41 protein-coding genes (1 of these 41 running past the window's edge) are annotated in these 53,293 nt (G+C 56.6%); 17 read left to right on the top strand and 24 right to left on the bottom strand.

The genetic code is table 11. The annotated features are described in order from the left end of the window. Positions 1–774 (top strand): IS110 family RNA-guided transposase (locus BM029_RS13480; RefSeq protein WP_092436800.1); only part of this gene is annotated, 774 nt, incomplete at its 5' end. Between the two features lie 401 nt (positions 775–1,175). Here the strand turns inward: BM029_RS13480 and BM029_RS13475 are convergent. Both BM029_RS13475 and BM029_RS13470 read right to left on the bottom strand, forming a co-directional pair. Then, complete coding sequence (locus BM029_RS13475) at positions 1,176–2,531, bottom strand: ATP-binding protein (RefSeq protein WP_092436798.1); 1,356 nt, start codon at positions 2,529–2,531, stop codon at positions 1,176–1,178. 62 nt (positions 2,532–2,593) lie between these two features. Next, a complete protein-coding gene (locus BM029_RS13470) occupies positions 2,594–3,316 on the bottom strand; it encodes a response regulator (RefSeq protein ID WP_092436796.1) in 723 nt (240 codons plus the stop codon). Between the two features lie 357 nt (positions 3,317–3,673). Here BM029_RS13470 and BM029_RS13465 point away from each other — a divergent pair, with 357 nt between their 5' ends. The 6 genes from BM029_RS13465 (at position 3,674) to BM029_RS13440 (ending at position 14,560) form a co-directional block, all read left to right on the top strand. Continuing rightward, positions 3,674–4,174 (top strand): Spy/CpxP family protein refolding chaperone, encoded by a 501-nt coding sequence (locus BM029_RS13465; RefSeq protein ID WP_092436794.1) that lies wholly within the window; start codon positions 3,674–3,676, stop codon positions 4,172–4,174. A gap of 357 nt (positions 4,175–4,531) precedes the next feature. Continuing rightward, a complete protein-coding gene (locus BM029_RS13460) occupies positions 4,532–6,010 on the top strand; it encodes an MdtA/MuxA family multidrug efflux RND transporter periplasmic adaptor subunit (RefSeq protein ID WP_092436789.1) in 1,479 nt (492 codons plus the stop codon). Between the two features lie 17 nt (positions 6,011–6,027). Further along, positions 6,028–9,186, top strand: coding sequence for an MdtB/MuxB family multidrug efflux RND transporter permease subunit (locus tag BM029_RS13455; RefSeq protein WP_092436787.1), 3,159 nt, complete (start codon positions 6,028–6,030; stop codon positions 9,184–9,186). An 18-nt stretch (positions 9,187–9,204) separates the two neighbouring features. Further along, entirely contained in the window at positions 9,205–12,423 is a 3,219-nt protein-coding gene (locus BM029_RS13450; protein ID WP_092436785.1) for an efflux RND transporter permease subunit, read from the top strand. 93 nt (positions 12,424–12,516) lie between these two features. Next, complete coding sequence (locus BM029_RS13445) at positions 12,517–14,016, top strand: efflux transporter outer membrane subunit (RefSeq protein WP_139217244.1); 1,500 nt, start codon at positions 12,517–12,519, stop codon at positions 14,014–14,016. Between the two features lie 112 nt (positions 14,017–14,128). Then, positions 14,129–14,560, top strand: coding sequence for an EamA family transporter (locus BM029_RS13440; protein WP_092436781.1), 432 nt, complete (start codon positions 14,129–14,131; stop codon positions 14,558–14,560). A gap of 7 nt (positions 14,561–14,567) precedes the next feature. Here BM029_RS13440 and pabB read toward each other — a convergent pair whose 3' ends face one another. Further along, complete coding sequence (gene pabB, locus BM029_RS13435; protein ID WP_244545040.1) at positions 14,568–16,463, bottom strand: aminodeoxychorismate synthase component I; 1,896 nt, start codon at positions 16,461–16,463, stop codon at positions 14,568–14,570. Positions 16,464–16,620: 157 nt separating this feature from the next. On the opposite strand from pabB, the gene BM029_RS13430 reads away from it, so the two are divergent. After that, positions 16,621–18,012, top strand: a complete 1,392-nt coding sequence (locus tag BM029_RS13430; protein ID WP_092436777.1) for an MFS transporter — start codon at positions 16,621–16,623, stop codon at positions 18,010–18,012. Positions 18,013–18,047: 35 nt separating this feature from the next. On the opposite strand, the gene BM029_RS13425 is transcribed toward BM029_RS13430, so the two are convergent. From BM029_RS13425 to rpsP, 12 genes are all read right to left on the bottom strand, one after another. Beyond that, the gene (locus BM029_RS13425; protein ID WP_244545039.1) at positions 18,048–22,061 is read right to left on the bottom strand and encodes a translocation/assembly module TamB domain-containing protein; all 4,014 of its coding nucleotides are present in this window, start codon (positions 22,059–22,061) and stop codon (positions 18,048–18,050) included. A gap of 39 nt (positions 22,062–22,100) precedes the next feature. After that, on the bottom strand, positions 22,101–23,873 hold the full coding sequence (locus BM029_RS13420) for an autotransporter assembly complex protein TamA (protein ID WP_244545038.1): 1,773 nt from the start codon (positions 23,871–23,873) through the stop codon (positions 22,101–22,103). A 267-nt stretch (positions 23,874–24,140) separates the two neighbouring features. Continuing rightward, entirely contained in the window at positions 24,141–25,532 is a 1,392-nt protein-coding gene (fumC, locus tag BM029_RS13415) for a class II fumarate hydratase (RefSeq protein WP_092436774.1), read from the bottom strand. Between the two features lie 62 nt (positions 25,533–25,594). Further along, positions 25,595–28,432, bottom strand: coding sequence for a bifunctional diguanylate cyclase/phosphodiesterase (locus tag BM029_RS13410; protein ID WP_092436773.1), 2,838 nt, complete (start codon positions 28,430–28,432; stop codon positions 25,595–25,597). Between the two features lie 136 nt (positions 28,433–28,568). Continuing rightward, the gene (locus BM029_RS13405) at positions 28,569–28,916 is read right to left on the bottom strand and encodes a DUF3579 domain-containing protein (RefSeq protein WP_092436771.1); all 348 of its coding nucleotides are present in this window, start codon (positions 28,914–28,916) and stop codon (positions 28,569–28,571) included. A 169-nt stretch (positions 28,917–29,085) separates the two neighbouring features. Continuing rightward, the gene (locus BM029_RS13400) at positions 29,086–30,042 is read right to left on the bottom strand and encodes a CobD/CbiB family protein (protein WP_092436769.1); all 957 of its coding nucleotides are present in this window, start codon (positions 30,040–30,042) and stop codon (positions 29,086–29,088) included. A 9-nt stretch (positions 30,043–30,051) separates the two neighbouring features. Beyond that, positions 30,052–30,222, bottom strand: coding sequence for a hypothetical protein (locus tag BM029_RS25910; protein WP_170851074.1), 171 nt, complete (start codon positions 30,220–30,222; stop codon positions 30,052–30,054). 50 nt (positions 30,223–30,272) lie between these two features. Continuing rightward, on the bottom strand, positions 30,273–30,953 hold the full coding sequence (locus BM029_RS13395) for a CoA pyrophosphatase (RefSeq protein ID WP_170851073.1): 681 nt from the start codon (positions 30,951–30,953) through the stop codon (positions 30,273–30,275). Positions 30,954–31,182: 229 nt separating this feature from the next. After that, entirely contained in the window at positions 31,183–31,575 is a 393-nt protein-coding gene (gene rplS / locus BM029_RS13390) for a 50S ribosomal protein L19 (protein ID WP_061942602.1), read from the bottom strand. Between the two features lie 153 nt (positions 31,576–31,728). After that, positions 31,729–32,478, bottom strand: a complete 750-nt coding sequence (gene trmD / locus BM029_RS13385; protein ID WP_092436767.1) for a tRNA (guanosine(37)-N1)-methyltransferase TrmD — start codon at positions 32,476–32,478, stop codon at positions 31,729–31,731. A gap of 80 nt (positions 32,479–32,558) precedes the next feature. Further along, entirely contained in the window at positions 32,559–33,080 is a 522-nt protein-coding gene (gene rimM, locus BM029_RS13380) for a ribosome maturation factor RimM (protein ID WP_371329118.1), read from the bottom strand. 77 nt (positions 33,081–33,157) lie between these two features. After that, the gene (gene rpsP / locus BM029_RS13375) at positions 33,158–33,409 is read right to left on the bottom strand and encodes a 30S ribosomal protein S16 (protein WP_092354334.1); all 252 of its coding nucleotides are present in this window, start codon (positions 33,407–33,409) and stop codon (positions 33,158–33,160) included. Between the two features lie 395 nt (positions 33,410–33,804). Here rpsP and BM029_RS13370 point away from each other — a divergent pair, with 395 nt between their 5' ends. Continuing rightward, positions 33,805–34,224: an NINE protein gene (locus tag BM029_RS13370; RefSeq protein WP_092436765.1), complete on the top strand. Its 420-nt coding sequence runs from the start codon at positions 33,805–33,807 to the stop codon at positions 34,222–34,224. A 73-nt stretch (positions 34,225–34,297) separates the two neighbouring features. Here BM029_RS13370 and BM029_RS13365 read toward each other — a convergent pair whose 3' ends face one another. The 4 genes from BM029_RS13365 to BM029_RS13350 all read right to left on the bottom strand — a co-directional run bounded on the left by BM029_RS13365 (position 34,298) and on the right by BM029_RS13350 (position 38,656). Continuing rightward, a complete protein-coding gene (locus BM029_RS13365; RefSeq protein WP_092436763.1) occupies positions 34,298–36,088 on the bottom strand; it encodes an acyl-CoA dehydrogenase in 1,791 nt (596 codons plus the stop codon). A 157-nt stretch (positions 36,089–36,245) separates the two neighbouring features. Then, positions 36,246–37,175 (bottom strand): electron transfer flavoprotein subunit alpha/FixB family protein, encoded by a 930-nt coding sequence (locus tag BM029_RS13360; RefSeq protein WP_092436762.1) that lies wholly within the window; start codon positions 37,173–37,175, stop codon positions 36,246–36,248. Between the two features lie 117 nt (positions 37,176–37,292). After that, positions 37,293–38,045: an electron transfer flavoprotein subunit beta/FixA family protein gene (locus BM029_RS13355; RefSeq protein WP_092436760.1), complete on the bottom strand. Its 753-nt coding sequence runs from the start codon at positions 38,043–38,045 to the stop codon at positions 37,293–37,295. 383 nt (positions 38,046–38,428) lie between these two features. Next, the gene (locus tag BM029_RS13350; RefSeq protein WP_170851072.1) at positions 38,429–38,656 is read right to left on the bottom strand and encodes a sulfurtransferase TusA family protein; all 228 of its coding nucleotides are present in this window, start codon (positions 38,654–38,656) and stop codon (positions 38,429–38,431) included. A 261-nt stretch (positions 38,657–38,917) separates the two neighbouring features. Here BM029_RS13350 and BM029_RS13345 point away from each other — a divergent pair, with 261 nt between their 5' ends. After that, entirely contained in the window at positions 38,918–40,273 is a 1,356-nt protein-coding gene (locus BM029_RS13345) for a DUF4013 domain-containing protein (RefSeq protein WP_092436759.1), read from the top strand. Here BM029_RS13345 and BM029_RS13340 read toward each other — a convergent pair whose 3' ends face one another. The 5 genes from BM029_RS13340 to ugpQ all read right to left on the bottom strand — a co-directional run bounded on the left by BM029_RS13340 (position 40,274) and on the right by ugpQ (position 46,871). Further along, positions 40,274–41,863, bottom strand: a complete 1,590-nt coding sequence (locus tag BM029_RS13340) for a rhomboid family intramembrane serine protease (RefSeq protein WP_092436757.1) — start codon at positions 41,861–41,863, stop codon at positions 40,274–40,276. A gap of 215 nt (positions 41,864–42,078) precedes the next feature. Beyond that, complete coding sequence (locus BM029_RS13335; RefSeq protein WP_092436756.1) at positions 42,079–42,633, bottom strand: NUDIX domain-containing protein; 555 nt, start codon at positions 42,631–42,633, stop codon at positions 42,079–42,081. A gap of 121 nt (positions 42,634–42,754) precedes the next feature. Further along, on the bottom strand, positions 42,755–45,379 hold the full coding sequence (gene alaS, locus BM029_RS13330) for an alanine--tRNA ligase (RefSeq protein WP_092436754.1): 2,625 nt from the start codon (positions 45,377–45,379) through the stop codon (positions 42,755–42,757). 281 nt (positions 45,380–45,660) lie between these two features. Then, positions 45,661–45,879 carry a hypothetical protein gene (locus BM029_RS13325; protein WP_092436752.1) on the bottom strand — a complete coding sequence of 73 codons (219 nt, stop codon included), beginning with the start codon at positions 45,877–45,879 and terminating at the stop codon, positions 45,661–45,663. Positions 45,880–46,085: 206 nt separating this feature from the next. Then, the gene (gene ugpQ / locus BM029_RS13320; RefSeq protein WP_092436750.1) at positions 46,086–46,871 is read right to left on the bottom strand and encodes a glycerophosphodiester phosphodiesterase; all 786 of its coding nucleotides are present in this window, start codon (positions 46,869–46,871) and stop codon (positions 46,086–46,088) included. 265 nt (positions 46,872–47,136) lie between these two features. Here ugpQ and BM029_RS13315 point away from each other — a divergent pair, with 265 nt between their 5' ends. The 7 genes from BM029_RS13315 to BM029_RS13285 all read left to right on the top strand — a co-directional run. Further along, complete coding sequence (locus tag BM029_RS13315; protein WP_092436748.1) at positions 47,137–47,433, top strand: 2TM domain-containing protein; 297 nt, start codon at positions 47,137–47,139, stop codon at positions 47,431–47,433. After that, positions 47,430–48,539 carry a sensor histidine kinase gene (locus BM029_RS13310; protein WP_092436747.1) on the top strand — a complete coding sequence of 370 codons (1,110 nt, stop codon included), beginning with the start codon at positions 47,430–47,432 and terminating at the stop codon, positions 48,537–48,539. Before BM029_RS13315 ends, BM029_RS13310 begins: the two co-directional genes overlap by 4 nt. After that, positions 48,536–49,336 carry a LytR/AlgR family response regulator transcription factor gene (locus BM029_RS13305; RefSeq protein ID WP_092436745.1) on the top strand — a complete coding sequence of 267 codons (801 nt, stop codon included), beginning with the start codon at positions 48,536–48,538 and terminating at the stop codon, positions 49,334–49,336. The genes BM029_RS13310 and BM029_RS13305 overlap by 4 nt, the downstream gene beginning before the upstream one ends. A gap of 192 nt (positions 49,337–49,528) precedes the next feature. Further along, positions 49,529–51,304: a glutamine--tRNA ligase/YqeY domain fusion protein gene (locus BM029_RS13300; RefSeq protein ID WP_092436744.1), complete on the top strand. Its 1,776-nt coding sequence runs from the start codon at positions 49,529–49,531 to the stop codon at positions 51,302–51,304. Between the two features lie 219 nt (positions 51,305–51,523). Beyond that, complete coding sequence (locus tag BM029_RS13295) at positions 51,524–51,994, top strand: DUF4429 domain-containing protein (protein ID WP_092436742.1); 471 nt, start codon at positions 51,524–51,526, stop codon at positions 51,992–51,994. Between the two features lie 126 nt (positions 51,995–52,120). Beyond that, positions 52,121–52,630: a DUF1993 domain-containing protein gene (locus tag BM029_RS13290; protein ID WP_092436740.1), complete on the top strand. Its 510-nt coding sequence runs from the start codon at positions 52,121–52,123 to the stop codon at positions 52,628–52,630. Positions 52,631–52,801: 171 nt separating this feature from the next. Next, positions 52,802–53,293, top strand: the 5' portion of a protein-coding gene (locus BM029_RS13285) for a TetR/AcrR family transcriptional regulator (protein ID WP_092436738.1). Its footprint extends 129 nt past the window's final position; 492 of the gene's 621 nt are visible here — the first part of the coding sequence; it begins with the start codon at positions 52,802–52,804; its stop codon lies off the right edge, out of view.

Below are 53,293 nucleotides of genomic sequence, written 5' to 3'. Positions count from 1 at the left end.
AAGAGCAACAAGAACGATTTTGTCGATGCCGAAGCGATCTGCGAAGCGGCCTCACGGCCGTCAATGCGGTTTGTCACACCCAAGACAGAATCACAGCAAACGCTGTCGGCCTTGCATCGAGTACGCGAAGCGCTGGTCAAAGATCGTACCGGCACGATCAATCAAATCCACGGATTTTTACTTGAGTTCGGCATCAGCCTTCCGATTGGACAGGCTGTCATCAAGCGTTTGCCGGCGACCTTGGCTGAACATACACTACCACCCAGGCTGGTTGCTGTGCTAGAACGATTGCATGCCCACTACAAGTATCTTGATGAACAAGTCTGTGAAATCGAGAAAGAATTACGCCAGCAATTAGCCGATGACGACATCGGACAACGGTTACTGACGATTCCAGGCATTGGTCCCATTACGGCCAGTGTACTGACGGCCGAGATGGGCGACGGCAAGCAATACGGCTGTAGTCGCGATTTTGCGGCATCGATCGGACTCGTTCCACGACAGTACAGCACGGGCGGTAGAGCCAATTTGCTCGGCATCAGCAAGCGGGGCGATAAACATATCCGCCGACTGCTGGTGCAAGGTGCGCGCGCCATCATGGTACATGTAGAAAACCGCAAAGATCAGCTTGGACAATGGATACGGAACATGTTGGCACGGCGACACCCAAATGTGGTTGCCTGTGCGCTCGCGAATAAATTGGCAAGAATTGCGTGGGCCATTGTTGCCCGAAGCAAGGTGTTTGAAGTGAAAGCAATGCCACTGTCTGTCTGATTGCTTTGCACGATTGATTTACCGACTTACCCAACTGGTTTTGCGAACGCTGAAATTTGATGACGTAACGGCACAGAGGCCTGACAAAAAATCCGATCCCCAAATAGGCTGGAATCAAAGCCGACCACATTTTTTGGAACTGTCAGGCGCGACTCTCATCGTGGAGCGGGAAGATGTTTTCCACAGCGACTCCGGATAGATTTAAGCAAGCCAACTACGACATCAGAAATTAGCCTTGCAAAAATCGGGGTGACCATAGATTTGGGGACCTGACCGAAGGGAAGGCAGTGGCTTTGCGGTCGCCTTTCTTTGCGTACTTTCTTTGGCGAAGCAAAGAAAGTATGCGGCTGCCGGGCCGCCCCCGGCATGCATCCACGGAGTAGCACCCGTTTCAGCTACCGTCAAATCCCATTCAAAGCCGGCAACCGCAAAGTAACCTCCAACCCACTCTCCGGATGATTACGCAACTGCAAAGTAGCCCGATGATTCTCAGCGATATTACGCGCAATCGTCAGCCCCAACCCAGTCCCCCCCGTATCCCGCGAACGCGAAGTCTCCAACCTGAAAAACGGATCAAACACCGCCTCCAGGAACTCCGCAGGAATACCCAACCCGCCATCCCGAATCGTGATCACGATATCAGCCCCCTCACGCGCCACCTGCAGACGCGCATAACGACCGTATTTGGTCGCATTATCGACCAGATTTGTCAGGCAACGCCGCAATGTATTCGGCTGCGCCATGATCGAAGCGCGCGTACGCCCCTCCAACGTAACGTCCTGTCGGGCATCGACCGCATCAGCGCAAACGCTATCCAGCAAGGAATCGATATCCAGCTTCTGCATCACCTCCGCCGAATCCATGCTACGCGCCAAATCCAATCCCTCACGCACCATGCCCTGCATGACAGCAAGATCCTCCAGCAGCTTGCGACGCAAATCCTCCTCGCCCACTTTTTCCAAACGCAGGCGCAATCGGGTCAACGGTGTTTGCAAATCATGGGTAATCGCCGCCAGCATGTGGGTACGGTGCTGAATCTGCCGTTTGATACGCGCTTGCATGGCGTTGAAAGCGGTAGCAGCCTGGCGCACTTCCGTCGGCCCGGTTTCATCCAGCGGCGGCCGGTCGATATCGCGCCCCAATTCACCGGCGGCAACCGCCAGATGCTTGATCGGACGCGCCGTCATTTTGGCCACAAAAAAAGCAAGGCCACCGATCAACAACAGGAACAAGGCGAAATAAGGTGACAGGTACGGTATGCCGGGCGGCCGACCAGCCGGCCCTCCCGGTCCACGCATCATGCGCAGCTTCAGCTTCAGCAGCGCACCGTCTTTCAGGCTGACGTAGACCACCTGGCATTCTTCGACCTTGCGAAAATCAAGACCTCTGCGCGTATGCAACGTGCAATCGCTTTGCTTATCCACCAGCACGCTGCGATCATCGCCCAGCCGCGCCTTCAGGAGAGCGGTCAGTGAAGGATTATCATTGACTGCACTTTCGGTATTTTCGACCATGCTGGCTTCCATGCCAAAATTATCACTGGTCTGCAACACCGCGGAACGCATGTCAGGGCCGACATTGTCTAGCGAAAAAACGATCTGTTCGACCCGCTCGGCAATGCGGAACTCGTAAAACTCCTTGAAAGCCTTGCGTCGTTCATTGTCGGCCAGCCAGCTGGTAGTGGCGGCCGCCACCAGGATCCCCGCCAGCAGAATCAGGAATACCCGGTTGGCAACCGAGCCAAGAAAATTTCTCACAGACAGAATTCCTTTTTTCAAACTTTAGCGCACGGTTGCCGCTGCCCGGCCCGGCATACGCATCACGACTCCACCGTCACAGCGGTGGCCAGCACATATCCCTCGTTACGCACTGTCTTGATGATCCCCGGGGTACGGGCGTCGTCGCCAAGCTTTTGGCGCAGGCGGCTAATCTGGATATCGACTGAGCGATCGAATGGATCGGATTCCCGGCCCTGCGTCAACTCCAGCAATTGATCGCGGTTCAGGACCCGGTTCGGGTGATCCAGGAACACCTTGAGAATACGGTATTCGGCGCCCGATAACGCCACCACCAGACCGTCGCTGTTGACCAGGTGGCGCGCGATCAGATCGAGCGTCCAGCGCCCGAACTGGATCTGCTGGGCTTCCGGCGAGACCATGTTCGGCGGCAGCGCCTGGGTGCGGCGCAAGACACTGCGGATGCGGGCAAACAATTCACGCGGCTCGAACGGCTTCGACAGGTAATCGTCGGCGCCCATCTCAAGTCCCAGGATGCGGTCCAGCGGCTCGCCGCGTGCGGTCAGCATGATCACAGGGATATTCGAATCGGCACGCAGGTTGCGGCACAAGGTCAATCCGTCTTCCCCCGGCAAGGTGAGATCCAGCACCACCAGGTCGACCCGCGCTTCCGACAGCACTTTGCGCATGTCGCTGCCGTTGGTCGCCATCAAGGTGCGGAAGCCGTTGGCATCCAGGTATTCGGCCAGCAAAGTCCGGATTTCGTGGTCGTCATCGACCACCAATATGTGAGCAGCAGTTTCCATATGCGTGGTTATCCTAGGGCCTGTTGGCAGTCAATTGCAGTGAGACCGGAAGCGCGGCCAATCGGAAAGAAAAAATGGTAATGATGAATGACAGCGTATTCAATGCGATCGATCCCTGATAGTTAGAAGCAGCGGATGCCTGTGGTTTTCAGGATTATGGCAATTCGCAGCAATAAAGACGATAGTAATTTGTATATTGGCATATCTGCCAGCTATGTAGACACATTAAGATACAAAGCAAACTTGATGCCATACACGGCGATACAAAGCCGTTGTTTCATGAAAAACCGCCGATACACCAGCGCGTTTCAATGCGAACTGTGCGGATTGCACTTACATTCATGGAAGGACTTCACTATGTTCAAGCTTCGCAAACAACTGCTGATTGGCATGACCGCACTGAGCTTCGCTGCAATGGGTATGACCGCCTATGCGCAAGCCGACGGCGCCCCCGGCCAACATGCCCCTACGGCTGAGCAAAAGGCCAAATTCGCCGAGAAAATGGCAAAACGCCAGGCCAAATGGCACGACGATCTGAAAATCACACCGGCACAAGAAACTGCATGGCAGACCTTCCTGGGTAAAATCAAACCCGTCAAACCGGCTGATGCAGCGCAACAACGCCCTGGCAAGGAAGAATGGGCCAAGCAAACCGCCCCTGAACGCATGGACCACCAGATGGAATTCCTGAAACGGGCCGAGACACGCCTGGCCGAACGTACTGCGGCCGTCAAGGAATTCTACGCTGTGCTGACACCGGTACAGCAGAAGGTCTTTGACGAACACTTCAAAAAAATGGAGCACCACCGCTTCGGTCATCGCGGCTTTCATCGTGGCGGCCCGGACGGTCGTCCATAATTGAACCCGGCCCGGCACCCATCCGGGCCGGAGCCAGCGTTCGGCAAACGGCCAAATCGCCGAAATACGCCAGGTTTAACGTCAAACCAACGCGTAGCTCGGCGATTTGGCCGTTTGCCGGACATGGCTTCCACGGCTACGCCCCTGGATCTTGCCTCAATTGCCGTCCACCTGGCTAGCGGCTACACTGCCTCACAAGCTCTTTCGTGAATTTGAAACAATTTCTAATAAATACACGCGGCGGTAAAATTTACTCGCTAAACTCATGTAATTATTTTTCAACATTTTGCCGGATGAAAGTTTCCGCCAAATTCATGCATTGCGCCTGACCACATTCTGACTGACCTCCTGCCTGCGATGACTACTACACCGACTCCTCGAATCGATCAATCTAGCCAGCCCCGTCCTGCTCGTCCTAACCAATACCAGGGCGGATTCCAGCGCGGCTGGCTGTGGCTGGTAGCAGTTATTGTCCTGGCGTTGGCGGCCTACCTGATCTGGGGGCGTAGCCATAAGGCTGCCGATCCGGCCGCAGCAGCATCGGGGCAGCCATCGGGACAAGCCGCCAATGGCGGCGGTAAAGGCGGAAAAGGTGGCGGCAAGCGCGGTGCATTCGCGGGCGGCGGCCCATTGCCGGTCGGCGTAGCGATCGCCAAAACCGGCGATATCAGGATCTTTATCTCGGGCCTCGGCAGCGTCACTCCCGAAGCCACCGCCATCGTCAAAAGCCGGGTCAACGGGGAGTTGATCAAATTGCACTTCCAGGAAGGACAGGTAGTCAAGGCCGGCGCCTTGCTGGCCGAACTGGATCCGCGTCCTTACCAGGTGGCGGTGACGCAAGCCGAAGGCCAGCTCATCAAAGACACTGCCCTGCTAAAGGCCGCGCAAATCGATTTACAGCGCTATCGCACGTTGCTGGCGCAAGATTCCATCGCCAGCCAGCAGGTCGATACCCAGGCGGCCCTGGTCAAGCAATATGAGGGTACGGTCAAATCCGATCAAGGCGCACTCGACAGCGCCCGCCTGCAACTCACTTACTCGCGCATCACTGCGCCGATCAGCGGCCGGCTCGGTTTGCGCCAGGTCGATCTGGGCAACGTGGTGCAAAGCAGCGATACCAACGGCATCGTCATCATCACCCAGTTGCAACCTATCACCAGCGTATTCAGCATTCCCGAAGATAATATCCCCAGTGTCATGAAACAGATTCAGGCCGGTAAAAAGCTGGCGACCGATGTATGGGATCGCGACCAAAAGAACAAACTCGATAGCGGCGCTCTGCTGACCATCGACAATCAGGTCGACAGCACCACCGGCACGGTCAAGCTGAAGGCAGAATTCCCGAATGCTAACTACGCCCTGTTTCCGAGCCAGTTCGTCAATGTCCGCATGCTGCTCGATACGCGGCGCGACGCTACCGTGATTCCAAATGCGGCAATCCAGCGCGGCGCCCAAGGTAACTTCGTCTATGTGGTGAAGGCCGACCATACCGTCACCATCCGTCAGATAACGGCAGGTCCGGTGGAAGGTGAATCGACTGCGATTGAAAAAGGTATTGCCGTAGGCGAAACAGTCGTCATCGACGGCATCGACAAATTGAAGGAAGGCGCGAAAGTCGAACCGGTGGCCCGTGGTGGCCCGGCTGCAGCAGCAACGGCTGGCGCCGCCACCGGCAACGCAGCCGCCGGCGCCCATAAGGGCGGCCATCGTCACCAGCAAGACGCCAATGGCGGTGCTGCGCCTGCTGCCGCTTCTGCGTCTGCCGCGCCTGCGACACCAAACACTCCGGCTACCGCTCCGGCTACCCCCGCTGCCACCAACCGCAACAGTCAATAAACGACTCTGAAGAACGCATGAATCCCTCACGTCAGTTCATTCTCCGGCCGGTTGCCACATCCCTGTTGATGCTGGCCATTTTCCTGGCCGGCGTCGTCGCCTACAAGCAATTACCGCTTTCGGCCTTGCCGGAAGTCGACTATCCGACCATCCAGGTCGTGACGCTGTACCCCGGCGCCAGCCCGGACGTCATGACCTCGTCGGTCACCGCCCCGCTGGAGCGCCAGTTCGGCCAGATGCCGGGCCTTAACCAGATGTCTTCGACCAGTTCCGGCGGCGCCTCGGTCATCACCTTGCAATTCAGCCTGGACCTGAGCCTCGATATCGCCGAGCAGGAAGTCCAGGCGGCGATCAATGCCGGCAGCAACCTGTTGCCGTCCGATCTGCCGACACCACCGATCTACAACAAGGTCAATCCGGCCGATACACCGATCATGTCGTTGGCGATTACATCGAAAACGCTACCGCTGCCCAAGGTACAAGACCTGATCGACACCCGTCTGGCGCAAAAGATTTCGCAAGTGCCGGGGGTAGGCCTGGTCAGCTTGTCCGGCGGTCAGCGGCCAGCCGTCCGGTTGCAACTGAATCCGCGCGCAGTCGCAGCGCTGGGATTGAATCTGGACGACATCCGCACTGCTATCGGCAATGCCAACGTCAACCAGGCCAAAGGCAGCTTCGACGGACCGGCGCGCGCCTCGACCATCGATGCCAACGACCAGTTGCGCTCGGCTGACGAATACCGCAACCTGATCATCGCTTACAAGAACGGCGCGCCGATCCGCGTCTCCGATATCGCCGACGTGATTGACGATGCAGAAAACGTCCGTCTGGCAGCCTGGGCCAACACCTCGCCCGCGGTGATCCTGAATATCCAGCGCCAACCGGGCGCCAACGTGATCGGTGTGGTCGACAGCATCAAGAAGATCCTGCCGAAACTGCAGGAAACCCTGCCCGGCGCTATCGACGTCCAGATCCTGACCGACCGCACTACCACCATCCGCGCTTCTGTGTCGGACGTGCAATTCGAACTGCTGTTGTCGATAGCGCTGGTGGTGATGGTGATTTTCATCTTCCTGCGCAGCGTACCCGCAACCATCATCCCGAGCGTGGCGGTGCCGCTGTCGCTGATCGGTACTTTCGGCGTCATGTACCTGGCCGGTTTTTCGGTGAACAACCTGACGTTGATGGCGCTCACCATCGCTACCGGCTTCGTGGTCGACGATGCGATCGTGATGATCGAAAATATTTCGCGCTATATCGAAGAAGGCATGATGCCCTTGCAGGCCGCCCTTAAAGGCGCGGAGCAAATCGGCTTTACCATCATTTCGCTGACATTTTCGCTGATTGCAGTGCTGATTCCGCTGCTGTTCATGGGCGACGTGGTCGGCCGCCTGTTCCGCGAATTCGCTATCACGCTGGCGGTGGCCATCCTGATTTCAGCGGTCATCTCGCTGACCCTGACGCCGATGATGTGCGCCAAGCTGCTGCATCATATTCCGGAAGAAAAGCAAAGCTGGTTCTATCGCAAAAGTGGCGCACTCCTGGACCGTATCATTGCCCGTTACGGCGTAGCGCTGGAATGGGTGCTGCGCCATCAGGTCTCGACCTTGATAGTGGCCATCGGCACACTGGTGCTGACGGCGGTGTTGTACATCTTCATTCCAAAGGGCTTTTTCCCGGTGCAGGACACAGGCGTCATCCAGGGTATTTCAGAAGCTAGCCAGTCGATTTCATTTTCCGCCATGGCCGAACGCCAGCAAGCGCTGGCGGCAGTGGTGCTGAAAGATCCTGCAGTCGAGAGCCTGTCGTCGTTCATCGGCGTCGATGGCAGCAACGCCACCTTGAATGCCGGGCGCATGCTGATCAACCTGAAGCCGCACGACCAGCGCGATATCAGCGCCAGCGACGTCATCCGCCGCCTGCAGCCGGAACTGGATCGCCAGGTCGGCGACATCACGCTTTACATGCAACCGGTGCAAGACCTGACGATTGAAGACAGCGTCAGCCGCACCCAGTATCAGTTCGCCCTCGAAGATGCCAACGCTGCTGAATTGAGCATCTGGGTGCCAAAACTGATCGCGCGCCTGCGCAAGGCCCCTGAACTGGCCGATATCGCCAGTAACCAGCAAGATCTCGGTTTGCAAGCCTATATCGCAATCGACCGCGATGCGGCCTCGCGGCTGGGCATCACTACGGCGGCGATCGACAATGCCTTGTATAACGCCTTCGGCCAGCGCCTGATTTCGACCATCTATACCCAATCGAACCAGTATCGGGTGGTGATGGAGGTCAAGCCGGAGTTCCAGAAAGGTCCGGCGGCGCTGAACAGTATTTTCCTGGTTGCCGGCAACGGCAATCAGGTGCCGCTGTCGAGCATAGCTACGGTTGAGGAACGCACTTCGCCGCTGGTGATCAACCATATCGGCCAGTTCCCTGCCACCACGATTTCATTCAACCTGGCGCCCGGCGCTTCGCTCGGCGAGGCGGTCAAGGCGATCCAGGCGGCGGAACTGGAAATCGGCATGCCGGAAAGTATCCAGACCAGCTTCCAAGGCGCCGCGCTGGCCTTCCAGGCATCGCTGAGCAACACCCTGATGCTGATCCTGGCGGCGATCATCACGATGTATATCGTGCTCGGCGTTCTGTACGAAAGCTACATCCATCCGATCACGATCTTGTCGACGCTGCCGTCGGCCGGGGTCGGCGCCCTGCTCTCGCTGATGATCGCCGGCAGCGACCTGGGGATTATCGGCATCATCGGGATTATCCTTCTGATCGGTATCGTCAAGAAAAACGCCATCATGATGATCGACTTTGCGCTCGATGCCGAACGCAACGAGGGCAAAACGCCGCGTGACGCGATTTACCAGGCGTGCCTACTGCGCTTCCGCCCGATCCTGATGACCACCATGGCGGCTCTGCTAGGCGCCTTGCCGTTGATGCTGGGTACAGGTGTCGGTTCGGAACTGCGGCAACCGCTGGGGATTACCATGGTTGGCGGCTTGCTGGTATCGCAGGTATTGACCTTGTTCACCACGCCGGTCATCTACCTGGCGTTCGATAACCTGGCGCGCCGCATGAAGGCACGCTTCGGCAACAAGGACGACAGCCATGGCGATGACGACCACGATGGCGCGACGCTTCTCCCTACGCCGCCACCGCAGCCGCAGCCGTAAGGTAGAACAGGTCACAGCATGAATATCTCGCGTCCCTTTATTGAACGGCCGATTGCCACCACACTACTGACCATCGGCATTGCCCTGGCCGGCATGGTGGCATTCCGGCTGCTGCCGGTGTCACCGTTGCCGCAAGTAGATTTCCCGACCATCTCGATCTCGGCTTCTTTGCCAGGCGCCAGTCCGGAAACCATGGCCGCCACCGTGGCGACGCCGCTCGAACGCGCGCTCGGATCGATCGCAGGGGTTACCGAAATGACCTCGTCGAGCTCGCTCAGCTCGACCCGCATCACCATGCAGTTCGATCTCAGCCGCGACATTGACGGCGCCGCGCGAGATGTCCAGGCAGCGCTGAATGCAGCCCGCAACCTGCTGCCGACCGGCCTGCCCAGCAATCCGAGTTATCGCAAGGTGAATCCGGCCGATGCGCCGATCATGATCCTGGCGCTAACCTCGGACAGCATGACGCAAGGCCAGATGTACGATGCCGCCGATACCATCCTGGCGCAAAAACTGTCGCAGGTTGCCGGTGTCGGCCAGGTCAGCGTCGGCGGCAGTTCGCAGCCTGCGGTGCGGGTTGAGTTGAATCCGACCGCGCTCAACAAATACGGCATCGGCTCGGCCGATGTACGCACTGCGATCGCCGCCACCAATGCCAACCGTCCTAAAGGCATGCTGGAAGACGGCGATAAAAACTGGCAGATTTACGCCAACGACCAGGCCAAGACCGCCGCCGAGTACATGCCGCTGATCGTCGCCTATCGTAACGGTGCGGCGGTGCGCGTGAGCGATGTCGCCAACGTGATCGACTCGGTTGCCAACGTGCGCAACGCCGGCTCCGCCAACGGCAAGCCGTCGGTACTGGTGATCCTGAACCGCCAGCCAGGCGCCAACATTATTGAAACGGTGGATGAAGTGCGGGCGCTGTTGCCGCAGCTGCGAGCGTCGATCCCGGCCGCCATCAATCTCGATGTCGCGCTCGACCGCACACCGACGATTCGCGCCTCTTTACGTGAAACCGAAAACACGCTGCTGATGTCGATCGCGCTGGTGATCATGGTGGTGTTCCTGTTCCTGCGCAACGGCCGCGCCACGCTGATCCCGGCAGTCGCCGTCCCGGTCTCGCTAATCGGCACTTTCGGTGTCATGTATTTGCTTGGATACAGCCTCGACAATCTATCCCTGATGGCGCTGACGATCGCCACCGGCTTCGTGGTGGACGATGCAATCGTGGTCCTGGAAAACGTTTCAAGGCACATTGAAAAAGGCATGAAACCGTTTGCCGCCGCGTTGCAAGGAGCGAAAGAAGTCGGCTTTACCGTGATGTCGATGAGTATCTCCCTGATCGCCGTGTTCATCCCGATCCTGTTGATGGGCGGTATCGTCGGCCGCCTGTTCCGCGAATTCGCCGTCACCCTGTCGGTAGCGATCCTGGTATCGCTGGTGGTATCGCTGACCACCACGCCGATGATGTGCGCACGCCTGCTCAAGCACGAACCGCACCGCAAGCAAGGACGTTTCTTCACCGCCACCGAACGCGCCTTCAATGCCATGCTGCGCGGCTACGAACGCTCGCTGGCCTGGGCCCTGCGCTTTTCGCCATTGATGATGCTGATCCTGCTCGGCACCATCGTGCTGAACGTCTATCTGTACACCGTCATTCCCAAGGGCTTTTTCCCGCAGCAGGATACCGGCCTGGTGATCGGCGGCATCCAGGGCGACCAGGCGATTTCATTCCAGTCGATGAAGGTCAAGCTGAATGAGTTTGTGGATATTGTCCGCAAGGACCCCGACGTGCAAAGCGTGATCGCCTTCACCGGCGGCGGCCAGAGCAATCGCGGCAACATGTTCATCACACTCAAGCCGCTCTCGGAACGCAAGCTCACCGCAGACCAGGTAATCGCGCGTCTGCGCGGCAAGCTCAGCCACGTGCCCGGCGCCAACCTGTTCATGCAATCGGTGCAGGATATCCGGGTCGGCGGCCGCTCCAGCGACGCCCAGTACCAGTACACCTTGCAATCCGACGACCTGAACCTGCTGCGCACCTGGGAACCGAAGATCCGCGAGGCATTCAGCGCCCTACCGGAACTTGCCGACGTCAATACCGACCAGCAGGACAAGGGCTTGCAAACCACCTTGACCATCGACCGCGAAACCGCGATACGCAGCGGCGTCACGCCGCAGCTGATCGACTCGACCTTGAACGACTTGTTTGGCCAGCGCCAGGTATCAACCATCTACAGCGGCATGAATCAATACCATGTGGTGATGGAAGCGGGCCCGCAATACTTGCAGAGTCCGCAGATCCTGCACAACACTTACGTCAGCATTCCCGCCAGCACGGCCAACCTGTCGCCCACCACTTCGGCCCTCGGCACGCCGCCGGCATTGACTGCGGGCGGGAAGCTGGCGTCCAATTCTTCGCTGGCGCTGACTCTTTCAACTACGGCTGAACAACAGATGCCGCTGGCGGCGTTTTCCAGCTTCCAGCCGACCAATACTTCGCTCGGGGTCAATCACCAAAGCCAGTTCATTGCCTCCACTATTTCTTTCAACCTGCCGGCAGGTGTTTCCTTATCCGATGCGACAGCTTCGATAAACGATTCGCTGGCCCGGCTCGGCGTGCCGACCGAGGTCCACGGCAGTTTCCAGGGCTCGGCTAATGTGTTCCAGTCATCGTTGAACAGCCAGCCGATGCTGATCCTGACGGCGCTGCTGGCGGTGTACATCGTGCTGGGCATTTTGTACGAAAGCTATATCCACCCGATCACCATCCTTTCAACCCTGCCTTCGGCCGGCGTCGGCGCCCTGCTGGCATTGCTGGCGACTGGCACCGATTTCAGCCTGATTGCCTTGATCGGGGTGATCTTGCTGATCGGCATCGTCAAGAAGAACGCCATCATGATGATCGATTTCGCCCTGGAGGCTGAACGCACCCAGGGCCTGTCACCACGCGACTCGATTTTTGAAGCGTGCCGGCTGCGCTTCCGTCCGATCATGATGACCACCATGGCGGCGATGTTCGGGGCGGTGCCGCTGGCGTTGGGCCATGGCGACGGCGCCGAGCTGCGCCGGCCGCTGGGTATCGCGATCGTCGGCGGCTTGATCGTGAGCCAGTTGCTGACGCTGTACACGACACCGGTGGTCTATCTGTACATGGATCGCTTCCGCCTGTGGAGCACGGACAAATGGCAACGGCGAGGCGGCCGGCCACTGCCTGACCCAAGCGAAGCATGACGGATGGATGTAGCCTTAGCTTTGTGAAGACGCAAAAATCATTGTCGGCGAAAAACTTTACTTAGCGGACACAGCGAACTCAACGGATTCAATATGAAACATACGCAAGCACCCATGCATAAAACCTTGTTGGCGGCGACGGCCACGGCGCTGCTGTTAAGCGCCTGTGCGGTCGGCCCGGATTACGTACGGCCGGCCACCGTTGCGCCAGCTGCCTTCAAAGAGATGAAGGATTGGAAAACCGCTACCCCGCAAGACCAGGAACTGCACGGAAAATGGTGGGAAATATACCAGGACCCGCAATTGAATGCACTGGTCGAGCAAGTCAACATCTCCAATCAGAATCTGGCGCAAGCCGAGGCGCAATACCGGCAGGCTAAAGCATTGGTGGAGTCGGCAAGATCGTCTTACTTCCCGACCGTATCCGCCAATGTCTCGTCCACGCGTTCAGGTGGAGGTGGGCGTACCGGCACCAGCTCCCTGAACAGCAGCAGCGGTTCAGTAACGACCAGCGATTCGCTCGGCCTGAGCGCCAGCTGGGAACCGGATCTGTGGGGCAGCATCAGGCGTACAGTGGAATCGAATCAGGCGTCGGCCCAGGCCAGCGCCGCCGAATTGCAAGTGGCCAGGCTCAGCGCCCAATCCACCCTGGCGCAAAATTACCTGCAGTTGCGGGTAATCGACCAGCAGCAAAACCTGCTCGACGACACGGTAGCCGCCTATCAAAAATCGCTGCAACTGACGCAAAACCAGTATACCGTCGGCGTAGTTGCCCGGTCTGACGTGATTCAGGCCCAGACCCAGCTCAGAAGCGCCCAGGCGCAAGCGCTGGACAATGGCGTACTGCGCGCGCAGCTGGAACACGCGATCGCCCTGTTGACCGGACAGGCAGCGTCCTCCTTTTCGATTACACCTGCGCCGCTGGTTGCAGTGCTGCCGGATATTCCGGTCGGCGTGCCGTCATCGCTGCTGGAGCGCCGCCCCGATGTCAGCTCGGCAGAGCGGCTGGCGGCGGCGGCCAATGCCAAGATCGGCGTGGCCAAGGCCGCTTACTTCCCCAATCTGACCTTGTCGGCTTCGGGCGGCTTTCAAAGCAACAGCTTTGCCGATTGGCTGACCGTCCCCAACCGCATCTGGTCGCTCGGACCGGCCTTGGCAGCTACCCTGTTTGACGGCGGCGCACGACGCGCTCAAAGCGATCAGGCAATAGCCGCCTACGACGCCAGCGTTGCGGTGTACAAACAAGCGGTGCTGACCAGCTTCCAGGAAGTCGAAGATAACCTGGCGGCCTTGCGCATCCTGGAACAGGAAGCCCTGGTCCAAGGCGAAACCGTCCAGTTTGCCCATCATGCGCTGGAGCTGATCTTGAATCAGTACAAGGCCGGCACCGTCAACTACACCAGTGTGGTGACGGCGCAGGCAACCGCATTCAGTGCGGATTTGTCGGCGCTGAATATCCAGAATCGACGCTATGCTGCGAGCGTGCTGCTGATCAAGGCGCTCGGCGGCGGCTGGAATCAGTCTGAACTGCCGGACAACGCCATGTTAAATGATCGCAATGCCACCGCAGACAGCAAGCCGGTAACTAAATAACTGTAGGATGGGTAAGCCTTTTTGCCCACGCGTTGCTGACATAAGCAATGTGAGAAAATCTGGAGTTCCGCGTGGGCACCCGTGCCCACCCTACGTTTAATCGGGAGAAAAAATGAACTTCGGCTCCAGCTGGCAGCTATTTGCTCTTGGCTCTGCATTTTTTGCCGGCTTGACGGCGATCTTCGGCAAGTTCGGCGTTACCGGCATGAATTCCAACTTCGCCACGTTCATCCGCACTGTCGTCATTTTGTTCGTGATCGCCGGTATCATCACCTTGCGCGACGAATGGCAAAAGCCGGCGCTGGTCAGTCCCACCAACTGGTTATTCCTGGTCTTGTCGGCCATCGCTACCGGCTTGTCCTGGCTGTGCTACTACCATGCGCTGCAAATCGGCCCGATCTCGAAGGTGGCTCCGATCGACAAACTCAGCGTCGCCTTCGCCATCGTGTTGGGCTTGCTGTTTGCCGGCGAACAACTGACCTGGCCGGTAGCCATTGGCGGCTCGCTGATTGTGGCCGGATCGGTCGTGATTATCGCTTTTTAATTAAAGCCTAAGCCACTTGCAACAGTCTTGCCGGCATGGTTCCGCGCAAGGCGTTGCACACCATGATCTGTTCGGCGGCCAGCAAATCCTCCATGCGCAAACTGCGTTCACTGGCATTCCATGCCGGATCGTTCAGCACCACGCTCCGCATCACTCCCGGCAACAATCCCGATTTCAGCGGCGGCGTATACCAGCGTCCGTCCAGCTTGAGGAAAACGCTGCTGCGGCCGCCCTCGGTCAACTCGCCTTCCTGATTGAAAAACAGCATATCGAAAGCGCCTAGCTGTTGCGCTTGTTGCCATGCCTGATCGTAGCGTTGCCGCACACTGGTTTTATGCCGCAGGAACAAGTCGTCGGATTGCATCGGCACCGGAGCGATCAATATATTGACCGGTGCCTCAAGGTCTCCCAGCTCCGCGCTCTGCAGGCTGCAATTGCCATCTGCAGATAAGGTCAGCCGCAGCCGCTGAGGGCCTGTGGCGGGCAAACTTGCGCAATGCGCCTGCAACGCTGCGCGCAATATTTTGTCGTTACAGGGAAAACCGAAATAGACGGCGGAAGCCTGCAATCGCTGCAAATGCAAATCCAGATGACGGCAGCCGTCGGCGCGGGTGGCGTAGATGGTTTCGAACAAGGAAAAATCGCCGCCCATGCCGGTCAGGAATTTCGCTTTCAATGCACATTCAGCATATTCCTCGGCCGCTACGCTGTCATGCACGATGCCGGCGCCGACTCCCATCTCACCTCGACGAATGCTGGCGCCATATAAGCCGTCCCGCGCGGCTGCTTGCAACCACAAGGTTCGGATCGGTACCGACAAACAGAAATCGCCAAACCGGCGACCCGCCTGCTCCTCATCGAACCAGCCTATCGCACCGGTATACAAGCCGCGCGGATCGGGCTCCAGTTCATCGATGATTTGCATGGTGCGATGTTTGGGCGCGCCGGTAATCGAACCGCAGGGATACAGTGCCTGGATCACCGCGCTGAGGCTGACATCGTCGCGCACCTGCGCCTGCACGGTGGAGGTCATTTGCAGCACGGTATTGAACTGCGTCACTTCGAACAATTGCGGCACACGCACCGAACCGGGAACGGCGATGCGTCCCAGGTCATTCCGCAGCAAATCGACAATCATCAGGTTTTCCGCCAGATTCTTGGGATCTGCGGCGAGCGCATTGGCAGCCAGCCGATCCTGCTCGGCATCACCGCTGGCGGCGGCGGTTCCTTTCATCGGACGCGCAGTCAATACGCCTGCAGCGTGACGGACGAACAGTTCCGGCGACAACGATACAACCGCAGCGCCGTCAGCCAGCTGGATCAGGCTGCCGTAGGGCACCGGCTGACGCAGCCTCAGTTGTCGATACAGAGCAACAGGACTGCCGTAGACGTCGAAACGCAGGCGGTAGGTGTAGTTCACCTGATAGGTATCGCCGGCTTCGATGTAGGCTTGGATCCTGGCGATGGCGGCTGCAAACTGTTCTGCGCTGACATTCGGCTTCAGGTTCGCAATGCCGGCGCCGGCTTCAGCATGATTGGGTTCCGCTGCCTGGCGCTGTGCCAGCCAGGCATCTACCTCGGCATCGTTCAAATGCTTGCAGTCGGAAAATAACAGGATTTGCGCCAACGGCAGCGTCGGAACAACTTGCCGCTGAGGCCTGACACGCTGCAGGCCGATTCCCAGCTCGTAAGTAAACAAGGTCACCGCGTGCAAACCTTCCCGCAAGGCTTGCTGCATTTGTTCGATCAGCGCCGGCAGCTGATCCGCCTCAAAACATTGCAGACTGCGGGCGTGACCAGTGTACAGACGCGACAGGCGGGATGATTGGGCCTGCGCCGCCGTCGCACTGCTGTCATCCAGCAATGCGAAACACTCGGTCGAAGAGGGAGACGTGTTGATCATGATTCTTGTAAAAATACGACGGATAGCCAGAAGAACAGCCTGCATGCTACCTGATCGGTGAGGGATAGTCCAAACCGCTATAATTATGCTCTTTTAAGCAGGATTGGCAGGGCTTTCTGCCTACCCTGCCCACCCGGCCCACTTACCACCGTCCCTCATGGCCATATCCCGCGTCTTCCTCACGCCACTGATCGTGGCTTGCGCCTTGTTCATGGAAAACATGGACTCCACCGTGATCGCCACCTCGTTGCCGATGATGGCGCATGATATGGGAGAAAGTCCGATTGCGCTCAAGCTGGCGATGACTTCCTATCTGGTCAGCCTGGCGGTATTCATCCCCGTCAGCGGCTGGATGGCCGACCGCTTTGGAGCGCGCACGGTTTTCCGCAGTGCGATCGGGGTGTTCATGCTCGGTTCGATCCTGTGCGGCATATCCAACACGTTGGCAGAATTTGTCGCAGCCCGTTTCCTGCAAGGGGTGGGCGGCGCCATGATGGTGCCGGTCGGACGGCTGGTGATCTTGCGCACCACCTCCAAGGCAGAACTGGTGCGCGCCCTCAGCTACCTGACTATCCCGGCTTTGCTGGGGCCAGTGATCGGGCCACCGCTGGGCGGCTTCATCACCACTTATTTTCACTGGCGCTGGATCTTCTTCATCAATATCCCGATCAGCATCCTCGGCATTTACCTGGCTACCCGCTATATCGAGAACCTGCGCAGCGACGACACCGTGCCGCTCGACTGGATCGGCTTCCTGCTGTCTGCCGTCGGCTGCTCGACACTGATGTTCGGCCTGGCCAGCGCCGGCCGCCATCTGGTCGCCGGCGATGTTTCACTGATTTGCGTGGTGGTCGGCACGGTCAGTTTGCTGGCGTACGTGTGGCATGCGTTTCGTACCCCGCATCCGCTGATCAACCTGCGGCTGCTGCAAATCCCTACACTACGCATGAACGTCTTCGGCGGTTCTCTGTTCCGCATCGGCGTGGGGGCATTGCCGTTCTTGCTGCCGCTGCTGTTCCAGCTAGGCTTCGGCCTGACGCCGTTCCAGTCCGGCCTGCTGACTTGTGCTTCGGCGGCAGGCGCCATTTTTGTCAAAACCATGACAACGACCGTACTGAAAAAATTCGGCTTCAGGAGTGTGCTGGTCTATAACACGCTGCTTGGCGCGTTGTCGATGGCGGCGTTCGGCGTTTTGAAGGCGGATTCGCCGCATATCTTCATCATCCTCATGCTGCTTTTGGGCGGTTGTGTGCGTTCGATGCAATTTACCAGCCTGAATGCAATTGCCTACGCAGAGATTGATCAGCGCCAGATGAGCCAGGCCACCAGCCTCACCAGCGTCGCCCAGCAACTGGCGATTGGCCTGGGCGTTACCGTCGGCGGTTTTGCGCTACAGGTATCGAATCAGGTACAGGGCCACGCGACGCTGGTCAGCACCGATTTCTGGCCGGCGTTCTTGCTGATTGCCCTGATTGCCCTGGCTTCGCTGCCGTTCGCCTTGAAACTGCAGCCGGATGCCGGCGCGGAATTGTCGGGCCGCAGCGCCTGATCCAGTAGAGCCCGGGTTAGAACCCGGGCCAGAACCTAATCGAAACGCAAGTTGTACAAGACTTCCAGGCCGTTGATGGTGCCACCGCGCATCACCATCGACCAGCGCCGTGAAAATTGCCAGGTCACTTTCAAGATGCTGGCGGCGCTGGTCAGGCTCTGCTCGTAACCCAGGTTGATTTTCTCGGTGATGGCCTTGCCCAGGCTCACAACCTGCTCGTTTTCGATGCCGGAATCGCTGGAACCGATCGAGAATTCGTCAAAGCCGATACCTTGTGCAATTTTCTTACCGCCGTAATTCCCCAGCAGCGCCAGCGCCTGCCCGGCGGCCTGGCGCTGGCCCAGCGCGGAACTGTCGCTGCCATGGCCGAACATCAGCCAGGATAGTTTTTCCTCATCCGATACATTCGGCTCCGACACCAGTTTGACCCGCAGATTGGATGGATTGCCGGTAATCTCCGCACCCGCCTCGACTTCCTGGTTGCGCTTCATGGCGAGGATATTGATATTCGGATTGTCGATCGGCCCGTGGAAATTGATCAATCCGCGTTCAATCGCCAGCTTGCGGCCGAATACCTCGTAGCTGCCGCTTGCCACCCGGATCGTGCCGGTTGCGCGTAACGGCTGGTATGGTTCGCTACGGACCTGCATCGCGCCACGCAACAGGATATCGGCGCCGCTGCCGCGGAAGCGGAAATCGTTGCCGAAATCGACCTCCACATTCATCACCGGCGTCGCACCGCCGGCCGGTTTCTCTGCGGCTTTGGTTATACGTTCCTGTTCCGTCAAGGGCGTCGCGCGCGCTTTGACATCCTTGCGCACGATGACCACATCATCTCCCAGCACCGGCGCACTACTCTTCGGCAAATCGAACAATGCGCTGTCAACGGTGAATTTGCCGTCTACGTGCAACTGTTCCTTGACGTTGGCAATCTTGGCCTGGCCGGACACCATCAGTTGGCGATCCGGGCTGGCAAACAATTGCAGGCGATCGGCAATCACGCTGGCGGTCAGATCGGGATTGTCGTGGCCCAGCTGCAGCCTGCCGGAGGCGCGTATGGTGCCGTCGCCGCCATGGAATTCCAATTGCTGCAAATCGACCACGTTGTTAGCCAGGTTCAGGCGCGCCGTACCATCTTTCAATTTGATTCCCTGGTCGTACAGGGTGACGGCAAGTTTGTCGCCTGTGACTTTGCCTGACAACATCGGCTTGCCGAGCTGGCCGGCCAGATTCAGATCCAGCGCGAGGCTGCCATCCAGCGCCACCTGTGGCCCGATCAGCGCACCGATGGGTTTCAGCTGCGGCACCTGCAATTTAGCCTGGCCGGACAAAGCTGAGCTGTCGCTGACAGTCCAGCTGCTGCCGTTACGCTGCAAAGCCAGCTGCAATTGCGTACTCAAGGTACCGATCCTGGATGCCGCCAGCTGGCTATCCAGCTTGACCTGCCCGGACTCCAGATCAGCACGCAGTTTCAACTCAGACAAACCCAGGCTGACATCGCCACGTCCCGGATTGACCCGTAAATCGCCGCTGCGGCGAGCGATCTGCAGATAGCCCGCCAGATTCTCAGCCAGCGAAAAGTCCCAGCTGCTATCCAGCACCAGATCCGTCTTCAAGGGTAATTCCGGACCGCCGAATTCATGCACCAAACCAAGTATGGTTGCCACATTAAGTGCGTTGATGGCGCCGGCCGAACGAATTTTTCCATTGTCGTAACTGAAATTCTTCAAATCGATCTGCGCATCTGCCACATTCAAACGTGTTGCACCAAGCACCAGGCGGCCGGCCTCGGCATTAATCGTCAATGGCGCCGCGAGACTGATGCGCGGCGCTCCCTGGTTTTGCAATTCGCTGATCTGCCCCTGCCAGCCGTAACCTGCATTGCTCTGGCTCAGCTGCCCCTGCGCGGCCATGGTCAGATGCAAGGGCTTGCCGCGCAGTGCGCCGCTAGTGTCCAGTTTCAAGGTATGCGCACCGTAGGTGCCGGCCAGGTTCAGGCTCAATTTATCCAGCGCCATGTCGGTGCTGTGCAAGCCATGGCCCTCGACGCTGACAGCCAGCCGGTTATTGGCTGAATTCAGCTTGGCGTTCAAATCTGCATGCACATCGGCCTGCCCTGAGAGACTGTCTATCCGATGTTCGCCGTAGGCTAATTTTTCGGCACGGTACGAAGCTTGTATATTCGGTTTTTGCATGGTGCCGCTGACCTGGCCGTCCAGATGCACGGCGCCGGAGAGGCCGACACCCAGGCCCTGCAACTGCGGAGCATCGATCTTCAGGTCAAGACGATCGCCGGCGGCGCCAAAACTGCCCTTGGCCAGCACCTCGTTACCGGCCACCGACAATGCAACGTCGCTGGGCAACAAGCGCATACCAGCCAGATTGAGCACGCCATTGCCGGTCATCGGTAATTGATCGTAGCGGCTATCCTTGATGATGAAATTGAGCTTCAATTTCAGTTCGGGCGCCAGGTTGCCGCTGGCGTCGATATCCATATTGATATTTGCAGTCGTCGCCTGCGGGTGGGATTTAGCGCCTTTGGGTTGTGTAGCAGCATTGCTGTTGATCCAGAGGAAAGGATTGAAATCGCGCAAATTTCCTTTCACGGTGTAAGCCATATCCGCATCGCGGCTCAAATTGCCGCTGATATCCAGACGCGCCGGTCCGGCCGCCAGTTGCGCGGTTTTCACGACAATCTGTTTGGCGTCGATCAGCGTTTCCAGTGTCGCTTTGTAGGTGGCATCGGCCAGGTTCAGGCTGATTTGCTGACTGTCCGGCATCAGCTTGATGCTGACTGGCCCGCGCAGTTGCGACGGCTTCATTTTCCCGTGCAAGGCTTGCAGATCCAGGCCGGCGACGTCGAAGTTGAATTCACCGTTGTTTTTATTTTTGCCATCGCTATGGTATTCACCTTGGCCGCTGATGCTGGCGTTCCTCAATAATTTCAACTGCAGGCGGGACAACTGCTGAGTCTGGGTGTCCAGCCGCAACTCGGCGCTGGCGCTGACCAGCGGCAAACGATCCTGATCCAAAGCACCTGCCATTGCGTTGGTAATCGTGATCGGGCCACTCACCGTCAGCGCGGCCAGATCTACGATGGCTGGTGCGCTGCCAGCAGCGTCAGCTGGCGGCGCCAATGGCTTCAGCGCCACCTGCAGGCTCAAATCGGCTTGCGGCGCACCGCTGCTGAACAGTTTCGGATTGATGTGCGTAGCGTTCAATTCAAGCTGTTGAAACGGAATGGGTGCAAACGGTGTTGCAGCAATCTTGGCGGTGCCGCTTAACTTGTCGCCCCGTGCGTTCAAGTCTATATTCAGCGCCGCCAGGTTGCCGGATAAAGTCGCATCCAGTTGATATTTTTCTTTTTGGTATTCACCGCTCAACTCGGCTCCGCCACTCAGCGCAAACGGTTGCACGCCATTCAGGCTGAGTTTCGCGCTGGCCTTGCCATACGGCGTGCCCAGCCGTTCCAGGAACAGATTGTGCTGTACCCGGTCCGACTCGCCGTGCAACTGCAGATGACTCAGTTCGGTCGTGGTCAGGCCTTGGTGCAAGGACAGCTTGTTCAGCGAAATATCGTTGAGAACCAGTTGTAACGGCAGTTTCAGGCTGGTCGGCATGACGGTCGGTTGCGGTGGTGTCGGCTCTAGCCGGGCATCGACATTGCCGACATGCAGATAAGCGACAGTCAGTTTGAGCGGCGAGCGGCTCAGCTGCCACTTGGCATCGATGCGATCAATCTTGTACTGCTGGGTAGCATCACGGTACACCAGATTGCGCAACTGCAAACCGTCTGCCAAAGTACCGCCGACCAGCTGACCGGATAAATTACCGTGCATTGCCCAAGTACTTAACTGCCACAAGGCCCGTGTGCCGGATTCTGAATGGACGCCGAAAATGACCGCAGCAACAAGCAAAATCACCAGCATCGGGCATGCCGCAAGCGAGCGCCACAACCAACGCCACCGCCCGCGCAAGCGGCTACGACCGCCATCGGGACTTGGTGGCGGGCTTGTTGATTCTGGAGAGTTGGTTGCTGCCTGAGTCATGCATTCAATCTCATGCGTTTGGTCTGAAAAAAAGAAAAATCAGAAGGCGATGCCGAGCGAAATATGGGGCCGGAATTGCTTGGCCTGAACGCCATAAGCAAGGTCGAGATTCACAGTGCCGACCGGGCTCCGATAGCGTACGCCGACGCCGGTGCCGACCTTGGTAGACCTTTCTCCCCAACTATCGGTAGCACTGCCAATATCATAAAACAAGGCGCCGCCCCATTGCTGGGTGAGCCAGTGTTGATATTCAGCGCTGCCGGTCACCATGTACTTGGTTGGGTAGACGGTACCGTTTTGCGAATTGCCGATGCTATCATAACTATAACCGCGCACCGATTCATTGCCGCCTGCACGGAACAGCAAGGAAGCCGGCACCGAGGCGCTGGAACCGGCAGTAAATACGCCACCGAGTTCCGTGCGCAAAATCACCACGTCGCGTTTTGCGACAGGAAAATATTGTTTATAACGGCCGTCGGCCCGGAAAAAAGTCTGATCGGTGAGCAAACCCTTCAAGGCGAAACCGGTTTGTATCGAAAAAATATGGCCGCTGCGCGGGAAAATGGGATTATCGACAGCTCGCCGGACCCAGGCAAAACCGGGAACCAGGGCCTGATGCTCGCCCGGCCGGACCACGGTATTCGGCGGCAATGTTGCACCGTCAATCTGCTGCAAGCGGTCGCGATAATAATCCAGGGTCAAGGCAGTATCGTAATTCTCCAGCGAACGCGCACGCTTGAGTCCGATTTTCATGCTGCGCAAATCGACGCCTTGCAAGGTAGTCCGGTCATACGAACCGTTGACGCCGTTGACGAAACTGCGCGTATCCGGTGGCATCGACAAATCAAGCGAGCCGTATTGCCGGCGCTGTTCAATCTTGGTCTGGGCGTCGAACACCCACGCTTTGCCAAAAACATTGTAATTGGTGTACCGGCCCTGCACCTGTGCCCCGGTATCGGAGGCATAGCCAAGCCCGGTGCGCAGCCTTTGCGTCCGGAATTCGGTTACCTGGACGTTGACCGGCGTCTCCAGCGCATGCGCCGGATCATCGTCAATGCTGACGATCACATTACCGAAGTACGGGGTGTTCTGGATCTGCCGCTGCAGCAACAGTAAACGGTCGACGCTGTATTCTTCTCCCACCATCAGGGGATTGACGTTCTCGATAATGCTGGCCGGAAAACGTTTGGTGCCGGTGATATGCAGCGCTCCCAAAGTGAATCCGGGGCCGCTGTCATATTGCACCGAGAGTTCGGCGTCGTTGTCTTCGGGCGTGATCCGGGCTTCCGAATGGGCTATCCTGGCTGCCGGATAGCGCTTCTTGAGCAGCACCTGCAAGCCATTCTCCTTGGCGGCCGCCCAGTCCGCCTGGCGAAACGGCTGGCCGGCCGGCAAACTCCAGTTCTGCTGTATCTGCAACACCCGCTCGGGCACCTCGGTAGCCGCGCTGCCGATCACATTGATGGTGGCGGCGGACACCATGGTGCGTTGTTGCGGATCGATTTTCAGGTGGATCGTCTTGATCTCGCCAGGCTCTACCGTAACGGTGGTTTTAGGCGAGAAATAACCTTCAGTCGAAGTCAGTTGCGTGACGTGCTCGTCCACCGTGTCAATCAGGAATTTCAATTGATCTTCGCTCAAATCCTGGCGATCCTTGTAACGCGACAGATCCAGATGCTGTTCAAGCAAGGCCTTTAATTCAGCCGGGGCCTCGATCTCGACCCGATACGTGGCGTTGGCGCTAATCGTACTCAGGCAGAGCAAGCCTAAAACCACGCCATAGGCAGATGGTTTCAACCAGCTTGAGGACATGCGGAAGCACTTCAGCATGCGTGGCAACCTGCAGCTGAACACTGCATGTCAGTTTTTATCAGGAAAACCAGTAAGAGCATAAGCAGACGCAATGGCAGAAGCAACGGTAGCGGAGGGGCATTTTAACAAACATTGTTTCTGTATTGCAAAAACGACATTGCCCCTTTAACGTCATTGTATTGGATGCCCCGTTCCTATGGCGCGATGTAACATGATTTAACCTCGATTAATCAGGATACATCGGCCATCAGTTACCCGGCCAGACAGTTACTCGGGGTAAGTCATTTTTGCCGGCTGCACCCATTCGGCGAACTCTTGTTCCGTCACGTAGCCGAGCGCCAGGGCCGCCTGCTTCAGCGTACTGCCGTCATGGTGCGCATGCTTGGCGATTTGCGCCGCACGGTCGTAACCGATATGCGGCGCCAGCGCGGTCACCAGCATCAGCGAGCGCTCCATCAATTCGGCAATCCGGTCGCGATTGGCGCCGATGCCGTCAGCGCAATGCTGCTCGAAACTCGCCATGCCGTCGGCCAGCAGGCGCACGCTTTGCAGGAAATTATGCGCAATCAGAGGCTTAAATACATTCAACTCGAAATTACCGGAAGCACCGCCGAAATTAATCGCCACATCGTTGCCGAACACCTGGCAACACAACATGGTCAACGCCTCGCACTGGGTCGGGTTAACCTTGCCGGGCATGATGGAGCTGCCAGGCTCGTTCTCCGGAATGCTGATTTCGCCCAGGCCGGAACGCGGGCCGGATGCGAGCCAGCGCACATCGTTGGCAATCTTCATCAGGGCTGCGGCCAGTGTTTTCAACGTACCGTGTGCCGCAACCAAGGCATCGTGCGCTGCCAGCGCAGCAAATTTATTGTCGGCAGTGCGGAACGGCAAGCCTTCCGTCTTGGCTAACTGGGCGGCAACCCGGCTGCCGAAATCCTTAGGCGCATTGAGTCCGGTACCTACCGCGGTACCGCCGGCGGCCAGGTCGCACAAAGGCTCCAACGTGGCCTTGATGATTTGTTCCGCATGATCGAGTTGTGCAACGTAACCAGAGAATTCCTGGCCCAATGTCAGCGGCGTCGCGTCTTGCAAATGGGTGCGGCCGATCTTGACGATATCCTCAAAATCCACCGACTTCCTGTGCAAGGTCGCACGCAGTTTTTGCAGCGCCGGCAATAATCCGTTGGCGATGGCGAGCGCAGCGGCGACATGCATTGCCGTCGGAAAAATATCGTTCGATGACTGGCTAAGATTGACCGCATCGTTGGGATGCACCAGACGTGATTCGCCACGCACGCCGCCAAGAATTTCCGAGGCGCGATTGGCCAGCACCTCGTTCATGTTCATGTTGCTCTGGGTGCCGGAACCAGTCTGCCAGACGGATAACGGAAACTCCTCCGGATGCTGCCCCGCCACCACCTCTTGCGCCGCCTGGATGATGGCGGCGGCCTGGGTTTTCGGCAGCTTGCCGAGATCCTGGTTGACTTGCGCGCAAGCTTGCTTGACGGCTGCCAGCGCCACGATCAGTTCGGGCGGCATGCGCTCGCTGGATATATGGAAATGATGCAGGCTACGCTGGGTCTGTGCGCCCCACAGCCGTTCATCCGGGACTTCAATCTTGCCAAAAGTATCGCGTTCGGTTCTGCTGGTAGTCATTTCAGCTCCATAAAAGTGGCGACGCCCTACATCACGGACACATTCAGGCCGTCAACAAAGTCTTATGGTAATACTTTTCCTTCGCGCAGGATTATTTCGATGTCGGCAGCCGATACCGGCTCGCTGAAATAGAAACCTTGCATTTCATCACAGCGATGACGTTGCAGGTAAGACAGCTGCTCTTGCGTCTCAACCCCCTCGGCAATCACTTGCAAACGCAGGTTGTGGGCCAGAGAGATGATCGAGGCGACGATCGCAGCATCGTCCTGGTCGACCGTGATGTCGCGCACAAAGGATTGATCGATCTTCAACGCGTCGATCGGGAAACTCTTCAGATAGGCCAGGCTCGAATAGCCGGTGCCAAAATCATCAATCGATAATTGCACGCCAATCGATTTCAGGTCGTTCAGAATACCCACGGCCAGCTCGACATCCGTCATCACCAGGCTTTCAGTCAATTCGATTTCGAGATAGTGCGGCGCCAGTCCAGTAGCTTCCAGCATCTCGGCTACCTGCTGCACCAGGTTTTGCTGGAAAAACTGGCGCGTCGACAGATTCACCGACATCCGCAAATACCCCAGGCCCATGCGCTGCCATGCCTTGTTCTGTTCGCAAGCGGTGTGCATCACCCAGGCGCCCATCTGCACGATCAGGCCGGTTTCTTCCGCCAGGTCGATGAAACGCGTGGGCGAAATCATGCCCAGTTGCGGATGCTTCCAGCGAATCAGGGCTTCCATGCCGACCATGCGACCGGTACGCAAATCCACTTGCGGTTGATAGTAGAGCAGCAATTCCTTACGTTCCAGCGCATTGCGCAGATCACCCTCGATCTGCAGGCGTTCAAGCGCGCGTTCATTCATCGCCGCCGTGTAGAACTGGTAATTGTTATTCCCCATTTCCTTGGCGCGATACATGGCGATATCGGCATGCTTGAGCAAGCTGTCAGGGTCTGTACCGTCGTTCGGGTAGACTGCCACGCCGATGCTGCAGCTAAGGAAAAAATCATAGCCCTCAATTTGCAGGGGGCGCGCAATCGCATCCATCATCCGTTGAATCAAGCCCACGCTCAGCTCTTCATCAAGACGCTCCGGCAAGATCAAGACAAATTCATCGCTGCCCAGCCGCGCTATGGTGTCGGCTTCGCGGGTGAACGCTTTCAGACGGCTGGCGACCTCCTTCAGCAACTGATCACCGGCATTGTGCCCGAGCGTATCGTTGACGAATTTAAAGCGGTCCAGATCGACGAACAACACCCACACCCTGTGGCCGTATAGCTCGCCATAGACAATCGACTGACTCAGGCGATCGCTCAGCACATTGCGATTGGCGAGGCCGGTCAAGGTGTCGTGGCGGGCCTGATGCTCCAGCTCTGCCTCGTAACTCTTCATTTCCGTGATGTCGTACAAAGACGTGACGAAGTGGCTGACGCGGCCGGAACTATCCTTCACGGGCGCAACGTAAAGCTCGTTCCAGAACAAGGTGCCGTCCTTGCGATAACTGCGGAACACGGTATTCGCAGTGCGCTTTTCGCGCAGGGCGGCGCGAATTTCTTCCAGGCCGATCTGGTCGTGATCGTCGCCATGCAGCATTTCCAGGTTGCGGCCGATCATGTCCCTGGCGGAATAGCCGGTAATCCGCTCGAATGCGGGATTGACATATTCCACCTGGTAATCCGGCAATTTGGCGCTGGAGATGATGATGGCGTTCGCACTCGATTCGATGGCGCGTTCGCGCAGTTGCAAGGCATCTTCGGCGCGCTTGCGCGCGACAATGTCCTCTTTCATCATTTGCGTCGCCAGCTTGACTTGCTGGGTACGGGCGTCTACCAGCCGCTCGATCCGCTTGGAGCGAGTCGACAGGAAATACAGATAGGCGGCTCCCATCCAGCTCAGCACACTACCCAGTATCAATACCAGGAGCGATCCGACATTCTTCTTGGTGAACACGCGCGCGGGCGCCGATGCCTCTATAAACCAGGGTTTGCCGGCAAGTTCAAACGTTTGGGACATGTCTTGCGGAGCGTCATACAACAACCAGGCAGGCAGCCAGTCGCTGGCATTTGACGGCTTGGCCTGGTTGCCCTGGCGATAAACCAGGGTGTCGTCTTCCGGCTTGGCGCTGGCATACACCCTAAGATTGAAATCTTCACGCGCCTGCACGCCGTCGCGGGCCAGGATATTGTTGACGAAAGCATCGGCGCGCAATGCCGCGCTGGTAAAGCCGACCAACGCACGACGGCGATCGTCGACGCTATCCAAGACCGCACCGTGCTGATAAACCGGCATCAGGACCATCATGATCAGCTTGCTGCCGTTCTTGGGCTTTTGCTCAAACAGATCGGTAGAAGCCGGCAAACCGGTATCGCGTGCGCGTTTCGCGGCTTCGCTCTGGACTTTGCTGGTCGCCACATCCATGGCAAACGCACCTTCATTGCCTGCCATCGGTTCAAGAAATTCGACCACCCGATATTCATCGTGTCCGGCTGCCTGTGCCGGCTTGCCGTCGCTTAACTGGCGAATCGAAAAATCAGGATAACGTTTACGTATCTCTGCTTCATAAGCAGGTCGTTGGGCCGCGCTCACCAGGCGCTGAAAGCCTAGCGATTTGATATAAGGAGCGCGGACCAGCATCGGTGCAGTAAAAGTGTGGAATTGTTCTCGAGTGACGCCGTCCACAGTGACAAACAGGCGATTGACGGTTTCCAGTTCATGCACCAGGCCATCCAGGCCATCCACCACGGCTTTAAGATGGCCGCTGGCAAGACGTCGGAACTCGGCATCCATTTTCTCGTATTCGAGGTGACGAACGGAAACAAACAAGCCGAGCGTAATCGCCAGGCCCAATATCAAACTGGACAAGGAAGCAATGGGTATGAAGATTGACGAACCACGACGAAACATTTCTACTCCATTGCGAACAATAGGCGAAATATTACACGGTCTTAATACCCGATAACGTCACGCGAGGATTTCTTTTTAGTGCCACATGACAACTAAAAGCCATAGAGAAAGAATCGTTGCCGTCGCAGATGAGAAATCAGGGCGATTTCGGTGTTTCTACCTCAGGCAACAAGCAACCCTGCAAAATTTGCAGATCGTTGTCTTTCGCGAAATTGACTACAAAATGGTAGGCCAAAGGTTCGATCTGGCGCAGATCTTCATTGACGACTACTGACCGCACGCCATTCAGCAGTACCGGCCGGACGTAGGGCGAATATTGCAGATGGGCGTTGCGGCCGCCCGATCCTTCCGGGCGAAAACAGGCCATGACGCCGCACAAGCGCTCGGCCCAGTCGCTGGGACGAAACTGCCTGCCATCGCTGGTGATACCTTGAATAAAAAATTCGCGGGCGGGAGTGTCAGGGGATTGGATAGGTTCTGCCATGCGTACAGCTCGTTTCTTCTATAACGCTTGCTACAGACATTGCTTTGCCTCGGGTAGAAGCAAGCTACTAGTTTTGCGTAAGTGATTCTTACGTATTATATCTTATAGAAGACTTACGCACCATCTCGCATAGCGTGGACACACCTTTGTGCCCACCCTGCACGTTGATTTACCCGAGCCAGACTGCTGCCGACAACAGCAACAACAAGAACATCCACAGCAGCAGGGCACGCCAAACCAGGCCGACCGTACTTTGCAAGGCGCGCGGGGTGGGAATATCGCCCGGCGGGCTTTCGCTTTCCATGGCGGTCGAATCCACTGTCGATGCATCGGCCGGCAGGATCGAAATCGCGGTTTCCGGTGGTGCGCCCAGCAACACGCCCATGGCGCCGCCGCCGGTAGACAAAATGATGCCGTCCGTCTCATTTTTCCAGCGATCGGCAAAATTACGCCAGGCGTAGATCGCATCTTCGAAATTACCGACCACAGCAAAGGCCGCCGCTGTCATACGCGCCGGAATCCAGTCTATCCAATAAAATGCCTGGGCCGCAAAACGTCCAAAAGCTTCATTGTGCATGTGATCCGGCTCATTCCAGCCGCGCGCCAGATACTCGGCAATGCGGTACATCACGGCACATGCCGGGCCAACCGGCATGAGGAACCAGAAGAACACGCCGAACACATGGCGATGCGTGGTGATAAGCGCCTTTTCCACGGCGATGCGGGAAATTTCACTGACATCCATATCTGTGGTGTCGAGCTTGGTCCATTCGGCCAGCAAGGTTCGCGCCGTGGCGTCGTCGCCGGTATTGAGGGCCAGTTGAATCGAACTGAAATAATGGCTGTAGTGGCGGAAGCCCAGAGTCAGATACACGATCAGGACATTCCAGAGCAGTGCCGCCCAGGCGCCGACATGCACGCATAACCAATAGATCAACGCCGTCGGGACGGTGAGCGCCAGTATCACGCAAAACCAGCCCAGCCGGCCCTGACGCGCCTGACCTGCATTAAACGACGCCTCTATCTTGTTCGCGAAATGCTTGACCCATGCATAGACGGGATTGTCCGCGCGCAGCGGCTTCAGTTGCTCGATCAGCAATGCAAACAGAATAGAGAGAAATGTCATTAACCAGCCCTATAAATCAATCGACGGCGCCAGCAGCAGCGCAGCAAGATCGGCACCAATATCCGCAAAATCGCGGCCCATTAGCGTTGCCATAACATCTAAAATTGCAGTATCCCATACGATAACGCAGCACACGCACAGAATCAAACTTGTACTGAACTTGTTTTCCGTGCCTGCCATGTATTTGGGCGCAGCACAATGAATCTAAGCCCGGTGATTCAAGTCCAGATCTAAGCCCGGAGAAAATGAAACAGATTCCTTAACATCGCAGCAGTTGCCCCCCAAATGAAGAAACGCTCATAGGGCATCGCATAAAAGGTGCGGCGATAACCATCCGGCAGGTCGATGCTGCGCAACTGATGGTTCAGGCCGTCCATCAGGAATGCCAGCGGGACTTCAAAGATTTCAGCTACTTCGTTTGGATCGGCCCGCAAGCTGACAGGCGGATTGACCAGGCACACCACTGGCGTTACGCGATAACCGGTGCCCGTAAAATATTCCGGCAAACTGCCGATCACCTCGACCTGACGACGCGCCAGGCCGATTTCCTCTTCAGCTTCACGCAGCGCGGTTTCAATTGGCGATGCATCGCTCTGCTCCATGCGCCCGCCGGGAAAACTCACTTGCCCTGCATGATCGGTCAGATGGGCGGCGCGCTGGGTAAACAACAGCGTCGGCTGCTGCTCGTGCATGACGATGGGGATCAACACCGATGCCGGCGTTACCGGCTTGCCCTGCTGCTGCGCCATGCGTTGCACGGTATGGCTATCGAGGTGCTCCGGATGCCATTCCGGCCGCTGTGCAAAACGCTGACGCAGCCACGCGGCATTCATCCTTTCGGGCGCCAACGCAGATTCGCCGGCAACCGCATCAACCGGCAACATCAGGGGATCGAAAGTCAATTTAACCAAGAAAATTCCTCTAGCAATCTTTTTAATACTTTACCGCGATGACAGCGAAGGAGCTATCGCGGTCACAGATAATAACAATTAACGCTATTTTACTTTGCGGCAACTATATAGTGGGGATCATGCGATAACTTGCAGCAAACATAAATCTCAAATGCAAAAAGGGGCACCTGACGGCGCCCCTTTTTTTATGCAATACCTATGCCTGCATAACAACCACTTACTTCACAACTTACTCTGCTGCTGGTGCAGCTTTTGCAGTGTTGCGACGTTGTGGCAGTTTTTCCTTGATACGTGCCGATTTACCGGAACGCTCACGCAGGTAGTACAGCTTGGCGCGACGGACATCGCCGCGACGCTTGACTTCGATCGACGCGATCAGTGGCGAGTACAGTTGGAATGTACGCTCAACGCCTTCGCCGGAAGAAATCTTACGAACGATGAAGTTGGAGTTCAGACCACGGTTACGACGCGAAATCACAACACCTTCGTAAGCCTGAGCACGCTTGCGCGTACCTTCAACTACGTTAACGCTGACGATGACAGTATCGCCTGGTGCGAATTCAGGGATATTTTTGGCAAGGCGAGCAATTTCTTCTTGCTCAAGTTGTTGGATCAAGTCCATTTTTAGCTCCATATACCATCTTGCTGACGCCAATTGTGCAAAGCACTGCTCAGTAGAGGATGGGGTTAATACACAGGTGGCCGGCTGGCCTCCCCTTGGTACTGCTTTACTGCTTACTACCAACTACAACCCGGCGATCAAGCACTTTCGTACTTAACCTGAATTCCGTAAAAACTTTTCATCGGCTGCACTCAGCAAACCGGCAGCGCGTATCTTCTGAATCAGATCCGGCCGTTTCTTTGCCGTGGCAGACAGCATTTGCTGGCGCCGCCACTTTTCGATTTCAGCGTGATGCCCGCCCATCAAGACCGGCGGCACTGCTACGCCTTGATACTGTTCCGGCCGGGTGTAATGCGGACAATCCAGCAAGCCATTGACAAAACTGTCTTCGACTGCCGATGCGCCGTCATTCAATACCCCGGGCAACTGCCGGATCACCGCATCCATCAAAGCCATCGCCGGTAATTCGCCGCCGGACAAAACGAAATCGCCAAGGCTGATCTCCTCATCCACGCAACGATCCAGCAAACGCTGGTCAACCGCTTCATAACGGCCACAGAGCAATACCAAACCAGGTTCGGTACGCAATTCCATGACGCGCTGATGCGTCAGTGGCCGGCCTTGCGGTGACAGATAGATTACTCTCGGTGCAGGCAGGTTTTGCTGCAGCTGACGCGCCTTGGCTGCGTCAATCGCAGCTTCCAGCGGCTTCGCCATCATCACCATGCCGGGGCCGCCGCCATAAGGCCGGTCATCCACGGTACGATGATTGTCGGTCGTGAAATCACGCGGATTCCACAAAGCCAGCTCACATCTTTTTTGTTCAAACGCACGTCGGGTAACACCCGATTGCGTCAATGCAACAAACATTTCGGGAAACAGTGTGACGACATCAAATTGCATACCGCGCACCTTTTTGTTTCGCTTGCGATCTTGTTTGCTGCTTTAGTTGCCTGGAACCGACGCTCAATGCAAGCCTGGAATTAATAATCCAGTCCCCAGTCAACCGTGATTTTCTTTGCTGCCTGATCCACAGTCTTGACGAACTGCTCAACAAACGGGATCAATAATTCGGGGGCGGTTTTGTCCTGATCTGCGACTGCCGGCACCGTAATCCGAAGAATCGGATGCGCGCCGTTGTCCATCAAATCAGCGACCACGCCCAGATGCTCGCCTTGCAGATTCTCAACCACCAGGCCGATCAGATCGACCCAATAGAATTCATCGTCCGAAAGCGCCGGGAAGTGGCTGCGTGGAATATGCACCACACTGCCCTTCATGGCTTCGGCTGCGTCACGCCCTGCCACACCCATCAGGCGCGCCACAATGTCACCACTGTGGTTTTTCGCCTGCATCATTTCAACATCGTGCAATTCCGGCGAGTTCTGCCGGTTCAGCCACCATGTCTTGGCGTGCAACAGTGCATCGGCATCCGCCGAATACGGTTTGATCCGCACCCAGCCATTAATACCGTAGGCGCCAGTAATGTAACCGACCACCACCAAATCTGAAGGTATTGCAGTTCCAGCTGGTGCTGTGGCCGACAAGTTTACTGACGCGTTCAACGGTTTCAACTACTTAATTAAGCAGTTTTCTTGGCAGCGTCAGCAACCAGGCGAGCAACGGTCGGCGACATCTGTGCGCCAACACCTTGCCAATGCGTCAGGCGGTCCTGAGCAATGCGGAAAGTCTCTTCTGCACCGGATGCTACCGGATTGTAAAAGCCGATACGCTCGATGAAGCGACCGTCACGGCGATTGCGCGAATCAGTAGCTACGATGTTGTAAAAAGGACGCTTCTTTGCGCCACCACGGGATAAACGAATAACGACCATAATGTTTCCAAAAAGTGTTCGAACACGGAAAAAGCCGCAAATTATAACGCAAAGTGAGCCGATCCCGCAACCAAAGCAGGCCATGGGTGTGGTTTCACTACGTCAAACAGGTATTTGCAGGGCTCCAAAACGCTATACGGCGCTATGCCGTAAGCGGGCCTGACTATCAAAGTGACATTCTATTGAAGCAGGCTGTACACTACGCCCTCAATCTGCTTTCCGACACGCATGGTGCGCCTCGGAAACATCAGTGGCGATAGCCAAGCCCGTATATTAGCAATATTCCCGGCTGATGCAAGGATTGCCTGCTTATTACCCGTTTATTACCCGCTCATTGCCTGCTTATTGGCTGATTTATTACATATTCCAGACATTTCATCCCCCCCATCCTGCCAATGACCCAATCCCACAAGAACAAGACACTCGCCACCTTCTTGGCTACCGTATTTGGCAGCCTAGGCCTGCACCGTTTCTACCTGAAGGGATTTCAAGACATCTGGGGCTGGCTGCATCTTGCCACCCTGCCAATTTCCATGCTCCTTTACTTGTTTTTTAGACAAAATCAGCAAGTGGCGTTCCTGTTTGGACCGCTGATCATCTCAGGCCTGATTGCCGTGATCGAATCGCTGGTCATAGGATTGACCCCGGATGAAAAATGGGACGCCAAATATAACGCCAGCTCCGGCCGTCAATCCGACTCCAGCTGGTTTGTCGTCTTGCTGGTGGTCTTGACCCTGGGAGTCGGCGCAATTGCGTTGATCGGCTCAATTGCCCGCACTTTCGACCTTTTGTTCACTGGCGGCGCCTACGGTTGAGCTTTGAAACCAGATGCGCAGCGACACAATAAAAAAAAGCAGCCGTGGCTGCTTTTTTTACGTCTGCAAAAAATCAGAACTGATCTTCCGTCAACGCCATCACACCGCTACCGCCTTCGACAATCGAGATGCGATATGCATCAGCCTGAGACAGAATATGGTCGGCAAAGAAGCGCGCCGTACCGATCTTGGCCTGATAGAAATTGCTATCGCCCGCAGCCGACTGCAGTTTTTGCGTTGCAATCAGCGCAGCGCGGCCAAGCTGCCAGCCGCCCAACACGATGCCGGCCAGCTTCAGGTAAGGCACGCTACCGGCAAACACGCCTTTGATATCGCTCTTGAGATTATCAACCACGTAGCTGACCACCTGCTCCAATGCATCAGCGCCGCTGGCCAGTTGCTTGCTGATGGCGACCAGGTCGGCCGCTCCACTGCCCGCCAGCTCGGCCTGGGTAGCACGCACCTGGGCAATGATGCCCTTGGCGACAGCGCCGCCATCGCGCACCGTCTTGCGGCCGATCAGGTCGTTAGCCTGGATTGCGGTGGTGCCTTCATAAATCGTCAAGATCCGCGCATCGCGATAGAACTGCGCTGCACCGGTTTCTTCGATAAAGCCCATACCGCCATGAATCTGCACGCCGGTCGACGCCACGTCGATCGACATCTCGGTCGACCAGCCTTTGACGATCGGCACCATGTATTCATAGAATGCCTGGTTCGCTTTACGCGTTGCTGCGTCGGCATGATGCAGGGCCGCATCGTGCGCAGCCGCGGTGACATAAGCCAACGCACGCGCCCCCTCGGTCTGCGAACGCATGCTCATCAACATCCGCCGTACATCCGGCTGATGAATAATCGTTACAGCACCGGCTGAACCTGCCAGGTCACGCGATTGCACGCGGTCTTTGGCGTAAGCCACTGCTTTTTGATAAGCGCGCTCGGCAACGCTGATGCCCTGCAGGCCAACCCCAAAACGCGCCGCATTCATCATGATGAACATGTATTCGAGGCCGCGATTTTCCTCGCCCACCAAGGTTCCGACAGCGCCGCCGTGGTCGCCGAATTGCAGCACCGCAGTCGGACTGGCTTTGATGCCGAGCTTGTGTTCCAGCGAGACGCAATGCACATCATTGCGTGCGCCGGGCGTACCATCCGCATTGACCATGAATTTCGGCACGATAAACAGCGAAATGCCCTTCACGCCTTCCGGCGCATTCGGCGTGCGCGCCAACACCAGATGGACGATATTTTCAGCCATATCGTGCTCACCGTAGGTGATGAAAATCTTGGTGCCGGAAATCTTGTAAGTACCGTCGCCCTGCGGCACGGCACGGGTACGCACCAGCGCCAGGTCGGAACCGGCTTGCGGCTCGGTCAGATTCATGGTGCCGGTCCATTTGCCGGATACCAGGTTTTCCAGGTAAATCCGCTTTTGCTCGTCGCTGCCGGCAGTCAGCAGGGCTTCGATAGCGCCGTCGCTCAATAGCGGGCACAAAGCAAAAGACAGATTGGCTGCATTCAGCATCTCTATGCACGGTGTCGCCACCAGCTTGGGCAAACCCTGGCCGCCAAATTCAACCGGATGCTGCACGCCTTGCCAGCCGGCTTCCGCAAAGGCCTTGAATGCCTCTTTAAAACCCTTGCTGGTAGTGACTTCGCCGTCATGCCAATAGCTGGGCTCCAGATCTCCGCTGCGGTTTAATGGCGCGACCACTTCACTGCAGAATTTAGCATTCTCTTGCAACACTGCTTCCACGGTTTCCGGCGTCGCATCTTCGCAACCAGGCAGTGTGCTGACCTGCTCAAGGCCAGCCAGCTCATTCAACACGAACAGCATGTCTTTCAACGGGGCGACATAACTCATGTGTTACTCCAAAAAATCGGGCGGCACCGCTGAGCCTGACTCTGCCAGCACCCGCAATACCACCCGTATACTTTTTACTTTCTATTTTTAACAAAACGCTGAAAGTCCTTGCTTCAAAAGCCCGACCTATCTTACGTCCTGCAAAACACCCGTCGGCTTAACCCAGCTCGGCCACCAGTTGCGGCACGATCTCGAACAAGTCGCCAACGATGCCGTAATCGGCGACCGAGAAAATCGGCGCTTCTTCATCCTTGTTGATGGCGACGATGACCTTGGAATCTTTCATCCCGGCCAGATGCTGGATCGCGCCGGAAATACCGACGGCGATATACAGTTGCGGTGCAACGATCTTGCTGGTTTGCCCGACTTGCCAGTCGTTGGGCACGAAGCCCGCATCGACTGCGGCGCGCGAGGCGCCCATTGCGGCGCCCAGCTTGTCCGCCAGCGGTTCCAGGATCTTGAAGTTTTCAGCGGAGCCCAAACCACGGCCGCCGGATACGATGATCTTGGCTGCTGTCAGTTCAGGACGATCCGATTTGGCCAGCTCACGCGAGACGAATGCGGACTTGCCGAAATCGGCTGCGGCCGCGATATTTTCCACGGCAGCTGAACCGCCGCCGGCAGCAGCGTCAAAACCGGTAGTGCGAACGGTGATTACCTTGGTGGCGTCGCTCGATTGCACGGTGGCGATGGCGTTACCGGCATAGATAGGACGCTCGAATGTATCCGGGCTGTCGACCTTGGTAATTTCGGAAATCTGGCCGACGTCCAGTTTGGCGGCAACGCGTGGCAAGATGTTTTTGCCGTAAGCGGTTGCCGGCGCCAGGATGTGGCTGTAGGCGGAAGCCAGCGCCAGTACTTGCTCGGCGACGTTTTCTGCCAGGCCATCGGCAAAGTAAGCTGCATCGGCGACCAGTACTTTGGTCACGCCGGCGGCTTGCGCTGCGGCCTGGGCGGCTGCGCCGCAGTTGCTGCCGGCGACCAGTACGTGGACTTCGCCGCCGCATTGGCTGGCGGCGGTAATGGTGTTGAGGGTGCTGCCTTTTAACGAGGCGTTATCGTGTTCAGCAATGACGAGGGCTGTCATGTCGGCTCCAGTGTTATGTACGCTCGCCTGCATCATTATCGTGATGCGGCGCTGCGCTTGGTTCTTGAATAGGTTGTGTAGTGCGGTAAGCTAAATCGGTTTTTAAGCCGATTCTGCTTACAAGACCTTGGCTTCGTTCTTCAGCTTGGCGACCAGGGTAGCGACGTCAGGCACCTTGATGCCGGCGCTGCGCTTGGCTGGTTCCACCACTTTCAGCGTCTTCAGGCGCGGTTCGACATCCACACCCAGATCGGCCGGCTTGAACACATCCAGGGTCTTCTTCTTGGCCTTCATGATGTTCGGCAGCGTCACGTAGCGCGGCTCGTTCAGGCGCAAATCGGTGGTGATGATGGCTGGCAGAGTAAGGGCGAGGGTTTCCAGGCCGCCGTCGACTTCACGCGTGACAGTAACCTTGCCGTCTTCCAGCACGACCTTGGACGCAAAAGTCGCTTGCGGCCAGCCCAACAGCGCGGCAAGCATCTGGCCGGTCTGGTTGCAGTCGTCGTCGATCGCCTGCTTGCCGAGGATGATCAGCTGCGGTTGCTCTTTGTCAGCCACCGCTTTCAACAACTTGGCCACTGCCAGCGGTTGCAGATCGGTGTCGCCGGTATCAACCAGCACGCCGCGGTCGGCGCCAATCGCCATTGCTGTGCGCAGGGTTTCCTGGCATTGCGTAACACCGCAGGAAATCGCGATCACTTCCGTTACCTTGCCGCCCTCTTTCAGGCGCGTGGCTTCTTCCACCGCGATTTCATCAAACGGATTCATTGACATCTTGACGTTCGCAATATCTACACCGCTGCCGTCCGATTTAACCCGCACCTTGACGTTGTAGTCGACGACACGCTTGACTGGTACTAATACTTTCATCGGTATGCCTTTTTATTGAAATAAAAAAATCTGTGTTGATGCGGGTTGACGTCAATTGACGTTAACGTAAATCTTGATTAGGAATTATAAGAGAGAATTCGGTCAGATGCTGAAATTTAGCACGATCGTTCTATTAAATATTAGAGCAAATGGACTAATCGCACCAGTTATTTTGCAAAACAAAAAACTTTTAATGCGATTTATGCAATGGAAATACGCTACGCCGACCTGAAACGGAAGACAGAAAGGGATAAAACCGAGGTATTGCGCGACCAGCAGGACGCTGGTTGCGGCACGAATTGACGATAAAAACGGTGATGGGTAAAAATCTGCTGCGGAGACCACGATAAAAGGCTGACTATAGCCAACGCCCATTTACTTTCTTACTTACGCTTCATGAAGAAAATAAATTCCCTGTTTTCTTCGCTCTGCTCCAGCAAATCATTACCTGTCTGCTTCGCGAACGCCTGAAAATCGCGCACCGAACCAGAATCAGTAGCCATCACACGTAGCACTTCGCCGCTCAGCATGTCCGCCAACGCCTTCTTGGTTTTCAAAATCGGCAGTGGGCAATGCAAACCGCGTGCGTCGAGTTCTTTATTAAATTCCATAACCACTTCGTAATATAAAGATTTTTAACATTTGATGCTATTTATCGATTCTACTCCAAACGCAGACGCCTTTGACGCGTCGCAGCAAACCATCCATCATTTTTACAACAACAGTGCCATAAATAAATATGTCTTTAATGCAATTAATATTGCAATTCGCGTGCTAACATTCATTCATAAAGTAACAACATGTAACAGACGAAATCGCCGGGGATAACGCCGCCCCATGGCAACCAATGGCGAACCATTCTGAGGAACAGCATGCGGGACAGTCTTAGCGAAAAACCTTTCAGCAACGTTACGCCATTCTGGCAACGCTTACCTCAATTCTTTTTGTATCCATTGCAGCAGCAGCTGATCTGGCGTCCGGTGCTTTATGCGTTGGTTGGCAGCGGTTTATGGGTATTGGGCAGGAGTGGCGAGGACGACGGATTCTCTCCTGCCATTCTAATCGTTGCGGTACTGGTCGGCATTGGTCTCTCTGTCGACCTGATGCGCCAGGCATTCCGGATCCTGGAACAAACGTCGCTTGGCAATCTGCGCCATGCCGATTTCGACGAGCCGGACGACATGCACAAGATGACGCCCTACAAGCTCTATTTCGTGATGCTGGTGCAAGGGTTTTTCATCGCCATCATGGCCGACATCCATCCGTTTCTCGAACTGCTGGGAAGCGCCGTAGTCAATCTGATGCTGCCGGCCAGCATCATGGTGCTGGGGCATACCCATAGCTTTAGCGACGCCATCAATCCATTCAACGTTTTCAAGATGATCAAGGCGTGCGGCTGGCCCTATCTGGCGCTGTGGGCATTCGGATTCATATTGAGCCAGTGCGCACCGGTTACCGTCATGCTGTTCCTGGGAAAAGTGCCGATCACCCTGCTGATCGCTTCGAGCATTTTCGCTTGCGCCTATTTCACTTTGGTCGGTTTCAATTTGATGGGTTATACGATGTACCAGTACCATCAGGAGATCGGCTACTCGCCGGATCGCAATTTTGAAACCAACGCACTCGCCAGCAGCCGCCAGAACCGCCCTCTCAGCGACGATGAAATCCTGGCCCAGCAAATCGGTACGCTGGTGCGCGACGGCGACATCAACCTGGCGATAGAAATGGTGTGGGAAGAATTGCGCTACGATCAGTTCAACGCGCAACTGTCGGGCCACTACGCCAAACTGCTGATGCTCAAGGGCGACAAGAGCAAGCAGCTGGAGTATGCGCCGCGTCATCTGTTTGCACTGGCCCGCTCGGGCAAAGGTGGCCGGATCGGCGATAGCTGGCGGCAAGCGCGCCTGCTTGATCCGGAATTCAAGATCGACAATCCCGATCATGTATTGGAAATCGCAGCAGCCGCAGCTTCGGTACGCGAACATCAGATTGCATTGGAGATCGTCTCCGGTTTCCACAAGCGCGCAGCGCGTCATAAAGATGTGCCGGCGGTGCTGGTCCTGGCCGGCAAGCTGCTATCCGATCACCTGCGCCAGGATACCCGCGCCTTGTCGCTGTTCAATCATGTGATTGCACAATGGCCAACCAACCCGGCGGCCAGCGAAGCGCAACAATACAAAGATGTAATCGAACGCTTGATGCAAGGCCAAGGCGCCGGGCAAACCTGATCAGTATCGATTGCCGGGGCTGGTTACCAGGCGGCTTTCTTCGCTCAGAGGAAACTGCTGCAACAGCAATTTCTGATAATGCTGCGCCTTGTCGTGTATGCCCGCCGCCATGAATCCCCGGGCGACAACCTGCACCAGTTGCGGCAATTGCTGATGCTGGCGCGCAGTCACCATCAATATCTGCAAAATGGCCGCTGCAGTTTGCGGCTGGCCGTTCAATGCAAATCTCTTGGCGGCCGCCAGCGACTGGTCGCTGCTCAGCTGCGGTCGCGGTTCGGCTCTTGCCACATAATCCAGGTAGACCTGATGAATTTTATCTTCGGCCAGGCTGCCTTTTGGCAAGCGCAGCAACATCTCTGCGGTCTTGTGGAAAATCGGCGCGGCCGGCGTTTCTTTCGACAGATTGAATAATTGCAGCAGCCAATCCGGCTTAGGCGTTTTCTGTTGCGCCAGGGTTTTGCTCACCAGGCTGCTGAAGTCGCGCCGGGCACGCGTGAAATCCAGGCGGCTCAGTGCCGAATACGCACTCTGCTGCAAGTTACGCAATTGCTGATCGTCGTCGGCAGGAGCAACATAATTGGCGTGTGCCTGATCCAGCTTGCGCCGCGCCAGCAAGCGATACAGCAGGGCCAGCAAGGCGCCGCCCAGCAAACCGCCGATATGGGCGTAGTAATTGGTATTCGACGGTGCGCCAAACAGCAAGTCGAACGCTTCCTTGCCAACCCAGATCGGCAACATGATCAATGCCGGCGCCTTGAAGAAATCGAAATAAAACAGGAACCAGTAAAAGAAACGTATCTTGCGCAAACCGTACAGCACGGTGTACATCCCCATGACCCCGGAAATGACCCCCGATGCTCCCAGCGACAGCACCATGCTGTCACCTTCGAACAAAAGATAAAACGCTGCCGACAACAAACCCGATAGCAGGTAAAACAGCAAATACCAGCCGCTGCCCAACAGGATTTCTACCGCATAACCGACCATCGCCAGAAACACCATATTGCCCAGCACGTGGTCGACGCTGGCGTGCAGGAACATGTGGGTAAGCAGCGTAATCGGGCGCTCGAACGCCTGCGCCGGGATCAGTGAATAGCGCTCGGTAAAACTCCGCGTACGGGTCAGCACGTAATGCTCGCGCTGCTCTTTCCATTCGGCCAGATCGTCGTCGGTGAGTGTGCCCAGCACAGCCGGTTTGGCTTGCTGCATCAAGGCCGCAAAACGGAGATCGGCGTCCAGCACATACCAACGCTGGATAAGTTGCTGATAATCTTCCAATGAGGCGGTCTTGCCGTCGCGTGCCGCGGCCAGATCGGCCCGTGCGCGCAATTGCTGCCAACGCTCCAGCGCCTTGCGCATGGCTTCAGCGGCCTCAGGCTTTTTATCGCTTTCCAGATAACGCGCATAGGCCGGAAATTCGAATTCGGGTAGGCGCGACTCGACCAGGTAATAATGCGCGGCCGGCTCCATCTGGCTGCGCTCATGCCATTCAAAGCCGAAATAAATCAACAGATTGATCAGCACCAGCAGGATAGTCACCAGCGGCGGGCGCTTCCAGTCTGGCTTACGGTCTACCGGGATAATCAGCATGGTCGGTCAAGCGCAGGAAGGGGTTGTAATTGTAGGGTGGGCACGCCTTTGTGCCCACGCGTGAAGTCACTCCATGCACATACCTATTTCTGTGCTCCGGTTATCGCGGTCACGCGTGGGCACAAAGGCGTGCCCACCCTACTTCTTTCTTATTTTTAATGTTACCTATAAACAAGTCGCAAAGCGAATTATTCCGTCTTGGCCGAGATGCATTCTCAGGTTTTCACGGCTGATTCGGGCTGCGCTGTCTGCAACAGAGGCCGCTCTACATACTCGACCGCCAGCCCTTGCGCCCTCATCCAGTCGGCGACAGCGTGGCCGGTGCCGGCGCGCCAGGGACGCAATGCCGCCGGCTCCAGCAGGCGATACTCCAGCAGTTCCGGCGACAGTTGAATCTGGCCGGATGCCTTGACGTGATAGGCGATGATGAGTTCGTTCTTGCGCATGAATTCGTAGACGCCGATCAGCGTGACCTGTTCGGCATCAAGATTGGTTTCTTCCTTGAGTTCACGCGCAATGCCCTGCTCCGGGGTCTCGTCGCGCTCCATGAATCCCGTGATCAGTGCAAACATGCCCTCCTGCCATGCCGCATTGCGCGCCAGCAGGATCTTGCCGTCGATCTCGACTACCGCCGCCAGTACCGGCAACGGATTATCCCAATGCGTCCAGTGGCCCTCGGGACAGGCCAGGCGCAATTTTCCGGCTTCGCCTTCGTCGACACGCTGAATCAGGGATTTGGCGCACACCGGGCAAAATTTAAATTCGCTCATGTCAGAGTTATTTAGTTAAGGGCAAAAAAAAACGGGAAGAACCAATCCGCGATACTACTGCGATTTGATGCTTCCCGCTTCGGCTTGCCACTATCTCGGTGACAGCTTAGTCACCGACAATTTATGCGCGTTCGCCGACCCACGCAGCGACACCCTGCAACGCTGCCGCCAGGCCGCTCGGATCGGTGCCGCCGGCTTGCGCCATATCAGGACGGCCGCCGCCTTTGCCACCCACTTGCTGAGCAACGAAATTGACCAGCTCGCCCGCCTTGACCTTCGACGTAGCATCTGCAGTGACGCCGGCGATCAGGCTCACTTTGCCATCCTTCACGGCAGCCAGGACGATAGCCGCAGTCTTCAGCTTATCCTTCAGCTTATCCATGGTTTCGCGCAAGGTCGCGCTGTCGGCGCCTTCCAGGGTAGCCGCCAATACCTTGATACCGTTGACGTCGACGGCCTGGCTAACCAGTTCGTCGCCCTGGTTCGCAGCCAGTTTCGACTTCAGGCTGCCCAGTTCCTTTTCCAACGCCTTGACGTGTTCCTGCACCTGGGCGATACGTTGCGTCAGTTCTTCCGGTTGCGCTTTCAATGCCGCAGCGGCTTCGTTGACGCGATTGCTCAGGTTCTGCACCAGCGCCAGCCCTGCTTCGCCGGTCACCGCTTCGATACGGCGAATGCCGGCAGCAACGCCGCCTTCCGCCACGATCTTGAACAAGCCGATATCGCCGGTACGGGTGACGTGGGTGCCACCGCACAATTCACGTGAGCTGCCAATCGACAATACGCGTACTTCGTCGCCGTATTTTTCACCGAACAATGCCATGGCGCCAGCGCCAACCGCGTCGTCGAACGACATCAGCCTGGCTTCGGTAGCCACGTTGGCCAGGATTTCGCGATTGACGATTTCCTCGATGCGACGAATTTCGTCGGCGCTTACCGGGGCGTTATGACTGAAGTCGAAACGGGTTTTGTCGGCATCGACCAGGGATCCCTTCTGGGAGACATGGCCGCCCAATACTTCGCGCAACGCCTTATGCATCAGGTGGGTTGCCGAGTGATTGCGTATGGTGCGGCCGCGCACTGCTGTATCCACCTTGGCGCTCAGCTGGTCGCCGACTGCCAGCGAGCCGCTGCGCAGATTGCCGTGATGACCGAAAACTTCGGCCTGGATTTTCAGCGTATCGGCTACCTCAAACAAGGCGCCCGTCGCTTCCAGTACGCCCGAATCACCAACCTGGCCACCCGACTCGGCGTAGAACGGCGTAGTGTCGAGCACCACGATGGCATCCTGGCCGGCTTCGATTTTTTGTACCGCGCTGCCATCCACATACAGTGCCAGCACTTTGGCGTCATGCGCCAGGGCGTCGTAACCTACGAAGCGGGTCTTGTCGCCGCTGTATTCCACTGCCGCCGCCATCTTGAATTTACCGGCAGCGCGTGCCGTCGATTTCTGACGTTCCATCGCCGTGGCAAAGCCTGCTTCATCCAGCTCGACTTCACGTTCGCGGCAGATATCCGCGGTCAGATCAAGCGGGAAACCGAACGTGTCGTACAACGTAAATGCGGTTTCGCCGTCCAGTTTTTTCGGCGTCTTGGCCAGCGCCGCTTCCAGGATCTTCATGCCGTTTTCCAGCGTTTCGCCGAAACGTTCTTCTTCCTGCTTGAGGACTTGTTCGACACGCTCTGCGGCTTCCGGCAATTCCGGATAAGCAGCGCCCATTTCCTGCACCAGGTCCTTGACCAGCTTGTAGAAAAACGGCTTGGTCTGGCCCAGCTTGTGGCCGTGGCGCAGCGCGCGGCGGATAATCCGGCGCAATACGTAACCGCGTCCCTCATTACCAGGAATCACGCCATCGACTACCAGGAACGAACAGGCGCGAATATGATCGGCGATCACTTTCAGCGAATTATTTTCCAGGTCGGTGATATTGGTTTCACGTGCAGCCGCCTTGATCAGTTTCTGGAACAAGTCGATTTCATAATTGCTGTGAACATGCTGCAATACCGCGGCCAGACGCTCCAGGCCCATGCCGGTATCGACGCATTGTTTCGGCAGCGGCGTCAGAGTGGCGACGCCGGTCTTCGGATCGATCTGGCGGTCGAATTGCATGAACACGTTATTCCAGATTTCGATGTAGCGGTCGCCGTCCTGCTCCGGGCTGCCCGGAGGACCACCCCAGACGTCAGGACCGTGGTCGTAGAAAATTTCGGAACAAGGACCGCAAGGGCCGGTATCGGCCATTTGCCAGAAATTGTCCGATGCATACGGTGCGCCCTTGTTGTCGCCGATGCGCACGATGCGCTCCTTCGGCAGGCCGATCACCTTGTGCCAGATATCGTAGGCTTCGTCGTCCGTCTCATACACGGTCGCCCACAGCTTGTCAGCCGGCAGGCCGTATACCTTGGTCAGCAGCTCCCAGGCCCAGACCAGCGAATCGTGCTTGAAATAGTCGCCGAACGACCAGTTGCCCAGCATTTCGAAAAAAGTGTGGTGACGCGCGGTGTAGCCGACGTTTTCCAGATCGTTATGCTTGCCGCCGGCGCGCAGGCAGCGCTGTACCGACGTGGCGCGCACATAGTTGCGCTTTTCGGTACCCAGGAACACATCCTTGAACTGCACCATACCGGAGTTGGTAAACAGCAGTGTCGGATCGTTGCCTGGCACCAGGCTCGACGAGCGCACGATGGTATGGCCTTTGGATTCAAAGAATTTGAGAAACTTTTCGCGGATTTCGGCTGAGTTCATGTTCTTGGGCAAAAATGAAACGGTACAAGGAAAAAAGCAACGGAGCACGCTTAACGCCGCAGGCCGATCCGAGATCGATCGCGCTACAGTTACGTGTATGTCCTTTTGCAAACCTTTGATTATACGTGATACCGGCGGCCTCGCAATTCAGCCGCGGCACGATGAAAAAAGCCCATCGGGATCGCTCCCAACGGGCTTTCAACGGGCTTTAACGATACGAGGCGTGTATTCTGACGAACCGCAGTCTGAATTCAGCTTCCTATCAGCCTTGCATCGGGCTATCAGGCGCCCTTGTTGACCGGTACGGCTTTGATCGCGTGTTTTTTAGCGCGATGATGCTTTTTATGCATTTTTTTAGCTGGTGCAGCGGCAGCCGGTGCGTCGGCAGGAGCTGCCATCGGTGCAGCAGGAGCCGGCGCTGCGGCAGGAGCACTTTGTGCCATGACTGGCAGAGCGAAAGCAGCGATAACTACGGCAGCCAGCAATTTGTTGATCTTCATTTTTAACTTCCTTTCAATTATTGAAAAAACAAGTAAATTCGATACTTTACTAGTAAATAAAGTTCAACCATATGCATAAATTGCGGTGAATATGGCCTGAAACTCGGTTCTGCACTCTATTAACGCCAGCTTATTGAATTGGTTGACATGATGTTACGGGGAGTTTGAACTTTGTTTACACAGCTGGCGCACGAACCGCTTTCCGTTCAACCAAGCGGGGAAAAGTCGGCGCCGATCAGATCAATCCGGTCAGTGCAGAATCCGTCCACGCCCCAACCAAGTATTTCCCTGGCGCGCGTGGGCGTATTCACCGTATAGCAAAATAAGCCATAACCAGCCTGCTTGACCGCCTGCGCCTCCATCGGCGACAGATATTTATGGTTAGTGTGCAAGGCAACCGCATCCAGCTCCTGCAAACGCTGTTGCCAGTCATCCTCGATGACGTCGGTCAGGAAGCCGCGCGGGATATCCGGCGCCGCGACCTGCGCAGCGCGCAGGGCTTCAAATGAAAACGAGGAAAACAAAGGCAATGCAGGATCGGCCCAGGTGCCGCGACCGCTGGCCACATGCGCAGCTACCTCGTCGGCAAAGAACTCCTCTGTTACCTGGGCGACAATACGCCCCGTCTCCACCTCAAACCCCTCGGCCGGCTTGATTTCAACATTCATCCAGATACCGTGCTGCCGGCAAAATTCAAGCACTTGCCGATAAGTGCATATCGGCTCGCCGGCAAACTGTGGGCCGAGCCAGCTGCCGGCATCCATTGCGGTCAGCTCATCCGAGGTAAAGTCCGTCACCTTGCCGATGCCGCGCACTGTGCGGCCAAATACTGCGTCATGCATCAGGATCGGTACACCGTCGCGCGCCAGCATGACGTCGAATTCGACCGCACGGTATCCATGCTCAAGACCGCAACGCAGCGCCGCCAGCGTATTTTCCGGTGCCAGCGTACCGCCGCCGCGATGCGCGACTATTTTGGGATAGGGCCACATGAATCTTCTCTTTCCATCGAATAAATAAGTAAATCAGAATGACGGCGTGATTGACAGGAACGATTTGCGAGCAATTGCTGCGGCCGGTTACGTTCAGTCAAAGGTCATCTTGCTTACCCTCATTCTTAATGGATTTGACTGATTTGGCAATCCGCGACCGCCGACAGCGATTCGCGCCATGCAATCACGGTTTCGTCGCATTTCACTTTTTTGCGGCTGCAGACCAGCCCAAAATGGCTTCATTGCCACACCACCGAGGATTGCGATGAGTGACGCCAACCCGAACACCAATCCACACTATCAGGACGCGCAACGCCTGGTCGAACGGAAAATCGGCTTTTACCTGCACCTGGCGATATATTTGATTGTCAACAGTGGCTTGTTGCTGCTGAATTTTTTGCATAATCCGGATCGTCCGTGGGTGCCGGGACCGATCCTGGGCTGGGGAATCGGGTTACTATTCCACGCCTTGGCGGTGTTCCTCAGGAACCCTGGCGCGCAGTGGAAACGGCGCATGATAGAACGAGAACTAGAAAAACATAACCATACCCCTCCAGCATGAAGCCAACGCCAGAAACCGAATTGCCGCAAACCACCGAGCCGCTGTCTCGGCGCCTGTTGCGCAGCCTGTATATCAACCTCGGCATCGATATCATCTGCGCCGTGATCGTTACGTATGTGATGAAGATCGGCGACCAGTTCTTGCCCAATTTGGTGTTTTCACTATGCATCGGCACGATAGCGATGGTGCTCATAGAATGCGGCCGCTCCTTGTTCTGGCGCAACGCCACACCGCGCAGAATGCATTTTCTCGCGTTCATACTGGCGGCGGCGGGTATCGCCCAATTCCTCGGCGCCCGGCTGGCCATGCAACTGCTCGGCCTGCCCACAAATAATTTTGCCATGTCCATGTACATGAACGTCAACGGCATCGGCCTGATTATCCTGACCGTCTCGGTCTGCGTCGGCGCCACGCTGTTTTTCTGGAACCTCAGCACACTGGCCGAACTGCGCAACCAGGCCGCGATCGAAAGAGCACGCACCGCCGCCGTCGAGAAACAAGCGTTGCAGGCGCAGTTGCAGATGCTGCAGGCGCAGATCGAACCGCATATGCTGTTCAATACGCTGGCGACATTGCAAAGCCTGATTACGATAGATGCAGCACGGGCGCAGCAGATGCTGGACCAGCTGATTCATTTCCTGCGCGCCTCGCTCTCCTCGTCACGCATCGAAAAAACCACGCTGGCACAAGAGTTCAGCCTGATGGAAGCCTATCTGGAACTGATGTCGCTGCGCATGGGCAGCCGGCTCAGCTTCGACCTGCAATTACCGGCCACACTGCGCGATACCGTGATTGCGCCGATGCTGCTCCAGCCCTTGGTCGAGAACGCCATCAAGCACGGTTTGGAACCCAAGATCGAAGGCGGCCGGGTCGAAGTCAGCGCCAGCCGCCAGGGCCAGCTGCTACTGCTAGATGTCAGCGATACTGGCCTCGGCCTCAGCAACGGTCTAGCTGACGGCGAGCAGCAGACGCCAACCGGCCACATCGGCCTCAGCAATATCCACGAACGCCTGCAGGCGCTATATGGTTCGCAGGCCAGCCTGACCGTCAAACCGAAACTGCCGCACGGCGTCATCGCCCAACTCCAACTGCCCATCCTGTCATGACAACATCATCCAATTTACGCGCCCTGATTGCCGAAGACGAACCGATTCTGGCGGCCGCGCTGCTGCAGGCATTGCAGCGTCTGTGGCCGGAGTTGCAGATCATTGCCAGCGTCGACAACGGCCAGGCGGTGGTTGAACAAACCCTCAAGCAACGTCCCGACATCCTGTTCCTGGATATCAAAATGCCTGGCAAGACCGGACTCGAAGCGGCCCAGGAACTGGCCGAAGAATGGCCTGAGAATGAAACCTTCCCGCTGATCGTGTTTGTTACCGCCTACGACGAATACGCGATCAGCGCCTTCGAGCATGCCGCCGCCGATTACGTGCTAAAACCGATCAGCGACGCGCGGCTGGGCAGGACCATCGCCCGCCTGCAGCAACGCCTGCAACAGAATGACGACGGCAATGCCGCGCTGGATAACCTGATCGGTCAACTGCGCAACATGCAGCCCAAAACCAGCGCCGGCGTCGAACCGCTGACTGTGATCCGGGCCGCAGTCGGCAACCAGATCCGCATGATCCCGATCAGCGAGGTGATCTATTTCGAAGCCACCGACAAATATATTAATGTCGTCACCGCCGACAGCGAGTCGCTGATCCGCACCAGTCTCAAGGAATTGCTGCCTCAGCTCGACGGCAGGCAGTTCTGGCAGGTACATCGCGGCACCATCGTCAACCACCAGTCGATCCAGATGGCGATACGCGACGAAAGCGGCAAACTGACGCTCAAGCTGCGCGGCCGCACAGAGATGCCCACGGTAAGCCGCGTGTTTGCCCATCTGTTCCGCCAGATGTAAGCAATAGTCCTGGCCGCGGTGGCGCGGCCAGGACTTTTCAACCATAAAAATATCTTTTTGATAAATATTCTATTTGCACAGTCCCGTATTTGCGGTGCAACAAAATCTGCCCCGCTGCGGGTGAAAATGCTCTCGCTACGGTAGAATGAAGCACATTCCTACCATTCAGCAAAGCGTATAAACCAATTCTCCATGAGCACCGATCACACTAACGGCCACACCCCGCCTGCACCAGCCTCGTCCAATTTCTTGCGCGGCATCATTGAAACCGATCTGACCGCCGGCGCCTACGCCGAGCGCAAGGACAGCCAGGGACAGCCGTTACCGCAGGTGATCACCCGCTTTCCGCCGGAACCCAACGGCTACCTGCATATCGGCCATGCCAAGTCGATCTGCGTCAACTTCGGCCTGGCGCGCGATTATGCCGGCCGCTGCAATTTGCGTTTCGACGACACCAATCCTGAAAAAGAAGAACAGGAATATGTCGACACCATCATCGACAGCGTTCGGTGGCTGGGTTTCGACTGGAAAGACAGTACCGGCGAACATCTTTACTTCGCCAGCGACTACTTCGACCAGTTGTACACCATGGCGGAACACCTGATCACTGCCGGCCTGGCCTATGTCGATAGCCAAAGCGCCGAACAAATGGCCGCCAATCGCGGTAATTTCGGCGAAGTGGGTAAGGATTCGCCATTCCGCAACCGCTCGGCGGACGAATCGCTGGACCTGTTCCGCCGCATGAAGGCTGGCGAATTCAAGGATGGCGAACACATCGTGCGCGCCAAGATCGATATGGCGTCGCCCAACATGAACCTGCGCGACCCGGCGATCTACCGGATCCGTCATGCCCATCATCACCGTACCGGCGACAAATGGTGCATCTATCCGATGTACGACTTCACGCACCCGATTTCGGATGCGCTGGAAAATATTTCGCACTCGATCTGCACCCTGGAATTCCAGGATCACCGCCCTTTCTACGACTGGCTGCTGGAGCAATTAAGCAGCGCCGGCTTCCTGCAAAAACCGGTGCCGCACCAGTACGAATTCTCGCGGCTCAACGTCACCTACGTAATCACCAGCAAGCGCAAGCTGCGCCAACTGGTGGATGAAGGCATCGTCGACGGCTGGGACGATCCGCGTATGCCGACCCTGGTCGGTATCCGCCGCCGTGGCTTTACGCCGGAATCGCTGCAATTGTTTTGCAATCGCACCGGCGTCACCAAGTCCGACGGCTGGATCGACATGAGTTCGCTGGAAGGCGCCCTGCGCGAAGATCTCGATCCCAAGGCGCCGCGCGCCAGTGCCGTACTGCAGCCGCTGAAACTGATCATCGATAATTTCCCGGAAGGCGAGACCGTGGCATGTCACGCACCGGTCTATCCGCCTGCACATCCCGAGCACGCCACTGCACTGCGTCACTTTCCAATCAGCAACACATTGTGGATCGAACAGGAAGATTTCATGGAAACCCCGGTCAAGGGATATTTCCGCCTGTTCCCGCCCACCGCCGACAAACCAGGCAGCCGGGTCCGTCTGCGCCATGGTTATGTAGTCGAATGCACCGGCTTTGAAAAAGATGCGGATGGCAAGGTTATCGCCGTGCATTGCACATACTTTCCGGACAGCAAAAGTGGCACCGAAGGCAGCGCCAATTACAAGGTCAAAGGCAACATTCACTGGATCAGCGTTGCCCATGCGGTAGAAGCAGAAGTGCGGCTGTACGACCGCCTGTTCACGGATCCGCATCCGGATGCCGGCGGCAAGGATTTCAAGGCCGCCTTGAATCCGAACGCCAAGCAAGTGATCAAGGCCTACCTGGAGCCTGGCTTGAAGGACGCTAAGGCAGAAGAGCGCTATCAGTTCGAACGGCATGGCTACTTCGTCGCCGACCGTATCGATTCCAAGCCTGGCAAGCCGGTATTCAACCGGACTGTCACCTTGAAAGACAGCTGGGGCAAGTAACTAGCCGGTTTGAACTACTGCTCGCGCCTGTTTTCGGCATGCAAAAGACGCCGCACCGTAAATTCGGTGCGGCGTCTTTATTACTTGGCAAGCCGGTGTTACATTATCTGACCATGGGCAGCCGGGGGCACTGAGGAAATCGGTACTGAGAAAATCGGCGCTGAGAAGATTGAAATAGAAGGCAAAAAAGAAGGTAAGAAAGAAAGAAGGAAAGTAAGCGTGGAGCCAGCGGTCATACAGGTGGAAATACAGTTACGGGGCGTCAATGGCCAGGTAACGCTGCTCAGCGACCGAGTCCAGATAAAACGCGCCGGCGCCATGGCGCGACTGACCCAATCCAGGAACCGCGATAAAGACATTCCGATTTCCGCCCTGAGCGGGGTTCGCATCGAGCTGCCCGGACTTTTGACCAATGGTTATATCCGCTTTTATTTAGTCAGCGGTACGCAAAACGACACCACGCTTATTCGCGCGGCCAACGATGAAAATACGGTGCTGTTCAACCGCAGGCAATTCACTCAATTCGCGCATCTGAAAAGCGAGATCGAGAAAAAGATCGCAGCCTCCCAGGTACTCACGCGTGCGCCCGTAGATTTTGAACAGCTGGACAAACTGGCGGAACAATATAAGCAAGGACTTATCTCGCGCTCGGAATGGATCAGCACCAAGAAAAAACTGCTGGGACTTTAACGTTTACTGTATTTAGACGCCGGCAGCAAACTCTTCAAGCAAGCACTATAATCACGCAAGTTCGTCACCCCCACTTAGTCACACCATCTTTCCCGAACACTCTGCAACACCAACCAAGGAACACTCATGACCATCTCCATGCACAGCGCTTCGATTCCCGTTTTCAAACAGATGCTGACGGCGCTCAACGACGTATTGGCAAAGGCCGAAGCACACGCGACCGAAAAGAAAATCGACCCTAACGCGTTCCTGCAAGCACGCCTGTTCCCGGACATGTTCCCGCTGATCCGCCAGGTACAGATCGCCGCAGATTTTGCCAAAAGCGTGCCAGCCCGCCTGGCCGGCGCCGAAGTTCCTGCGTACGAAGACAACGAACAAACTTTCGCCGACCTGCAGGCCCGTATCAAGAAGACACTGGCATTTATCGACGGCTTGAGCGCAGCGCAAATCGACGGCAGCGAAACGCTCGAAATCGTATTACGTCCTGACACACCGAAAGAAAAGAAACTGAGCGGCCAGACTTACCTGCTGGGCTATGGCCTGCCACAATTCTTCTTCCACGTGACCACCGCTTATGACATCCTGCGCCACAACGGCGTGGAAATCGGCAAGCGTGATTTCATGGGTGCGTATTAAGATTAAGCCCACTAAGTAATTGCGTAATTCAGAACCTTGAGGCTTTGCCTCAAGGGACATTCTGGCGCGACTATTGACGCGCCATTTTTTTTCGATTTAAGGTGAACATGTTCACTAAAGGTTCATGTTCACCGATAAATCAAATTCGTGAGATAAAAAAGGAAGCGCCTAATGATGCTTAGGGAAAATCAGAAAGCAACCCGTAGAGATCTTCAGAAAGAAGAAACCCGGCGCTTGATCCTTGAATCCGCCTACGTCCTCTTTCAACAGCATGGGTACGACCTGACCACGATGCGCCAGCTGGCCAGCCATTGCGGGGTTGGTCTCGGCACCCTGTTCAAACACTTCCCCGACAAGCCTGCAATTTTGGTAGCAGCCTTTGAGGAAGATATCGGGGCAATACTTGCCCGCGCGTTCAAGACATTACCCAAGAAAAATATCCACCAGCAGCTAAAACATGTCCTTTCGGATATTTACGGTTATTACGCCAAAAACCAGGCGCTTTCCAGAGTGCTGGTGAAAGAATCGCTATTTCTTGCAGGGCCGGCCGGTGAGATTGTGCATACACAAACGATGGCATTTCTGGAGAAGATCGGCCTCCTGTTCATCGACGCAGCACAAAGAAAAGAAATAGCACCGATCGACGACGCCATGGAAGTCGCC

The sequence above is a fragment of the Collimonas sp. OK607 genome, from assembly GCF_900111995.1.
Taxonomy (GTDB): domain Bacteria; phylum Pseudomonadota; class Gammaproteobacteria; order Burkholderiales; family Burkholderiaceae_D; genus Collimonas.
Note: the sequence above shows the minus strand (reverse complement) of the source record. Positions and strands in the feature narration are given on the sequence as shown.

Bases quoted from the DNA above. Each gene is read 5' to 3' on its own strand.
- BM029_RS13290 (WP_092436740.1), top strand. From the start codon at position 52,121: ATGACCATCTCCATGCACAGCGCTTCGATTCCCGTTTTCAAACAGATG.
- BM029_RS13450 (WP_092436785.1), top strand. From the start codon at position 9,205: ATGAATATCTCGCGTCCCTTTATTGAACGGCCGATTGCCACCACACTA.
- BM029_RS13360 (WP_092436762.1), bottom strand. From the start codon at position 37,175: ATGACAGCCCTCGTCATTGCTGAACACGATAACGCCTCGTTAAAAGGC.
- BM029_RS13430 (WP_092436777.1), top strand. From the start codon at position 16,621: ATGGCCATATCCCGCGTCTTCCTCACGCCACTGATCGTGGCTTGCGCC.
- BM029_RS13410 (WP_092436773.1), bottom strand. From the start codon at position 28,432: ATGTTTCGTCGTGGTTCGTCAATCTTCATACCCATTGCTTCCTTGTCC.
- BM029_RS13420 (WP_244545038.1), bottom strand. From the start codon at position 23,873: ATGTCCTCAAGCTGGTTGAAACCATCTGCCTATGGCGTGGTTTTAGGC.
- BM029_RS13350 (WP_170851072.1), bottom strand. From the start codon at position 38,656: ATGGAATTTAATAAAGAACTCGACGCACGCGGTTTGCATTGCCCACTG.
- BM029_RS13310 (WP_092436747.1), top strand. From the start codon at position 47,430: ATGAAGCCAACGCCAGAAACCGAATTGCCGCAAACCACCGAGCCGCTG.
- BM029_RS13405 (WP_092436771.1), bottom strand. From the start codon at position 28,916: ATGGCAGAACCTATCCAATCCCCTGACACTCCCGCCCGCGAATTTTTT.
- alaS (WP_092436754.1), bottom strand. From the start codon at position 45,379: ATGAACTCAGCCGAAATCCGCGAAAAGTTTCTCAAATTCTTTGAATCC.
- rpsP (WP_092354334.1), bottom strand. From the start codon at position 33,409: ATGGTCGTTATTCGTTTATCCCGTGGTGGCGCAAAGAAGCGTCCTTTT.
- BM029_RS13335 (WP_092436756.1), bottom strand. From the start codon at position 42,633: ATGAGCGAATTTAAATTTTGCCCGGTGTGCGCCAAATCCCTGATTCAG.
- BM029_RS13400 (WP_092436769.1), bottom strand. From the start codon at position 30,042: ATGACATTTCTCTCTATTCTGTTTGCATTGCTGATCGAGCAACTGAAG.
- BM029_RS13445 (WP_139217244.1), top strand. From the start codon at position 12,517: ATGAAACATACGCAAGCACCCATGCATAAAACCTTGTTGGCGGCGACG.
- BM029_RS13370 (WP_092436765.1), top strand. From the start codon at position 33,805: ATGACCCAATCCCACAAGAACAAGACACTCGCCACCTTCTTGGCTACC.
- fumC (WP_092436774.1), bottom strand. From the start codon at position 25,532: ATGACTACCAGCAGAACCGAACGCGATACTTTTGGCAAGATTGAAGTC.
- BM029_RS13460 (WP_092436789.1), top strand. From the start codon at position 4,532: ATGACTACTACACCGACTCCTCGAATCGATCAATCTAGCCAGCCCCGT.
- BM029_RS13440 (WP_092436781.1), top strand. From the start codon at position 14,129: ATGAACTTCGGCTCCAGCTGGCAGCTATTTGCTCTTGGCTCTGCATTT.
- rplS (WP_061942602.1), bottom strand. From the start codon at position 31,575: ATGGACTTGATCCAACAACTTGAGCAAGAAGAAATTGCTCGCCTTGCC.
- pabB (WP_244545040.1), bottom strand. From the start codon at position 16,463: ATGATCAACACGTCTCCCTCTTCGACCGAGTGTTTCGCATTGCTGGAT.
- BM029_RS13425 (WP_244545039.1), bottom strand. From the start codon at position 22,061: ATGACTCAGGCAGCAACCAACTCTCCAGAATCAACAAGCCCGCCACCA.
- BM029_RS13325 (WP_092436752.1), bottom strand. From the start codon at position 45,879: ATGAAGATCAACAAATTGCTGGCTGCCGTAGTTATCGCTGCTTTCGCT.
- BM029_RS13315 (WP_092436748.1), top strand. From the start codon at position 47,137: ATGAGTGACGCCAACCCGAACACCAATCCACACTATCAGGACGCGCAA.
- BM029_RS13355 (WP_092436760.1), bottom strand. From the start codon at position 38,045: ATGAAAGTATTAGTACCAGTCAAGCGTGTCGTCGACTACAACGTCAAG.
- BM029_RS25910 (WP_170851074.1), bottom strand. From the start codon at position 30,222: ATGGCAGGCACGGAAAACAAGTTCAGTACAAGTTTGATTCTGTGCGTG.
- BM029_RS13470 (WP_092436796.1), bottom strand. From the start codon at position 3,316: ATGGAAACTGCTGCTCACATATTGGTGGTCGATGACGACCACGAAATC.
- BM029_RS13465 (WP_092436794.1), top strand. From the start codon at position 3,674: ATGTTCAAGCTTCGCAAACAACTGCTGATTGGCATGACCGCACTGAGC.
- BM029_RS13305 (WP_092436745.1), top strand. From the start codon at position 48,536: ATGACAACATCATCCAATTTACGCGCCCTGATTGCCGAAGACGAACCG.
- BM029_RS13345 (WP_092436759.1), top strand. From the start codon at position 38,918: ATGCGGGACAGTCTTAGCGAAAAACCTTTCAGCAACGTTACGCCATTC.
- BM029_RS13340 (WP_092436757.1), bottom strand. From the start codon at position 41,863: ATGCTGATTATCCCGGTAGACCGTAAGCCAGACTGGAAGCGCCCGCCG.
- trmD (WP_092436767.1), bottom strand. From the start codon at position 32,478: ATGCAATTTGATGTCGTCACACTGTTTCCCGAAATGTTTGTTGCATTG.
- BM029_RS13300 (WP_092436744.1), top strand. From the start codon at position 49,529: ATGAGCACCGATCACACTAACGGCCACACCCCGCCTGCACCAGCCTCG.
- BM029_RS13365 (WP_092436763.1), bottom strand. From the start codon at position 36,088: ATGAGTTATGTCGCCCCGTTGAAAGACATGCTGTTCGTGTTGAATGAG.
- BM029_RS13455 (WP_092436787.1), top strand. From the start codon at position 6,028: ATGAATCCCTCACGTCAGTTCATTCTCCGGCCGGTTGCCACATCCCTG.
- ugpQ (WP_092436750.1), bottom strand. From the start codon at position 46,871: ATGTGGCCCTATCCCAAAATAGTCGCGCATCGCGGCGGCGGTACGCTG.